This is a genomic window from Halopseudomonas aestusnigri (assembly GCF_002197985.1).
Lineage (GTDB): Bacteria > Pseudomonadota > Gammaproteobacteria > Pseudomonadales > Pseudomonadaceae > Halopseudomonas > Halopseudomonas aestusnigri.
In genome coordinates this window covers 193,023-250,693 of record NZ_NBYK01000001.1, presented here as the reverse complement: position 1 = coordinate 250,693, position 57,671 = coordinate 193,023, and the positions used below count along the sequence as shown (strand labels likewise).

Genomic DNA, 57,671 nt, shown 5'->3' with positions numbered 1-57,671 from the left:
TGATCACCAGTGACGAGGAAGGCCCCGCCACCGACGGCACAGTGAAGGTAGTCGAAACGCTGGTCGAGCGTGGCGAAAAGGTCGACTGGTGCATCGTTGGCGAGCCCTCCAGCACTGAGTTGGTCGGCGATATCGTCAAGAACGGCCGCCGCGGCTCGCTCAACGCCCGCCTGGTCATTCGCGGCAAGCAGGGCCATGTGGCCTATCCGCATCTGGCCCGCAACCCGATTCACCTGGCCGCGCCGGCACTGGCCGCGCTGGCCGCCGAGGTATGGGACGAAGGCAACGCGTTCTTCCCGCCGACCAGCTTCCAGATTTCCAACATCCACTCCGGTACCGGCGCGACCAACGTGGTGCCGGGCGAGCTGGAAGCGCTGATCAACTTCCGTTTCTCCACCGAATCGACCGTCGAGGGCCTGCAACAGCGCGTATGCGAGCTGCTGGACGCCCACGGCCTGGAATATGAGCTGCACTGGACCGTATCCGGTCTGCCGTTCCTGACCGAGCCCGGTGCCCTGCTCGACGGCGTCTCGGCAGCAATCAGGCAGGTCACCGGCCGCGAGACCCAGCCGTCGACCTCCGGCGGCACCTCCGATGGCCGCTTTATCGCGACCATGGGCACCCAGGTGGTTGAACTCGGCCCGGTAAACGCGACGATTCATCAGGTCAATGAGTGCATCAAGGCCGATGATCTCGACCTGCTGACCGACATCTATCAGGTCACCCTGGAACGGTTGCTGACCTGATGCTGCAACTGATCTGCCCACACTGCCGTGCCCCGCTGAGCAACGTTGAGCGCCAATGGCGCTGCCCGGCCGGCCATAGCTACGATCAGGCCCGCCAGGGTTACCTGAATCTGCTGCTGGTGCAATTCAAGAACAGCAAGCAGCCCGGCGACACGCCGCAAATGCTGGCCTGTCGTCAGGCGTTCCTCGACGCCCGGCACTACCAGCCGGTGAGCGATGCAATCAATCAGCTATTCGCCGAATTCAGCCCCCAGACCCTGCTCGATATGGGCTGCGGTGAGGGCTACTACACCGAGCGCCTCGCCCGCGCCCTGCCAGACACCGCCATCGGTGGCTTCGACATCAGCAAGGACGCCATCATCAAGGCCTGCCGGCGCAGCCGCAGCATCCGCTGGATGGTAGCCTCCAGTGCTCGCCTGCCAGTTGCCGACCAGAGTCTGGATGCAGCCTTGAGCGTGTTCAGTCCGTGGTCTGCAGACGAATGCCTGCGCACCGTCAAGCCAGGCGGACGCATCCTCATCGTCGGCCCGCACAGCGACCACCTGCTGGCCCTGCGCGAACATCTGTATGATCAGATCCACCCGACACCGGCGCTGATCAAGGCCCTGCCGGTCGGACTGCGCATCGCCTCGGAGCAGACCCTGCGCTATCCTCTTCAGCTGACAAGCGAAGATCTGGGCAATCTGATCGGCATGACGCCGCACGGCGTACGCAGCCGCCCCGAACGCCAGCAGGCCATCGCCGAGCAAGGTATTGAGGGCCTCGAAGTGGCCATGCAAATGATCATGCTGGAACGTTGCTGATACCAAGAACACGCCAAGGAGTAGCCGTGCGCCAACCCGATATCGAGATCTACCTGCGCGACGATCACGTCGCTGACCTGCTGGACTGGCTGCACAAGGTCATGGGACCGCTGACCCTGGATGAACCCAAGGGCCTCACCCAGCATGGTGCCCTGCACGCGGACCAGACCATTCCGCTGATGGTGGTACGCAAGGCTGCGGGAAAATGGGCGAGTATCTGGTTCGACAGCGACGTGACCCCGTGGGAAAGCGACCGCGACTGCGCACGGGCCGTTCACGCCGCACTTGGTCACGAAGTACGCTGTTCGGTGGGCGGCTGGGAGGAAGCGGACGGCGAAGCCGATGCCGACCGCTGGCTGAAGATCAACGCCGACGGCGAACACGAATTTCTCTGGGCGCAGTAAGTGAGCTATCTGCCGGAGATCGACCGCTTCCACATCATCATGGTGGCGTGCAGCTGCGTCATTGTGGCGCTGGCGGTCGTATTGCACTATGAGGTCCTGTCACGGCTGCACCGCTTTCTCGACGATACCACCATGGGTGAGCGGCCCCGTATCCTGACCCTGATTTTCGTATTGCTGTTCACCCATATCGCCGAAATCTGGCTATTCGGGCTGAGCGCCTTTTTCCTGCTGCAGATGCCGGAACAAGGCGGCATCAACGGTCTGGATACCATCACCCTGTTCGATACCATCTACCTCTCCGCTACCACTTACTCCACGCTTGGCTACGGTGACCTGACGCCGACCGGACACATCCGCTTTCTCTACGGAACCGAGTCGCTGACCGGGCTGGTGCTGATTACCTGGTCCGCCTCACTGACCTTTATCGAGCTGCAAAGACAATGGCAGGGGCGACGCCGGCATCCTTGAAACGGCACCATCGGCCCCCATCAATACGCTATTGTCGGAGGACTTCCCAATGCTGATCTGCTGCCCCCACTGCCACCGCAAGAACCGACTGGACGCCAGTCGCCTGTCCGCCGCACCCGTGTGCGGTGCCTGCAAGCAGCCGCTATTCAACGGCAAGCCCACAGAGGTGGACGCCGCCGGCTTTGCCCGTCATGCCGGCGCAGACCTGCCGCTGGTCATCGATTTCTGGGCCAGTTGGTGCGGGCCATGTCGTCAGTTCGCGCCGACCTTCAGCCAAAGCTGCAGCCAACACGAACCCCGTGCGCGCTTTCTCAAGGTTGACACCGAAGCGGCACCCGACCTGGCCGCCCGTTTCGGTATCCGCAGCATTCCGACACTGCTGATCGTGCATCAGGGTAAGGAAGTCGCGCGGATAAACGGCGCACTGCCGGCGGGCGAATTTGATCGCTGGCTGCGCAGCCAGCTGCCTGCGCCAGCCTGAAAAAAGACACAAAAACCCTTCTGCGCGGACAAACCCGCGCTGCAGGTGTTGTGCTGCGCAGCTGCCACCGCAGCCGCGCCATCAGGACAAAAACCGGCTACAGCTTGGTAACGTCGTCCGCCTGCAGGCCCTTCTGGCCCTGCGAAACGCTGAACTCGACCTTCTGCCCCTCTACCAACGTGCGGTGACCGTCACCGCGAATGGCGCGGAAGTGCACAAACACGTCCGGACCGGACTCACGCTGAATAAAACCAAACCCCTTGGCATCGTTGAACCACTTGACGGTCCCCTGCTCCCGCTCTGCCATTACCGCAATCCTCGTCATACCTGATCAATTCCGTTATCCGCCTGCGGACAACGCGTGCGCGCCCACCGTAGGCATTCACCCGGTGGTCGTTTTTCGAGTCTAGTTCAGAGATTGGGAGCCGCAAGTAGCGCGGCAAGGCAGCAGCCGCCCAATCAGGCGGCTGCAGGGGGGAGGTCAGTTCTGTTCCGGTTGCCCGGCGGCATCGTCAGCTGTTTTCAGGTCTGCATGGCGCAGCACCATGCGATCATGCTGAGCCACACCCAACTGAAACGCCCAGCGTGCATCCGCGTTGACCGTCAGCGGATTTTCCTCACTCTGGTCGAGCTGGTCGATAGTCAGCCAGTAGGCACCGCCGACCTCGTAGAGCGATGCATCCAGCGTGGCACCGGACCAGCTGCCGAGCTGCATGACCAGCACCGGCTCACCCAGCTCAAGGGCAGTGCGCAGGGACACGTTCTGCGCCCGCAGATCGGCCAGCGCCAGCACCATCGAGTTCAGCTTGCGCTCCTGACCGGCACCCTCGCCGTCCGCCAGCTTGAAGTTGTAATCACCCTCGCTGGCCTTGTCGAGCTGCAGCTCCTCGCCATCGGCATAACGCCAGTGCGCGGTGGCGACCTGCTCAAGTGGAATCTGGCTGACCTGCAGATCGAGCCAGTCCTGCGGGTTGGCCGACATGCTGAGCGCCCGATTAACCAGCCAGACCTGATCCTCATTGGCGAAACGCACCAGCTGATCACTGCCAACCTTGTTGCCGAAGAGCAGGCCAAACCCGCCTTCAGCGGCCTTGACGCTGACCCTCAGGGCGCTGTCGTTGCCCTCGCCCTCGGTCAGACCAAGGCGCGCGTGGTAATCGGCGTTGACCGTTTTGGCCTCGATCACCCGCGCCTCGCGCAGCGCCAGCAGCAGGGCTGCCAGACGCTCGCGCTGGAGCGGGAACTGGTCAAGATTGGCGACCGTCCAGGCCTCACCATCACGCTCCAGCACTACCTGCTGTCCGGCGCGTGCCAGCTCGATCTGTTCAACCGCCGCCAGCTGCGACAGTTTCGCCTCGTCCAGCAACGGCTGGCTCTGCAGATCGGTCACCCGATCACTGTTGCGTACCTGCAGGGCGACCGCTACAAGCGCCGCCGCGATCAGGGCCAATGCGATAAGAATGATCTTGCGCATGTCATCTCCTCAGCGTTTGCGGCGGGCGCGACCCAGCAGCCACCAGAACAGCACACCCAGGGTCAGCAGGGCTGGCACAGCTGCGGTATTGAGCCACTTCAGCCGGCTACCCAGCTCGTCAATATCGGCATTGAGCTGATAGCGCACATCACGCAGTTGCTTGCGAATGGCCAGCTTCTCGTCGAGGAAGGCCTGGATCGCATCGCGCTGCTCGGTGGTCAGCTCGGTCAACTGGCCGGGATCCTGGCTCTGCTGCAACTGCGCGAGCTTCTGGTCGGTCTCGGCCAGCCGTTGCTGCAAGCGCTCCTCGCTGGCACGGAAGCGGCTTTCGGCCTTGCGCTGCAGCTCTTCAACCACGGTGAACGGACGGCTGAAGTCGCCACGCGAACGCACACTGATCAGCGCTTCCGACCCGGACAGGTTATCCAGTGCGTTGACCAGCAGACCGGCGTTCTCCGCCCATGGCTGGGCAATACGCTGACCGAACAGATCACGTACCTGGGTCCACATGCGGTCGGTCAGCATATCGGTGTCGGCGATGACCACCACATTGATGTTATCTGCCTGCGTCAAGCCGGGTTCATACCCTTCAAGCCCCTGCGGGTAGGCCGATTTGGCCGGCCCGTGCAGACGTGCAGCCAGGGTGTAGACGCTGTCGTCCGGCGTGAACGCCTTGAGCAGGTCCTCGGGGTCCTGCAGGTTGGCGAAGGCATCGCTCGGTAGCAACGCACTGTCTTTAGTGCTCTGCAACAGCGGAGTAAAGCGGGTCTCACTGCCCTCGACCGGCACCAGCGCGCCACCGGTCGCGTAGGTCAACAACTGCAGCGGGGCGGTAATGGTATCGTCGGCATCGATTTGCGCGGTTTCCACCTCAAGCCAGCCGATGTGACGGGCCGGGCGCTGACCAGGGCCACGACCAACCGCCATGCCCTGCTGGGCGTCGACCACAACCCTGGTCGGATCATAGGCCACACCCCAGGCCTGCAGCAGCGGCCCAAGATCAGATGCCTTGCCGTCCGCCATGCCCTGAATCATCGCCTCCATGCCCTGATCGGCCTCGGCGAAGGGATCCACATAAGCCAGCAGCTTGCCGCCACGCAGCACAAACTGGTCAATGGCGTACAGCGCCGATTCGGTCAGTGCCTTGGGATGGATCAGCAACAGCACGCCGATATCCTCGGGAATACTGTCGATATCCTCGGCCAGCGGCTTGACCTCGAACACCTGCCGCACCTGCTCAATCGACATCCAGGGAGCAGCGGGCTGCTGGGTGTAGGGGTTCATGCCGCCATCCACCGGCAGGCCGGAGATAAGACCGATTGCCGGCTTGTCGGGCTTGGCCAGGGTGCTGACCAGACGGCTGAGCTCATACTCGAGCATGCCTTCCTGCTCGAGTGCGAAGAACGGAATCACCTCACGCTGGGCCAACTCGTTGGTACCGGCCAGACCGAAGTACAGCGATTCACCGCTGTCGCTCAGCGGAATCGCCTGAAGGCCGAACTCGGCAGCGCGATCCTCGGCCTCGGAGAACGGCTCGGGGTCGATAATGTGCAGACGAATCTGGCCATTGGCGCGGCGCTCATACTCCTTGAGCATTTCCTCAACCCGACGCTGGTAGTTGCGCAGCACGGTCAGGTCCTTGCTCGCCGAATCGGAGAAAAAGAAGTACAGATCAATCGGCGCATCCAGCTCGTCAAGAATCTGCTTGGTGCCATCGGACAGGGTGAACAGCTTCTGTTCGGTCAGATCCAGTCGCGCGCCGGGCAGCAGCACGTTGGTTGCCATATTGAATGCAAAGAAGGCCAGCAGCAGCACCAGCAGGCCGGCACCGGAATACATTAGACGTTTCATAGAGTCAGCTCCTCAGTCGGCCTTTTTCAGGTCGATGACAACCGCCGTCGCGAGCAACCAGGCGCCCATCAGCGAGAAGAAATACAGCAAATCGCGCAAATCCAGCACACCCTTGCTGATCGCTTCGAAGCGGGTCAGAAAGCTGAACGAGGCGAGCGTATCGAGCACCCACTGCGGTGCCCAGCCACTGAAGGCGTTCTGCACCATGGATACCCCGCTGACAACAAACAGGAAGCACACCACCACACTGAGAATAAAGGCGATGACCTGGTTCTTGGTCAGTGCCGACATGCAGGAGCCGATGGCCAGATAGCCGCCAGCCATCAGCCAGCTGCCGATATAGCCGGTCAGGATCGCGCCGTTATCCGGCGAGCCAAGGTAATTGACGGTCAACACCATCGGGAAGGTCAGCAACAGCGCGATACCGACGAACACCCAGGCGGCGAGAAACTTGCCCAGCACCATCGCGGCTCGGGACACCGGCAGGGTCATCAGCAATTCGATGGTCCCCGACTTGCGCTCCTCCGCCCACAGCCGCATGGCGACCGCCGGGATCAGGAACAGGTACAGGCCCGCATGGAAGTTGAAGAAGGCGATCAGATCAGCCTGACCCGCCTCATAGAAGCCACCGACGTCAAAGGTAAACAGCGACGCCATGACCAGAAAGATGACGATGAAGATATAGGCCAGCGGCGTGGCAAAGTAACTGCCCAGCTCGCGGCGGAAGATTACACCCAGATTGTTCATACCGACTCCCCCGAGGTCAGACTGCGGAACACGTCGTCCAGACGACCGCGCTCCACCGACAGCTCATTGACCTGCCACTGCTGCTCACGCGCCAGTTGACCGACCGCCGGGAAGATCACCTCACCCGGTTTGGCCAGTACGGTCAACGCAAGACCGTCTGCCGAGCGCTCAACCGCGACCACACCGGGCAGCGATTCGAGCGCTGCGCTGTCAGCGGGCGCAGCGAGCGACAGGGTCACCGCCTGGTGATAGCGCGAGCGCGCTTCCAGCTCGTCAGGCGTACCGTCAGCCAGCAGCCGGCCCTTGCCGATAATCACGGCGCGCGAGCAGACTGCACTGACTTCTTCGAGGATATGGGTGGAAATCACAACAATCTTGTTGCTGCCTTCGGCCAGTTGCTGAATCAGCCGGCGAACCTGATGCTTCTGGTTTGGGTCCAGACCATCGGTGGGCTCGTCCAGAATCAGCACCTGCGGGTCGTGCAGAATGGCCTGGGCCAGACCGACCCGGCGCTTGAACCCTTTGGACAGCGTCTCGATGCGCTGGCCGAGCACGTCCTGCAGTTCGACCTGCTCAACGGCGCGCTGCACCTGACGCTGGCGCTCGGCACCAGCCAAGCCACGAACACTGGCGATAAATTCAAGGAAGCCCTTGACGCGCATGTCGCCGTAACAGGGCGCACCTTCCGGCAGATAGCCCATCTTCTGCTGCGCCAGCAGCGTCTGGGTCTGAATATCGAAGCCGCAGACCGACGCCGAACCGCCATCAGGCGTCAGAAATCCGGTCAGCATCTTCATGGTGGTGGACTTGCCGGCCCCGTTGGGCCCGAGAAAACCGAGCACTTCACCCGGCTTGACGTCAAACGACAGATTGTCGACGGCGACGTGATCGCCGAAGCGTTTGGTCAGGCTGTTTATGCTTATCATGCCTTTTATTATTCCCCCAGAATGGTCTTTCGCGCGGTCTGCGGCTGGCTTCTGCGGCCAGCGATCGCCCCTGATACCCATGTCGGTTTACGACAATGCAACTGTGCAGTGGTTCACAATCGCGAGAGGCAAAATGCCCCGTCTCCGGCCGGATAAGGATGCGCACGAGGCAGTGACTATATGAATCCCCCCGGTGCATTTCAAGCAACCATTTGCCGGGCGGTGCCGCCACCGCCATGACAGGCTGCGAGCGGCCGCCAAACCCGCTAAAATTCACCTCAAACCGCCTTGCGAAATCCGGCTACCGCCCACGCTGCCACAGAGATGTCCATGTCCGCTTCCTATTCCTCATTGTTCGGTCGCCTGCGTTTCGGTATGGCTCGCCGCCTGCTGTATCTGTGGGCCCGCTCGCGCCGGATCGGCGAAGGCGATGACATCGGCATAGACCCGCAGCGACCGGTAATCTATGTTCTGCCCTACCGCTCGCTGAGTGACCTTATCGTCGCCGACCGCGAATGCGTGCGCGCCGGCCTGCCACGTCCGGTGCGTGCCCCGCTGCCACCGCTCGACGAGCGTGATTCCTATGTATTCTTAAGCCGTGAACGCTCCTGGGTCGGCCGCCCGGATCCGCGAGGTCAGTCACCACGCCTCGGCAAGGTGCTGGACTGCGCGCTACAGGGCGCTGCCGACGTGCAACTGGTACCCGTCACTGTCTTCTGGGGGCAGTCACCAGACAGTGAATCATCGCCGCTGAAGTTACTGTTCGCCTGGAACTGGGTGGGCGGCCGCCTGCGCAAGTTTCTCGCAATCCTGCTGCAGGGGCGCAAGGTGCGCGTGCACTTCGGCCCGCAGGTGCCATTGCACACCCTGCTTGAACCGGGAATGGACCGCCAGCGCGCGATACGCCGAGTCAACCGTGTGCTGCGCGTGCACTTCCGCCAGCAACGCGCCGCCGTGGTCGGTCCTGAGCTGGTTCACCGCCGCACTCTGCTCAAGGGGCTGCTGCATGCCCCGCTGGTGCGCGAGGCGATCACCCGCGAGGCCAGCGAAAAGGGGATTGACGAGAGCAAGGCGCAAGCCATGGCCTCCCACTATGCCAACGAGATCGCCTCGGACTTCACCTACACCATCATCCGCTTCCTTGAGGTAGTACTGAGCTGGTTCTGGAATAAACTGTACGACGGCATTCGGGTCAATAACATCAAGCCGATCCAGGACATCGCCCGCGGCAATGAAATCATCTATGTGCCCTGCCACCGCAGCCACATCGACTACCTGCTGCTGTCCTACCTGCTGTTCCGCAACAGCATGACGCCGCCGCACATCGCCGCAGGCATCAACCTCAATATGCCGGTCATCGGCGGCATCCTGCGCCGAGGTGGCGCCTTCTTCATGCGCCGCAGCTTCAAGGGCAATCAGCTCTACACCGCCGTATTCAACGAATATCTGCACGCGCTGTTCAGCCGCGGCTTCCCGGTGGAATACTTCATCGAAGGCGGTCGCTCGCGCACCGGGCGCATGCTCAGCCCCAAGACCGGCATGCTGGCGATCACCCTGCGCAGCTTCCTGCGTTCCTCGCGCCGCCCCATCGTCTTCGTACCGGTCTATATTGGCTACGAGCGGGTACTGGAGGGCCGCACCTACCTTGGCGAGCTGCGCGGCCAGGCAAAGAAGAAAGAATCGGTCTTCGATATCTTCCGCGTGCTGTCAGCCCTCAAGTTGCCGTTCGGCCAGGTGGCGGTGAACTTTGGTGAACCACTGGCGCTGGCCGACTTCCTCGACCGCGAGCAACCCGGCTGGCGCAACCAGTCGATGGGGCCGGACTACCGCCCGGCCTGGCTGAACGACACCACCAACACCCTGGCCCGTGAGCTGACCAGCGGCATCAGCGCGGCCGCCGACGTCAACCCGGTCAACATGGTCGCGCTGGTAATGCTGTCCACTGCGCGTCTGGCGCTGGACGAGACCTCGCTGGCCAGCTCGCTGGATCACTACAAGGCGCTGCTGCAGGCGGTGCCCTACAGTGGCGGCGTGACCCTGCCGAATATCTCGGGCCAGGAGATGATCGAGCACGTTGAGGCCATGCAGATGATTGATCGCCAGTCCGACGCCCTCGGCGAGATTATGCGGCTGGACGAACCACAGGCGGTACTGATGACCTACTACCGCAACAACGTGCTGCATCTGGTCGCGTTGCCGGCGCTGATTGCCTGCCTGTTCCAGAACAACCCGCGCATGACCCGCGAGCAGATTGAGCGCCTGGTTACGGGGATCTATCCCTACCTGCAGAACGAGCTGTTTCTGCGCTGGAAGGAGGAGCAACTACCCGAGGTAATTCAGCAATGGATCGACAGCCTGATCGCGCAGCAACTGCTGCGCGAGGCCGATGGCCAGATCCAGCGCCCGGACCTGAGCTCACCCGAGTTTGTCATGCTCAGCCTATTGTCACGCAGCATCATCCAGATTCTGGAGCGTTTCTACATGGTTTCGGCGCTGCTGCTGAACTTTCCCAATGGCAGTCAGACTGCAGAACAGCTGGAGGCCCGCTGTACGGTGATGGCGCAGCGGCTGTCGATCCTGCACGGATTGAACGCACCGGAATTCTTCGACAAGACCCTGTTCCGCCAATTCATCCAGCGCCTGACCGCTGAACAGGTACTCAGCGCCGACGCCGAGGGCCGACTGAGTTATGTAGCCGGACTCGAAGATATTGCCGAAAACACCGCCAAACGCGTCCTGAGCGCAGAGGTGCGACTGTCGATCCGACAGGTGGCACGCAGCGCCGAAGGCTCAGGCAAACCGGCAAGTGCGGCATGACGGTACGTTACTCGAGTTTTTTCTTGCCGTAGATATCGTAGCGACTGGACTGGCCGGCCATCTCGGCGCTGGGCCGCTGTCCGGCAATGGCTGGCGCCTTGCGCGGCCGCTTGACCACGACCCGGTGACTGGCCAGCTGCAGCGCCGCCGCCAGCAGCTCGGGCGCGTCATCGTCACCGCCGGCGAGCGGGCGGAACAAGCGCATTTCCTTTTTTACCAGCGCCGACTTGTCCCGGTGCGGGAACATCGGGTCCAGATGAATGACCTGAGGCAGCTCCAACTGCCAATCCCCCATCGCGGCAATCGCATCGCAGTGCACCAGGTGCATGCGCGTGGCAATTTCCGCAACCTCCCCCCCTGCCGCACGGGCCCGCTGCAAGCCGTCCTCAAGCAACGCAGCGATCACCGGCTGACGCTCAAGCAGCGTGACCTCGCAGCCCAGCGAGGCAATCACGAAGCCGTCGCGCCCCAAGCCTGCGGTGGCATCAAGCACGGTGGGCCGGATACTGCCGCGAATACCCACCGCACGCGCCACCATTTGCCCGGCCCCGCCGCCAAACTGACGGCGGTGCGCCATCGCCCCGTTGACAAAGTCGACCCGCACCGCACCCGGTGCGCCATCTTCCGTGCTGCGCAACGCCAGCCCGTCATCATCGAACTCCAACAGCAACCCCGCTCCGTCCGGCAGATCCGCCAGCACCGGCAACTGCAGCCGCGCCGCCAGCGCCTGGGCAGCGACCTGAAAGCGGCTATCCCGCCAGTTGACCGCCAGGGTTAGGGGCATGTCGTCAGTCATGAGGTTTCCTGTTGCTATCAGAACAAGCCGCCCTGCTGCGGCATATCGACGGCCTCCTGCTCACCGGGCCAGAGCGGCATCGGTGGGAGGGTCGGCAGCCGTTCGCAGAGCGCGGCGTGAAAGTCTCGGGCCAGTTGCGGTGCCAGCCGGTTGTCCGGGGTGTGCATAAACAGCATCGGCTGACGCCCTTCCTGCAGCCACTGCGCACACTTGTCGAGCCAGGGCGCCAGTGCCTGCCAGTTGGCAGCCTGCTCCATGCCACCGATAAAGCGCACGCTGGGGCGCTCACTCAGCGCAATGGCGTGCACCGGCAGACGCGGCTTGCGCTGCCTGGCTTCCAGCGTCGACGGATCGGTCGCAGCACTGGCAAACAGGGCGCGGCTGTCGAAGCTGATGCGCTCGATACTGCGCTGATGCAGCAAACGATTGAGCTGGCGCTCGGCGTCATCCTTGCGGAAAAAGCCCGGATTGCGCACTTCGACTGCATAGCGGTATTCGCTCGGCAAGCTATCGAGAAAATCCGCCAGCGTACCCATATCTTGTGGCGCAAAGCGCTCCGGCAACTGCAGCCAGATTGGCCCGAGCCGCTGCCCAAGTGGCGCCATGCGGCTGAGGAAGGCCACCAACGCAGGGTGCGCCGGGTCCAGTCGACCGCCGTGACTGACTTCCCGTGGCAGCTTGGCGCAGAACTGAAAGTCGTGCGCCAGCAGCTCTGCCCAGCGGGCAACACGCGCCTCGCTCGGCAAGGAATAAAACGTGGTATTGCCCTCGACCGCGCCAAACACCCGGCTGTACTGCGCCAAACGCTCATCGGCGTCGCTGCCGCAGGTATAGAGGCTGCCCGCCCAGGCAGGCTCGGCCCAAAGCGGGCAGCCAGTGATGAAACGCATGGGTAGTGCGGTCACGACATCAGGCGTAGGTGTCGATGCCGACGATGGTGTCAGCGCCGCTGTCGACCGGCATGTTGGCGGTGCTTTGGTAGCTGGCGAGTGCCTGATTGGCGCGACCGTAGATCGGCTCATAAGACTCGCGCCGGGCAGGGATATACTCGGCGGCCGGGCTGGAGGTACGGACCACCTGTGCCGGCGGAAGACGCGTCGCGGTTACCCCGGCCTGCTCATTGCCGGGCACGGACGCAGCAGGGCTGCTGCCAGTAGTATTGGCAACCGCGCGGCTGCTGCGGTCAGGCAGCGATGAGTAAGGGTTGAAACCGTCCAGGCGCACCAGATTAGCTCCAGAGATAATGCCGCCAGCTTACGCCTGGCCTTTTGGCGTGGCAACCTTGTCGCGCAGGTAGACCGGCTGGGCATCGGCCGCATCCAGCACCTCACCGGCCAGCCAGCGCGGCAGGGCCAGGGTAATCAGGTCGACGGCATCCGGCAGCATCTGCGACCAACTGCGCTCGGCCGAGACCGCCAGCCGGTCGGCGTACTGCCAGCCAGTCCCGGCGCCGGCCACACTGGCTACCCCGTCAGGCAGGCTGACGGCTTCCGGCGGGCAGACCCGCTCGTCGTCCAGTGACTGCATGACGCCGTCCTGCAGGACGTATAGCCCCCAGTAGACTTCGTCCATGCGCGCATCAATCGCCGCTGCAACGGTCTCGGCGCCATGTTCGCGCCACGCGCGCTGGGCCAGCGCAGCCAGGTTGGACACCGCAATCACCGGCTTGTCGGCGGCAAAGGCCAGACCCTGCACCATGCCAGTGGCGATACGCACACCGGTAAAGGCACCGGGTCCGCGGCCGAACACCAGCGCATCGACATCCTGCAAACGCAGCTCGCGCTCGCCGAGCAGCTCTTCAATCATCGGCAGCAGACGCTGGGCGTGCTGACGCGGAATCACTTCGCTGCGCGCAGTGACGCGGCCGTCATGCAGCAGCGCGGCGGAACAGCATTCGGTGGCGGTATCCAGAGCAAGCAGTGTAGTCATGGTCGGATTCTGAATTCAGGGCCGGGCATTGTACAAAAATGCAAAGACCCGTGCGACCGAAGTCAGCACGGGTCTTGTGGTCAAGCGAGCAGGACTCAGTCCAGCGCGGTGATGACCTTGGCAGTGATCTGCTCGACGCTGCCGATGCCTTCCACCTTGGCGCACTTGGGCGTGCCCTTGGCAGCAGACAGCTTCTGGTAGAAGTCGACCAGCGGCTTGGTCTGGGTGTGATACACCTCCAGACGCTTGCGCACGGTTTCTTCCTTGTCGTCGTCACGCTGGATCAGGTCTTCACCCGTCACATCATCCTTGCCGGCAACCTTCGGCGGGTTGTGGTCGACATGGTAAACCCGACCGGAACCCGGGTGCACGCGGCGGCCGGACAGGCGGGCAACGATTTCTTCGTCGGCTACGGCAATTTCCAGTACGCGATCGATATCGATGCCGGCTTCAACCAGCGCTTCAGCCTGCGGGATGGTGCGCGGGAAACCGTCAAACAGGAAGCCCTTGGCGCAATCGTCCTGGGTGATACGCTCCTTGATCAGGCCGATGATCAGGTCGTCGGAAACCAGGCCGCCATTGTCCATGACTTCTTTCACCTGCTTGCCAAGCTCGGTGCCGGCCTTGACCGCTGCGCGCAGCATGTCCCCGGTGGAGATCTGCGGAATGCCAAAACGCTCGCAGATGAACTGGGCCTGTGTGCCCTTGCCCGCCCCGGGGGCGCCCAACAGGATAACTCGCATGATGTACTCCTCGTCTAACTGAATCCGAGCTGTCAGCGGCCCTAAACCAGCGACCTGCCTGGCACCCGCGCGCGGCGCAGATGCGGAAAAATTCGCACTATCCAGGCGGTGCTGGATCGCAAAGGGGGATCAACATACACGCCCGCGCCGACATGCACAAGACGGACCATTGTCGCAGGCAAACAAGCCATTGAAATACTTGACGATCAGCGCAGCCCATCAAGGCTGCGCTTTCTGTCGTCAGCCGGTATTGCGCATCCCGGCGGCGATGCCGGCCATGGTCACCATCAGGGCACGCTCAAGATCCGCATCAATCTTGTCGCCCTGCGCGCGGGTACGCGCCATCAGTTCGGCCTGCAGCACATGCAGCGGATCGGTGTAGGGGTTGCGAATCGCAACTGACTCACCGAGCGCCGGGTTGTGGGCCAGCAGCACATCGCTGTCACGCAGTTGCAGCACTGCCGCAGTGGCCTGTTCCAGGGCGTCACGCAGACGCTTGCCCAGCGGCCAGAGGTCCTCGCTAGCCAGACGCCGCTCATAGAAGCGGGCAATATCGACATCGGCCTTGGACAGCACCATCTCCAGCATCTCGACCCGTGCCAGGAAGAACGGCCAGTGCGTCATCATCTCGCGCAACTGGTCCTGCCTGCCCGCATCCAGCATCTCACGCAGCGCCTGTCCTGCGCCCAGCCAGGCTGGCAGCATCAGCCGGGTCTGCGTCCAGGCGAAGATCCAGGGAATCGCCCGCAGGGTTTCAATACCGCCCTGACTGCGCCGCTTGGCCGGCCGGCTGCCCAGCGGCAGACGCCCAAGTTCCTGCTCCGGCGTGGCCTGACGGAAGTACTCGACGAATTGTGGCTCGCCGCGCACTACGCCGCGATAAACCTCGACCGAACGATCCGCCATCTGCTGCATCATCTCGCGCCAGGCCGGTTGCGGTGCTGGCGGCGGCAGCAGGCTGGCTTCTAGCACCGCACTGGCGTACAGCTGCATGCTTTGCACGGCAATGCCGGGCAGACCGAACTTGAAGCGGATCATCTCGCCCTGCTCGGTCACCCGGAACTGGCCCCATACCGAGCCCGGTGGCTGCGACAGAATCGCCATGTGCGCAGGCGCCCCGCCTCGGCCAACCGTGCCGCCACGACCGTGGAACAGACGCAGGTGTACGCCATGACGCTGACAAACCGCCACCAGTGCCTCCTGGGCGCGGTACTGCGCCCAGCCCGCCGCCAGAGTGCCGGCATCCTTGGCAGAGTCGGAGTAACCGATCATGACTTCCTGCTCGTCGCCAACCAGCGCGCGATACTGATCCAGCGCCAGCAGCCGGTCGATGGCGTCGGCGGCGTGATCCAGATCATCGAGGGTTTCAAACAGCGGAGCGACTCGCATCGGCCAGGTGACACCGGTTTCCTTGAGCAGCAGCTTGACCGCCAGCACGTCGGAGGGATGCGAAGCCATGGAGATGACATAGGACCCGAGCAGCTCGCGCGGCTGCTGGGCAACCACCCGACAGGTCGCCAGCACTTCAGCCACGTCCGCAGACGGCTGCCAGCTCGGCGGCAGCAGCGGACGGCGGTTGTGCAACTCGTCAAGCAGGAAGCGGCAGCGAGCCTCCTCGTCCCAGTCGGCGTAGTTGCCCAGCTGCAGGTATTGGGTCAGCTCGCTGAATACCTCGGCGTGCCGCGCTGCATCCTGACGAATATCCAGTCGCACCAGCCCAAGCCCAAAGGCGTTGACCCGACGCAGGGTATCGAGCAGCGGGCCATTGGCGATGCGCTTGAGACCAAACTGCATCAGCGACCGGTAGCACAGCTCCAGCGGGCCGCGCAGGTCATCCAGATCGTGCAATACCTCCTCAGGCATGGGCACATCGGCGCTCAGCGACTGCTCCGCCCAGCGCCGGCTCGCCTGCAGCCGGGTACGCAACTGCTTGAGCACCGCGCGATAAGGCTCGTCGACCGAGTTCGCCTGCGCCAGCAGCTCGTCACTGGCGGCGTGCATTGACAGCTGATTGGTCAGCTCTTCGATGTCGCGCAGGTACAGATCCGCCGCCATCCAGCGCCCCAGCAGCAGCACCTCGCGGGTTACCGGTGCGGTGACGTTGGGGTTGCCATCGCGGTCGCCGCCCATCCAGGAGGCAATGCGCACCGGTGCGGCGCGCAGATCAAGATGCTCGCCTGTCGCCTTATGCACATCGGCGTCAAACTGACGAAGAAACTGCGGCAGAGCCTGCCACAGCGAATGCTCGATGACAGCAAAGCCCCACTTGGCCTCATCAACCGGCGTCGGACGGGTACGGCGAATCTCATCGGTATGCCAGGCCTCGCTGATCAGGCGGGCCAGATCCTGACGCACCTCACCACGTTCGCTGGAAGTCAGATCGTCGTGATCACCGCGGGCAAGGGCGGCGGCGATGGCGTCGTATTTCTGAATCAGGGTGCGGCGGGTCACTTCGGTCGGATGCGCGGTCAGCACCAGCTCAATGTCCAGATCATTGACCTGCTGCACGATGGCTTCGGCACTGAAGTTTTCCTGCTTGAGTCGGGCCAGCAGATCACTCACGCAACGCGACTCGAAGCCGAGCGGCTCATCCGCCCGGCGGCGGCGAATGCGGTGATGCTGTTCGGCGATGTTGGCCAGGTTGAGGAACTGGTTGAAGGCACGACAGACCGGCAGCAGCTGGCTATCGGGCAAGTCCTGCAGGGCGCTGAGTAACGCTTCATTGGCGGCCTGATCCGCCTTGCGCCCCTGTTTGGCGCCCAGACGGATGCGCTCGATGCGCTGCAGAAAGTCCTCCCCCAGGTGAGCCTTAATGGTCTGCCCGAGCAGGGCTCCCAGATTGTGGACGTCTTCGCGCAAGCGGGCATCGATATCGGTCATGGACTTACCTCCGAACAGTATGAGCGAACAGCATGCGATGCCCGCCCGTCCCTGACAAGGGGCCAATGGCACTGAAAGCCTGCGCGAATGGTCTATGCTGAGGGTGTCGCCACAAGCGACGGTCAGTCATCAAGGGGGAAAACATGAAGATCCGTGAACTCACCCAGACTTGGGAAAAAACCGCCAAGGGCCGGGTTACCCGCAACAGCTACAGCGTACATCTGTCACTCGAGGACGCGGCCCGCCTGGAAGCCCTGCACGAGATGTATCCGAAACGCCAGATCGAGGACCTGATTACCGACCTGCTCGGCGCCGCACTGGAGGGACTCGAAGCCAGTCTGCCCTACCAGGCCGGCAAGGACGTCATCGCGGTCGACGAAATGGGCGACCCCCTGTACAAGGACGAGGGCCCGACACCGCGCTATCTGGAGCTGAGCCGCAAGCACCTGCAGGAGTTGCTCGAGCGCCAGCAGGAAACCCAGCATTAAGCGCGGCGACAAGCACGGTCACGGCATGCCGTGACCCTACAAGCCTTGCTGCTTGGCGGCATCCCACAGGGCGTCGAGTTCGTCCAGCGAGCGCTCGGCCACCGTAGTTCCCTGCGCACGCAGTTGATCTTCGATAAAGCGAAAGCGCCGCTCGAACTTGGCATTGCCCTGGCGCAGCGCGTTTTCCGCATCGACACCCAGGTGCCGGGCCAGATTGACCACGCAGAACAGCAGATCACCCATTTCTTCGGCAACGGCCTGCTGCTGGCCAGCCGCGAGCGCTTCACGCACTTCGTCGAGCTCTTCACTGATCTTGTCGATCACCGGGGCCGCCTCGGGCCAGTCGAAGCCGGCCGACGCCGCGCGTTTCTGCAGCTTCTGCGCGCGACTCAGGGCCGGCAGCGCCGCCGGTACATCATCCAGCAGTGACAGCTGCTCAGGCTGGCCTGCTTTCTCGGCCCGCTCCTCGGCCTTGATCTGCTCCCAACGCTGCTTGATCTGCTCGGGCGCCAGGGTCAGGGTGCCGGGCGGGGTACGCAGATTGCCGTCGGGGAACACATGCGGGTGACGCCGCACCAGCTTGCGGGTAATGCCATCGACCACCTCGTTCCAGCTGAAACGCTCTTCCTCGCTGGCCAGCTGGGCGTAATACACCACCTGAAACAGCAGATCACCCAGCTCGCCGCGCAGCTGATCGAAGTCGCCCTGCTCGATGGCATCGGCGACTTCGTAGGCCTCTTCCAGCGTATGCGGCACGATGGTCGCGTAGCTCTGCTCCAGATCCCATGGGCAACCGTGCTGCGGGTCACGCAGGCGCTGCATTAGGTACAGCAGATCGTCCAACTGGTAACTCATCCACGACCTTCCTGGCGGTTACGCCGCGCCTCAATCACGTTCGGCAGCTGGCTGATCCGCGTCAGCAGGCGACTGAGCAGACTCAGACTCGGGATCTCGATGGTCAGCAGCATGGCCGCGTAGTTATCGTCCTTGTTGGTCCGCGTATTGACCTCCAGCACGTTGATCTTCTCATTGGCCAGCAACAGCGACACGTCGCGCAGCAGGCCGGAGCGGTCGTAGGCCTTGATATAGATTTCCACCGGGTAAGTCTGCACCGGCGCGCCACCCCAGCTCACCTCGATCAGGCGCTCGGAGTCACGATCCTGCAGCTGCATCGCATTGGCACAGTCGGCGCGGTGAACAGTGACGCCACGACCGAGGGTGATATAGCCGATGATCGGGTCACCCGGCACAGGCTGGCAACAACCGGCCAATTGGGTCATCAGATTGCCGACGCCCTGAATGTAGACATCGCCGCGGCGGCCGACAGAAGAGCGGCTCGGCTTCTTCGGAATCAGCTCCAGCTGCTCGCTGTGACGATCCGGCTCGACCAATTGCTGGGCCACAGTCACCACATGGGCCAGGCGCATGTCGCCGGCTCCGACAGCGACGAACAAATCTTCCTGACTCTTCAGCCCGAGGCGGTCAATCAACTGCGCATAGTCTGCGCCGTTCAGGGCCATACGGGTCAGCTCGCGCTCGACCATCAGCTTGCCGGCCTGCACGTTCTGCTCGCGGGCCTGTTCCTTGAACCAGTGCTGAACCTTGGCCCGCGCGCGTGACGTGTTCAGGTAGCCGAGGTTGGGGTTCAGCCAGTCACGACTGGGCCCGCTCTGCTTGCCGGTAATGATCTCGACCTGCTCACCGGTCTGCAGCAGGTAGTTGAGCGGTACGATGCGGCCGTTGACCTTGGCGCCGCGACAGCTGTGACCGATCTCGGTGTGTACCCGATAGGCGAAATCCAGCGGGGTCGCGCCCTTGGGCATGTCCAGCACGTGGCCGTCGGGGGTGAACAGGTAGATACGATCCGGCTCGAAATCCACCCGCAGCTGTTCGGCCAACCCGCCGATATCGCCCATCTCCTCGTGCCATTCCAGCACCTGTCGCAACCAGGCGATCTTGTCCTCGTAGGCGTTGGAGCTGCTGTCCGGATCGGTCCCCTTGTAGCGCCAGTGGGCGCAAACACCGAGCTCGGCCTCTTCATGCATGGCCTGGGTACGGATCTGCACTTCCAGCACCTTGCCCTCGGGGCCGATCACCGCCGTATGCAGCGAGCGATAGCCGTTTTCCTTGGGGTTGGCAATGTAGTCGTCGAACTCGTTGGGAATGTGCCGCCAAAGGCTGTGAACTACCCCAAGAGCGGTGTAGCAATCACGCACCTGCGGCACCAGAATCCGCACTGCGCGCACGTCGTATACCTGACTGAAATCGATGCCCTTGCGCTGCATCTTCCGCCAGATCGAGTAAATATGCTTGGCCCGACCGGTAATGTCGGCATGAATGGACGCTTCTTCCAGTGCCTCGCGCAACTGCGCCATTACCGCATCAATATATTCCTGCCGGTCGAGCCGACGCTCGTCCAACAGCTTGGCAATCTGCTTGTACTGGGTCGGCTCCAGGTAGCGGAAGGACAGATCTTCCAGCTCCCACTTGATATGACCAATCCCGAGACGATGGGCCAGCGGTGCATAGATGTCGAACACCTCACGGGCAACCCGGTAGCGCTTCTCCTCCGGCGCGTCCTTGACCGCCCGGATGGCGCAGGTACGCTCGGCCAGCTTGATCAGGGCGACGCGCACGTCATCGACCATGGTCACCAGCATCTTGCGCAGATTCTCTACCTGGGACTGGGTATTGAACATGGCGTTGTTGCCGGGATTCTGCGACACACTGATGGCCGCCATGCGCTGCACGCCATCGACCAGATGGGTGACAGTCGGACCAAACCGGTGCTCGACCTCGGTGAGATCGGTCTTGCGCTCGCGCACAGCGCGATAGACGACTGCGGCGACCAGCGAATCCTGGTCGAGTTTGAGGTCAGCCAGGATTTCGGCCATTTCAAGACCGGTGCGATAACTGCTGGCGCCGTCAGCCCAGATGTTCTCCGCAGCGATCGCCTGTTGCTCAAGATCACATGCCCATTCGCATGCCTCATGAAGCACCTGGGGGTCGCTGAGCTGGGTGCGCTCCCCGATCCTGCTGATCCAGGCGTCGATATTGACGCTGCCGTCCTGATTGATCGGGTGTGCTGCTCTGACCTGTACCATTTTCTTATCCTCGCCCGGAGGCGATCTACTGTCTCCGGAACAATGCCATGGCTTCGACATGGGCGGTTTGGGGGAACATATCCATGATGCCCGCCCTGACCAGGGTATAGCCCTTGCCAGCCAGAATTCCCGCGTCCCGCGCCAGCGTGGCCGGGTTGCAGGAAATGTAAAGTATGCGCGCGACACCCATTGCTGCCAGATCGGCCACCAGCTGATCGGCGCCATCACGCGGGGGGTCCAGCAGCGCGGCCGTATATCTCTGGGGCGCAGCCGACATTTCAAGGGGCTTCGACAGGTCAGCCGAGAAAAAGTGCACCGCATCCAGGCGGTTTTTGCGCGCATTTTCCTGCGCGCGCGCCACCATCTCTTCACTGCCCTCGATACCCACCACCGAAGCGCCTGCCCGGGCCAGCGCCAGGGCGAAGTTACCGACGCCGCAGAACAGGTCCAGCACCGCTTCGCCCGGCTCAATCGCCAGCCAGTCCAGTGCCTGATTGACCATGGCCTGATTGATCTGCGGATTGACCTGGGTGAAGTCACCCGGCGCAAAACCCAGCGTCAACTGCTGATCAGCCAGCTTGTACGCCGGCTCGGCAGCCGAGCCCAGCGGCACCGCTGCAGCGTCATCGCCCTGCAGCCAGCAGCCCATGCCATGCTGCTCGGCAAAGGCCAGCAATTGTTGCTGATCTTCGGCCGGGAGCGGTTGCAGATGACGCAGCACCAGCGCCGGATGCTCAGCGCCGATCAGCTCGACATGCCCCAGCGTCTCGACAGAGCGCAGCCCGCGCAGCAGCGCTGGCAAGGCCTTGAGCGCCGCCTCCAGCTGCGGCACCAGAACGGGGCATTGCGTTACGTTGACCAGCTCATTGCTGGCGCGTTGACGAAAGCCCACATCCAGCTCGCGCCGCTGCCGATCCCAGCGCAGCGCGATACGGGTGCGCTGGCGATAGCCATAATCCGACCCGGACAATGCCGGCGCCCATTGCTGTGGCTCAACCTGGGCGAAATGCTGCAATTGCTGGGCCAGCGCCTGTTGCTTGATCTCCAGCTGCTGATAGTGCGGCATGTGCTGCAAGCTGCAGCCACCACACAGTTCGATGTGCGGACAGCGCGGCAGCTGTCGATCAGGGCTGGCCTGCTGCAGGCTTTCCAGGCGCGCCTCAATCAGCTTGCTGCGCGCACGAATCACCCGGGCAGTGACCTGCTCACCGGGCAATCCGCCCTCGACAAAGGTGGTCCGTCCACGCCAGCGACCGATACCGCGCCCGTCGTGGGTCAGACGCTCCAGGGTCAGCTCGATACGCTGCCCGACCGCAGCCGGTGCATCGGCTGCAGCAGTCGTGCGCGGCCGTCCGCGACCGCGTTTCACAGTGGACCGTCGTAGACGCCGGTGGACAGGTAGCGATCGCCGCGATCACAGATGATCGCCACGATGACGGCGTTCTCGACCTCGGCACTGATGCGCAGCGCTGCGGCCACCGACCCGCCGGATGACACACCACAGAAGATGCCCTCTTCACGCGCCAGACGACGCATGGTCACCTCGGCCTCCTGCTGGCCCATATCGATCACACGATCGACCCGGGTGTCGTCAAAAATGGTAGGCAGATACTCCTTCGGCCAGCGACGGATACCGGGAATCGCCGCTCCCTCGACAGGCTGCAGGCCAACAATCTGAATCGACGGATTCTGTTCCTTGAGGTAACGGGAAGTCCCCATGATGGTACCGGTGGTGCCCATCGAGCTGATGAAATGCGTAACGGTACCGTTTGTGTCGCGCCAGATCTCGGGGCCAGTGCCGCGGTAATGCGCCTCGGGGTTGTCCTGGTTGCCAAACTGGTCAAGTACCTTGCCCTGCCCCTCGGCCTGCATGCGCAACGCCAGATCGCGCGCGCCCTCCATGCCCTGAGCCTGGGTGACCTCAATCAGCTCGGCGCCGTAGGCCGTCATCGCTGCCTTGCGCTCGGCACTCATGTTATTCGGCATGATCAGCACCATGCGGTAGCCCTTGATCGCTGCTGCCATGGCCAGGGCGATGCCGGTATTGCCGGAGGTCGCCTCAATCAGGGTGTCGCCGGGCTGGATATCCCCGCGTGCCTCGGCCCGCTCGATCATCGACAGCGCCGGCCGATCCTTGACTGAACCGGCCGGGTTGTTACCTTCGAGTTTGACCAGGATGGTATTGCTGGTATTGCCGGGCAGGCGTTGCAGGCGAACCAGCGGGGTGTTGCCGATGCAGTCGGCAATGGTTGGGTAACTCATGACTCTACCTCGGGGGCCGGTTGACCCGGGTACCCGGGTCGTCGAAGCTGTGCTTTTTAACAAGTCGGCCTATGATACCGGCAACGGCGAAGTGGATATAGCAAATGAACGAGATCGGTATCAAGGCAAGGCTGCTGCTGATGACCCTGATCCCCGCGGGGATTCTGGCCACGGCTGTTGGCGCCTATTTCAGCTGGCAGCACCTTGGTGACCTGCAGCAGCAATTGCTCGAGCGCGGGCAGCTCACCGCCGAACACCTGCAAAGACCAGCCACCGAGGCCTTGCTGGCCGGGCAGCCCGAGCGGCTGCGCAGCGCTCTGGCAAGCACCCTGAATTATCAGGATGTGCGCGCGGTAACGCTGTATGACGCCGATCACCATCCACTCGAACACAGCGGCCCGCAGATGTTCATCGCCGATCAGCCCGTACCGGAAACCCCGCTGGCGGCGGGTACCGGCCTGCAGATCCGCAGCGGTGAGCGCAGTACCCGTTTCGTCCTGCCGCTGCAGGCCAGCCCCGAGCTGCTGTCAGACAGCACTCGCACCGATCTTGAGCCGGATGCGCTGATCGGCTGGCTGGAAGTCGAACTCAGCCACGGCAATACCCAGCTGCGTACCTACCAGACCCTGCTCAGCACCCTGGTACTGGTTCTGCTTGGCCTGCTGATCACCAGCCTGATGGTCAGCACCATGGGCCGTCGTATCCTCGAACCGATTGCCGACATCAACCAGGCCATCGCCCGAATCAGCAGGGGCCAGCTCGATGTGCGCCTGCCGAAGCAGGGTGCGCGCGAGCTGGACGATCTGGTCGAGGGCATCAATACCATGGCCCAGGCGCTGCAGAGTGCGCAGGGCGAGCTGCAACAGAACGTCGAGCAGGCCACCGAGGACCTGCGCCAGACGCTGGAAACCATCGAAGTTCAGAATATCGAGCTCGATATGGCGCGCAAGGCGGCGCAGGAAGCCAGCCGGATCAAGTCCGAATTTCTCGCCAACATGAGTCACGAGCTGCGCACACCGCTTAACGGGATTATCGGTTTCAGCAACCTGCTTCAGCGCACCGAGATGACAACGCGCCAGAGCGAATACCTGGACACCATCAGCAAGTCGGCCAGCAACCTGCTGGCGATCATCAACGAAATTCTGGACTTCTCCAAGATTGAAGCCGGCAAGCTGACCCTCGAGAGCATGCCATTCAACCTGCGTGATCAGATCGAAGAAGCGCTGACCATGCTCGCACCGGCCGCTCACCAGAAGCAGATCGAGCTGGTCAGCCTGATCTACAGTGACGTCCCGCTGGGCCTCAAAGGCGATGCACTGCGCCTGAAACAGATTCTGTCCAACCTGCTGAGTAACGCGATCAAGTTCACGCACGTGGGGTCGGTTTGCCTGCGGGTTATGCTGGAAGAGGAAAACGACAGCGAGGCGACCTTGCGCATCAGCGTCTCTGACACCGGCGTTGGCCTTTCCGAGGCACAACAGAAGTCGCTGTTCCGGGCCTTCAGTCAGGTCGATAACTCGCTGACCAGGCAGACCGGCGGCACCGGCCTGGGGCTGGTCATCACCAAGCGCCTGGTCGAAGAAATGCAGGGCGACATCGGCCTGAATAGCAGACCCGGGGAAGGCTCCGAGTTCTGGTTGACGATCACCCTGAATAAATCCAGCCAGGCCAGCGACGACCTTCCCGTGCGACCATTTTCCGGCATTGAGGTCGCTGTTTACGAGCCCTTCGACCTGACCCGGCAAGCTCTGCTCCACTCACTTGAGGGGCTTGGCCTGCAGGCACGCCTGTACGCCTCACTCAGCGAGCTTGATAGCGACCTCAACGCAGCGCGGGGCCAGACCATTGCGCTTGCCCTGATCAGCAGCGGCAACAATGACTCCGAGTGGACCGAAAGCGTTCAGGCAGCTCAGCGCTGGGCCGCCGCCGGGCAGTGCCAGAGTATTCTGCTGGTAGACACGGTCGCGCAACCGGACTTGCTGGATCAACTGCCGCCGGCACACTGCGCGGTGCTTTCCCGTCCACTGTGCCTGCGCAAGCTGTATCGCACCCTTACCCGTCTGCTGTCACCCCGCGCGGGCGTAGCGGCGGAGTCGTCGACCCCACTGCTGTCCGAGCGACGCAGCAATCCGGACAGCGTCAGCATTCTCTGCGTCGACGATAACCCGGCCAACCTCAAACTGGTCGAAACCTTTCTGCAGGAAATGGGCACCCGGGTGCGTACCGCCACCAGCGGAGAAAACGCCCTCGATATCCTTGATGAACAGCGCTTTGATCTGATTTTCATGGATGTTCAAATGCCCGGAATGGACGGACGCCAGACAACCGAGGAACTGCGTATTCGCGAAGAGATCAGTCAGCAGTCGGCCACGCCGGTCGTTGCACTGACCGCCCACGCGCTCGCAGATGAACGACGCAAACTGCTCAAATGCGGCATGAATGACTACCTGAGCAAACCGATCAGCCCCGAGCAATTGCGTGACAGTATCTTGAAATGGACCGGTCACGACCTGTCACCCGGCGCTGCACCGACGTTGGAGGAGCAGCCGGAGCAACCTGCAGACAGCGAACCGCGCATACTGGATCACGACGAAGGGTTGCGGCTGGCGGCTGGCAAGGCAGATCTGGCGCAGGAGATGCTGGATATGCTGATGCAGAGCCTGCCCGGCGACCGCGAGCAGATAGAGCAAAGCTACCGGGCCGGCAACACCGACGCGCTGCTGGAGACGGTGCACCGCCTGCACGGAGCAACCCGCTACTGCGGCGTACCCGAGCTGCGAAGACGCTGTCTGCAAGCCGAAACCAGACTGAAGGAAAAGGCGCCCTGCGGCGAAGAAATAGAACGGCTGCTGGAAGCTGTAGACCGCCTGCAGGGCAGCCTGTCAGTCCTGTGACCAGAGGGCAAACGCCAGCGCCTGCTCCCGCTCGTCACTGAGCGAGAGCAGCATGCGCCCGCCGCCGCCGTCCGCCACTCGCTGGGCCGCGGCCCCGCTCAGCACAACGACCGGGGCACCCAGCGGATCACGATCAATCTGCATGTGCTGCCAGGACAGCCCTCCGGCCAGCCCGGTACCGAGCGCTTTCATGATGGCTTCCTTGGCCGCAAAGCGTTTGGCCAGAAAGCGTGCCGGCTGACCGTGATCGGCAAAACGGGCAAACTCGTCCGGCGTCAGGATACGCCGGGCAAAACGCTCGCCCTGGCGCCCCAGCGCTGCCTCAATCCGCGACACCAGCACCAGGTCGGTGCCGATACCCCGGATCATCGGCCAGATGCTTCCATGATCAGTTGGCGCATGTCACGCACCGCACCGGCCAGACCGGAAAACAGGGCGCGGGCGATAATCGCGTGGCCGATGTTCAGCTCATTGATTCCGGGAATCGCAGCAATTGCCTGAACGTTATGATAATGCAGACCGTGCCCGGCGTTGACCACCAGACCAAGCTTGCGGGCGTAGGTGACGGACTCGCGGATACGCTCCAGCGCCTGCTGCTGCTCGGCCCCCTCGGTATCGGCATAGTGGCCCGTGTGCAGCTCAATCACCGGCGCGCCCAGCCGCTTGGCCGCCTCAATCTGGCGCCGGTCCGGGTCGATAAACAGCGACACTTCACTGCCGGCCGCGGCCAGCCGCTCGATGGCCGCCTGAACGCGCGCCTCGTTACCGCAGACGTCCAGCCCACCCTCGGTAGTGAGTTCTTCACGACGTTCCGGGACCAGACAGACATGTGCCGGACGAATCTGCTCGGCAAAGGCGACCATCTCATCGGTAACCGCCATCTCGAAATTCATTCGCGTCTGCAGCACCTGTGCCAGCAGGTGAATATCACGCTCCTGGATATGACGACGATCTTCACGCAGATGCACGGTAATACCATCTGCCCCGGCCTGCTCGGCTTCAATGGCCGCCTGGACCGGATCCGGGTAACGGGTACCACGGGCCTGACGCAGAGTAGCGACGTGGTCGATGTTGACGCCCAACAGCACGCGATCAGACTGGCTCATGCAAGATTCTCCGTTGACTATGCCGGGCGGCGATCCGCCCTTGACTCAGCGCGGTTCGCCCGTGCGACCCGCGGCAAATAATTGGCGACTGACCAGCGGACGATCGCCCAGGTGAACAGCCAGCACCTGGCGCATCAGCCCCTTGGCAACCGGCAGCGCGTCGACGCTGGCCCAGTCCAGCGCAGCCATCGCCAGCAACCCTCGCCCGGACAGACCACTTGAGGTGGTATCGACCACCGGATACAAACCCAGATCCGGACTCCAGCGGTACAGGGTATCAGCCAGCACCGGCTGCTGATCGGCGTCCTCGGTCAGACTGAAACCGTAACCCAGCAGTTCCAGCAGACGCCACTCGAATTCACGCAGAATCGGTTCAACCGAAGACGGCGACGACGCCAGCCGCTCCAGCGCCGACTGATAGCCGGCAAACAGCAGCGTCTGAGCGTCGCCCGGTGACAGCAGACGAACCAGCAATTCATTGAGGTACATACCGCTGAACAGCGCCTGCCCCTGCAGTCGTGCATGAGCACCGGCCACTTCAGCCTGCTGCAGGGTTTTCAGGTCACCGCGGCCGTGCCAGCTGACCAGCAGCGGCACGAAGGGTTGAGGGCGAACACCGCGACCGCTACCCCGCGCGCCGCGCCAGACAACCCGCTGCAGCCCGCCCTGCAGGCTGAGCAAGTCTACCAGTGCACTGGTGTCACGGTAGGGTCTGCTGTGCAGGACGTAGGCAGGCTGCAGGTGCTCGCGCATGCAGGTCAGTCGTCGAAGCGGTAACCCAGCGAACCGAGGGCGCGCTCATCATCAGACCAGCCGCGACGCACCTTGACCCAGAGGTTGAGCATGATCTTGCTGCCGAACAGCTTCTGCATGTCGAGGCGCGCTTCCTGACCGATCTTCTTCAACCGCTCACCGCCGTCACCAATGATGATTTTCTTCTGCCCTTCACGCTCGACCAGAATCAGCGCGTGAATATGCAGAATGCGCCCTTCCTGCTTGAACTGTTCGATTTCAACCGCGACCTGATAGGGAATCTCGGCGCCCAGTTGACGCATGACCTTTTCACGCACCAGCTCGGCAGCCAGAAAACGCGAGCTCTTGTCGGTCAGCTGATCTTCCGGGTAGAAGTGCTCACTCTCCGGCAGCCGTTCGGCAATCAGCGACTCCAGACGGTCGATATTGCGCCCCTGCAATGCAGACACTGGGACAACTTCGGCGTTGGGCAACTGCTTGGTCAACCATTCCAGATGCGGCAACAGCTCGTTCTTGTCGTCCATCCGATCGAGCTTGTTGACCACGATCAGCACCGGACAGGTCAGATACTGCACCCGCTCCAGCACCATCTGGTCTTCATCGGTCCAGCGCAGCCGGTCAACCACAAACAGGACAACGTCAACATCACGCAGGGCCTGACTGGCGCTCTTGTTCATAAAGCGGTTGAGGGCTTTCTCGTTTTCCTTGTGCAAGCCGGGGGTATCGACATAAATCGCCTGCACCGCTCCCTCGGTCTTGATACCGAGCAGCGTATGACGGGTTGTCTGCGGCTTGCGCGAGGTGATGGCCAGCTTCTGGCCGAGAATATGGTTCAGCAGGGTCGACTTGCCGACATTCGGCCGGCCGACAATGGCTACGTAACCGCAGCGGGAAACAGCATCAGTCATCGGCTCGCTCCACACCCAGGGCGATCAACGCCTGCTGGGCTGCCTGTTGTTCTGCAAGGCGGCGGCTACTGCCAACGCCGTACGTGCGTTCGGCCAGCAATGCGACCTGACAGTCCACCTTGAATGTTCTGCAGTGGGCTTCACCACTGCTCTCGATCACTTCGTAACGCGGCAGCTCGCTTTGACGCGATTGCAGGAACTCCTGCAGCCGTGTTTTCGGATCCTTGTTGTTGTCGACCAGCGTCAGGGTCGCAATATGCTCGCCCAGCCAGTGCAGAATCCGCTCGCGGACCGGTTCGAGCCCGGCATCCAGATAAATGGCACCGATAATCGCCTCGGTTGCATCCGCCAGGATCGATTCGCGGCGAAAGCCTCCGCTCTTCAGCTCGCCGGAACCCAGGCGCAGGTACTCGCCCAGCTCAAAGCCCTTGGCCAGCTCGGCCAGGGTTACACCCTTGACCAGGCGTGCACGCAGCCGCGAAAGCTGGCCTTCTCGGGCCTGGGGAAAATGTTGGAACAGCATCTCGGCGGCAACAAAATTGAGAATCGAATCACCCAGAAACTCCAGGCGTTCATTGTTGCGCCCACCGAGACTGCGGTGGGTCAAGGCCAGCACCAGCAGGTCCTGGTCCTTGAATTGGTAGCCTATCCTGCGCTCTAGTCGGTCTAGCTTGTTGCTCACTTTAGCGGTCTGATAATGAATGTTTCGTCGAAGTGGACCAGCAGGTCCACTGTATTCAGCAACGGCGCTCGCACTTCGTACTTGAGCACCAGGGTGTAGGCGTTCTGGCCGCTCTGCGTCACCTTGATGGCTTCCTTCGCGTCGATGTCGCGAATGCCGTTGAGCTGCATGCCCTTGTCAATGTAGCTGTTCAAGTCACGCAGCGAGTTGATCTTGATGGTCGGATCTTCATTGACCGTGGTAATGATATTGCGCAGCGAGTAATGATCCATGTAGATCGGGGTCAGCTTCATGGCAATGATCATGCCGAAGACAATCAGCGCAATAACGGCCAGCCAGCCGAAGAAGGATGCCCCTTGCTGTGAGTGGCGCATGAGAACCTCGTAATCCGTCGTTGATGTTATATCCTGTTCGGCGCACTCAATGGATCAGAGCGACGCTCGAAAAACTGGGCAGATTGCTCAGCTTCGGTTCCGGCCAATGCATCCAGACCGCGAAGGCCTTACCCACAATATAGTTGTCGGGAACCATTCCCCACAACTCCCTGGGCATATCCGCAGACTGCCAGTAACGGCTGTCGTTGGAGTTGTCGCGGTTATCGCCCATCATGAAATAGTGCCCTTCGGGCACCACCCACTCGTTCGGTCTGGGCGTCTGCGACAGCTGCTTCTGGCGGATCTGATGACTCACCTCACCGAGCTGCTCATTGAAGATAGCCGCCTTTGCCACTGCCTGCAGCGGATGACCGTCCGGCACTTCGTCATCCGGCACGATCTCAACCAGTTCGTGTTCAATCTTCTGACCGTTGATATACAGCTGCTTTCCAGCATAGCGGATATGATCGCCAGGCAAGCCGACAACACGCTTGATGTAGTTGATGGCAGGGTCGTTGGGGTAACGGAATACCATGACATCACCACGCTGCGGCTCGCCAATCGGGATGACCTTGGTGTCGATCACCGGCAGGCGAATGCCGTAGGCAAACTTGTTGACGAGGATAAAGTCGCCTACATCCAATGTCGGCTTCATTGAGCCGGAGGGAATCTGGAACGGCTCAACCAGGAAGGAACGCAGGATCAGCACTACCGCCAGCACAGGAAAGAACGACTTGCCGTATTCGACCAGCAGCGGCTCCTTGTCCAGCCGAGCGATGGTCTGAGGGTCGGCAACATCGACCTGGGCTTCATAGGTGGCAATCGCGCGACGACGACGTGGCGCGAGCACGATACGATCAAGCAGGGCCAGAAACCCACTGACGGCAACCGCAATCACCAGCACCAGTGGAAAGTTGATATGCATCATCGTTCGCGCTTACCGTCTCTAGTTGTCGACTTTGAGTACCGCCAGGAACGCATCCTGCGGAATCTCCACACTACCCACCTGCTTCATGCGCTTCTTGCCGGCCTTCTGCTTTTCAAGCAGTTTTTTCTTCCGGCTGGCATCACCACCATAGCACTTGGCAAGTACGTTCTTGCGTAACGCCTTGACGGTTGAGCGGGCGACGATCTGGCCACCAATGGCAGCCTGAATCGCCACATCGAACATTTGTCGCGGAATCAGGTCTTTCATCTTCTCGACCAACTGGCGTCCCTTGAAGGCCGCGTTGTCACGGTGCACGATCAACGCCAGCGCGTCGACCTTCTCACCATTGATCAGCACGTCAAGACGCACCAGCTTTGCCGGCTGGAAGCGGTCGAAGCTGTAGTCCAGCGAGGCATAGCCGCGGCTGACCGACTTCAGCCGGTCGAAGAAATCGAGTACCACCTCATTCATGGGCAGATCATAGACAACCTGAACCTGGGTGCCGAGAAAGACCATGTCGTGCTGCACGCCACGCTTGTCGATACAGAGCGTGATCACGCTGCCGAGGTGATCCTGTGGCACCAGAATGTTGGCACGCACGATCGGCTCGCGCATTTCCTCGATCATCGAGGGGTCGGGCAGCAGCGACGGGTTATCAACGTAGATAACCTCACCGCCCTTCTTCTCCACCTCGAACACTACGGTCGGGGCGGTGGTAATCAGATCCAGATCGTACTCGCGCTCCAGGCGCTCCTGGATGATCTCCATGTGCAGCATGCCGAGGAAGCCGATACGGAAGCCAAAGCCCAGTGCCTCGGAGCTTTCCGGCTCGAACTGCAGCGCAGCATCGTTCAGCGTCAGCTTCTGCAGCGCCTCGCGAAAATCCTCGAAATCATCGGAACTGACCGGAAACAGGCCGGCATAAACCTGCGGCTTGACCTTCTGGAAGCCCGGCAGCGGATCGACATCCGGGGTATTGGACAGGGTCAGGGTATCACCCACCGGCGCACCATGAATGTCCTTGATACCGGCGATAATAAAGCCCACTTCACCGGCCTTCAGGTCAACAGTTTCGGTATGCTTGGGGTTGAACACGCCGACGCTGTCGACCAGATGGGTCTTGCCGGTCGACTTGACCAGCACCTTGTCACCCTTCTTGATCCGGCCATGCTTGACGCGCACCAGCGACACCACGCCCAGGTAGTTGTCGAACCAGGAATCAATGATCAATGCCTGCAGCGGTGCTTCGATCTCGCCTTCAGGCGCAGGAATGGAGTGAATCAGCGCTTCGAGCACATCCTCGACCCCGATGCCGCTCTTGGCCGAGCAGGCAACCGCATCTGTCGCGTCAATGCCGATTACGCTTTCAATCTCGGCCTTGACCCGCTCCGGCTCGGCCTGGGGCAGGTCAATCTTGTTCAACACCGGCATGACCTCAAGGCCCTGCTCGATAGCGGTGTAGCAGTTGGCTACCGACTGCGCCTCCACACCCTGCGCAGCGTCCACCACCAACAGCGCGCCCTCGCAGGCAGCGAGCGAGCGGCTGACTTCGTAGTGAAAGTCGACGTGACCAGGGGTATCAATAAAGTTCAGCTGGTAGGTCTTGCCGTCTTTGGCGGTGTAATACAGCGTGACGCTGTGCGCCTTGATGGTGATACCACGCTCGCGCTCCAGATCCATGGAGTCGAGTACCTGCGCTTCCATTTCACGCTCGCTCAGACCACCGCAGATCTGGATAAAGCGGTCGGCCAGCGTCGACTTGCCGTGGTCGATGTGGGCAATGATGGAAAAATTACGAATCAGGCTAAGGTCACTCACAGCGCGGATCATCCAGACAGGGTTGCCAGACATGGCGAGACGGGGAGCCGACTCCCCAAAACAGCCCGCGAGTTTACCTGATTAGCAGCCATGTCGCCATCGCTGCAGCCCCCGGTCATCGCCATCTCAAGACCGCTGATGACCGGAAGCCTGTGGCGACGACTTACTCCGCCAGGCGGAAGGTGATGTAACTGGCGCGGCCCTGACGAATCACCCGCATGGAGATGGAGCGATTGTCCGGCAGATCACGGGCAATACGCGTGAAGGTTTCCACCGAATCCACCGAACGATTGTCCAGGTTGGTGATGATATCGCCGGGCCGCAGCCCGACCATCGCACCCGGCCCCCGGCTCACCTCACGGACCACAACACCGGAGTGAATATCCAGGTTCTTCTTCTGGTCATCAGTCAACTCGACGACCGTCACACCAAGACGGTTGGACGCTACGCTCGGCGCCTGTTCATTGGTGCCTGTTGCCGCAACCGCATCATCATCCGGCAGCGTGCCAATCTCCATGGTCAGCGTCTTGCGCTGCTTGTCACGCATCACCACCAGCGTTGCGTCGGTTCCGGGACGAACCCGGCCTACCGCATGGGGCAGGTCGGACGAGCGCACAACTTCGTGACCATTGAACTCAAGGATGACATCGCCGACTTTCAAACCGCCCTTGTCGGCAGGACCGCCCGGCATGATCTGGGCCACCAGGGCGCCGGCCGGCTTGGGCAGATCGAACGACTCGGCCAGATCCTTGTTGACCTCCTGAATGACGACACCCAGCCAGCCACGCTGGACGCTGCCGCTATCCTTGATCTGCTCGACCACGTCCATTGCCACGTCCATCGGGATGGCGAACGAAAGCCCCATGAAGCCACCGGAGCGAGTGAAGATCTGGGAGTTGATGCCCACCACTTCGCCGTCCAGGTTGAACAGCGGACCACCGGAGTTACCCGGATTGATCGCTACGTCAGTCTGGATAAAGGGAACATAGTTCTCGTTCGGCAGGCTGCGCCCCTTGGCACTGACAATACCGGCGGTTACCGAGTAGTCGAAGCCGAACGGCGAACCAATCGCCAATACCCACTCGCCCGGCTTGAGGTCCGCCGACTTGCCGATCTTGACTACCGGCAGGTCGTCACCGGCATCAATTTTCAGCAACGCGAGGTCAGAACGCGGATCAGCGCCGACCAGCTCCGCCTGCATTTCCCGACGATCAGACAGCCGGACGAAAATCTCGTCGGCGTCGGCCACCACATGGTTATTGGTCAGCACATAGCCATCACGGGAAATAATGAAGCCCGAGCCGAGCGACTGGGGAGCCTCTCGCTCGCGTGGCGCTGGGGCCTGCGGGAAGCTGCGCTCAAAGAATTCACGAAACATCGGCGGCATGCCCTCCAGATCAGGCATACCCTGCATGCCTGCAACCGGTTGGCTGGATACCTTCTGACGGGTACTGATATTGACGATAGCCGGGGAGGCTTCCTCCACCAGCTCGGTAAAGTCCGGCAAATCCGCGGCAACTGCCAGTGATTGCCACCCCAGGACCAGCACGCTCGCAGTTGCGAGGGCCCAACGTCGAACAGACAACATAAGCGTGAATTCTCCTCACCTGTACTCAAGGACCATCTTGCAAGACATCAGCCGTTCAGCCGTCCCTCCTGGACGAAGGGCATCATCTGCCCGGCAGAACGCAACACCTGCGGCATCAGCCGCGTGTCACGCTGCGCTTGCTGGCCGTGCCAACGAACCACTGCAAAACCGGCGATCAGACCGGATACCGCAGCCAAGATCACCATCGGCTCCGCCGCCTCCAGCGCCTGCGCCAGCAAAGCGGCCGCAAACAACCCGAGCAGTGGAGTCAGATAAACCCAGAGCGCGCCGCGCACGACGGCGTCCTCGGGAATACCGATAAAGACTTCATCACCTATTTGCCAACTGCGATCCGTCAGGGCACGGATAAATCCGCGCCTGGCACCGCTTCCAACCCGTGCGAGCAATGCCTGACCGCAACCGGCCTTGGCGGCGCAGTTGCCACAGGTGCTGCTGCGCACCGTTTCAACCCACACCGCCCCCTCTTCAACACTGAGGACACGCCCGCGCTCTTCAATCACTGGGCCATCTCCGCAGTCGCAAAGGGAAAGGACGCCGCGATACGCTCGGCGGTTGCCGGGGGAATTTCACCGACGATGGTTGCCAGATAACCCACACCCTCGACCTGCAATCGACGACTGACAGCCACGGTCGGCCCCAGCTGAGCAAGCAAATCTTCCGCCAGAGCCCCATCACCCAAAGGCTCGACAAACAGGGTAAATCGAGCCAGGCCATCGCTGAAGGCCTGGCTCATGACCTGCGGTTCATTGACCGCCAGTGTGCGAACTACCGGCTCGCCGGCAACAAAACCCGGCGGAATCCAGCCAGGCACCCAGCCGGAGGTATCCACGCGCTTTTCCAGCGGGTGCTCGGCCAGCGTCAGGCAACTCGCGCCCGGTTCGAGCTGCTCGTCCGTCAACTCGGCAAACTGCACATCAGTAAACTGAAAACGTTCGAGCAGCACATTGCGCTCGTTAATGAGCAGGGACTTGAGCAGCATGCCGGTCTGGTCATCCAGATACAGCTCATAGGCATAACGAAACGCGTCACGGGGCTTCATGGCGATCACCGTAACCGGGCGATCCGCAACCCGGGTGGTGCCCAGCACCTCCAGTGCATACCAGCGTTGCAGCTGAGCCGGATTCAGCGTCGCAGGAGCCTCACCGCGCCAGCCCGACACTGCGGCGAAGGAGCTGGCGCATTGAATCTGTCCGTCACGTCGCACCCATTCCTGCGGCTCGCCGTCGGCGCGCAACATGCGCTCGGTGACGCCATCACCATCGGCGCGATGCCAGATATGGTGGGTGCTGAAACTGCCGGAGCGCTCGTAGACAAACGACCCCGAATAACTTTGCTGCCCTGATGCATCGACCATTCCCTGCAGCCACTGGCCGGCATCGCGTGCCTGAACCAGCGGCGAGATCAGCAGAGCGGCCAGGGTCAGGCCGCTCAGCGAGCATCGACAACCGACCACTAGCGACCTTCCATGCTGGCTGCACGGGCATAAGGAATGAGCTGCGGACTCGCCATCTGCGCACTGGATTCGGCATGCTCACGCAGATAGCGACCGATGCGCTGTTCGTGCCACGCAGACGGCGCTTGAGCAGGCGCAAGAGGCTCTGCACCGGCGTTTCCGGCCTGCGAGTACCCTGCCAGCACCGCACCGGAGCGCGCTGCCGGGTTGGCCTGCAGCATCGACGGCGCGGTCATGGTGCCGGCCGTCATCTGGGCACCGCCGGGCGCATCGCCCTGGTTGACCATGCGCACACCGACCAGTACCGCCAGGGTCACCGAAGCGGCCACTGCAACACGGCCCAGGTTGCGCCAGATAGTGGAGACCGGTTTGACATCGGCTGGCGCCGGCGCCATCTGCAGCTCTGGCTCGTCGCGCAGCGCGGCAGCAATACCCGCAGACAGATCAACAGCCCCCTGCCAAGGCTCCTTGTGCATCACCGCACGTGCCACCTGATAGCGCGACCAGGTACTACGCAGTGCCGGGTCCTGCTCAGCGGCCTGGAGAACACGGCGCACTTCCAGCTCGTCAGCCTCGTTATCCATAAGCGCGGAAAGAGACTCCTGCAAGACTTCGCTTCTCATTGCTTTACCTCTGCTGTTGGCCCATCGGGCTCACTGCGTTGCACCCCACCCTGCTACCTAGGCTTCAAGCAGCGGTTTCAGGGCTTTGTCGATTGCCTCCCGCGCCCGGAAGATCCGGGATCGAACTGTGCCTACCGGACAGTCCATCACATTGGCAATGTCTTCATAGCTCAACCCTTCGAACTCACGCAGGGTCAAAGCCGTTCTTAAATCATCAGGCAACTGTTGCAGCGTTCGGTTCACTACTTGCTCGATTTCGTCACGCAACATGTCGCGCTCGGGCGAGTGAATATCCTTGAGAATGCTGTCGCCGTCGTAATACTCCGCCTCATCTGCGGCTATATCGCTGTCCGGCGGGCGGCGATTGCGTGCCACCAGATAATTCTTCGCCGTATTGATCGCGATGCGATACAGCCAGGTGTAGAAGGCACTGTCGCCGCGAAAATTCGGCAGCGCACGGTACGCCTTGATAAAGGCCTCCTGAGCCACATCCTGCGCTTCGTGACTGTCATGCACGAAACGGGTCACCAGCGCGAGAATCTTGTGCTGGTACTTGAGAACCAGCAGGTCAAAGGCACGCTTGTCGCCCTTCTGAACACGCTCAACCAGCTGTTGATCGCTCTGCCCCGTCATTGACTTGCCACTCTTCGGAGTCCGCGATCAGCGTTGTTATCGTAGACACAAGATGTAACCAAAAGTTCTCCCCTCACTCAGGTTCAGGACTAGGAGCACGGGCGATGTTAAAAAGTTCCCCCTTGAATGCAATAAGCCATCACTCATATCAACCGCAGTGATGTCCCAGGCACTCCCCCATGGGTGGCAGTATTGTGAGCGACTCGCCTTCTATATACTAGGCCACCTCGACGCAAGCATTGAGCGCAAAGAACGCAATGACTCAACAACGGCAATACGATGTACTGGTCATCGGCAGCGGCGCTGCCGGCCTGACTTTGGCACTGCACCTGGCAAGCGACCTGCGTGTCGCCGTGCTCAGCAAGGGGCAGCTGTCGGAAGGCTCCACGTTCTGGGCGCAAGGCGGCGTTGCTGCCGTGCTTGACGACACCGACACGGTCGATGCACATGTTCAGGATACGCTGATCGCCGGCGGCGGCTTGTGCCATGAGGATGCCGTGCGCCAGATCGTTGGCGACAGCCGCGATGCGATCGGCTGGCTGGTCGAACAGGGCGTCCCCTTCACCCGCGAACGACGCGAGGACGGCAGCGAAAGTGACGATTTTCACCTGACCCGCGAAGGCGGCCACAGCCACCGGCGCATCATCCATGCAGCCGACGCCACCGGCGCCGCGATTTTCAATACGCTGCTGCAGCGCGCCCAGCAGCACGACAACATCGAACTGCTCGACAACCGCGTTGCAGTTGACCTGATCACCACCCAGAAGCTCGGCCGCGACGGCAATCAATGCCTCGGCGCCTATATCCTGAACCGCTCGACGGGCCACGTCGAAACCGTTGCTGCGCGCTTCACCGTGCTGGCCACCGGCGGCGCCAGCAAGGTGTATCTGTACACCAGCAACCCCGACAGCGCCTCAGGCGACGGCATTGCCATGGCCTGGCGGGCCGGCTGCCGGGTAGCCAATATGGAATTCAATCAGTTCCACCCAACCTGCCTGTATCACCCCAAGGCCAAAAGCTTTCTGGTTACCGAAGCATTGCGAGGTGAAGGGGCGCTACTGCGTCTGCCCAACGGTGAGCGCTTCATGCCGCGCTTCGATGAGCGCGCCGAACTGGCACCGCGTGACATCGTGGCCCGGGCGATTGACCACGAGATGAAGCGTCTCGGGCTCGATTGCGTCTATCTGGATATCACCCACAAGCCGGCCGACTTCATCCGCAGCCACTTCCCGACCGTGCACGAACGCTGCCTGGCCTTCGGCATCAACATCACCAAGGAGCCGATTCCGGTGGTACCCGCAGCGCACTACACCTGCGGCGGCGTGATGGTCGACAGCAGCGGCAGAACCGACATCGATCAGCTTTACGCCATCGGTGAAACCAGCTTTACCGGCCTGCACGGCGCCAACCGCATGGCCAGCAACTCGCTGCTCGAGTGCATCGTCTACGGACGCGCCGCCAGTCGTGACATTCTGGAGCAGCTCGACAGCATCGCCATGCCTCAGAACCTGCCCAACTGGGACGAAAGCCAGGTAACCGACTCGGACGAGGACGTCATCATTTCGCACAACTGGGACGAGCTGCGGCGCTTTATGTGGGACTACGTGGGGATCGTAAGGACATCCAAGCGCCTGCAGCGTGCCAAACACCGGGTCGACATGCTGCGCGCCGAAATTCATGAGTTCTACAGCAACTACCGGGTCAGCCGCGACTTGCTCGAGCTGCGCAATCTGGCCCTGGTGGCCGACCTGATCATCCGTTCGGCCATGCTGCGCCGTGAAAGCCGCGGCTTGCATTACACCCTGGACTTCCCGGCGCAGCTGGACGAAGCGCAGGATACTATTCTGCAGCCGCCCAGCGCTGGCGACTGAAACGCAGCCGCAGACGCAACCGCCGCAGGCTTTCCTCGGAGGCTGCGTCGGCCGGCAACACGACCGATACCGGGCACCAGCGCCCCTGCTCACGCAACCGAACGACCGTCAGCATGGCACTGACGTAGGTGTCACCCAGCAGGCGGGCAGTCACCTCCGAGCCATCGCGCCGCAAGATATGCCAGCCATCGCTGTCAAAACGCAGGCCGGTCACCGAGTGCGGATGACTCAAACTGATCTGGCGCGGCCAGACCCAGCTGCAGTAACAGGCAACCAGCAATAGACAAAGCAGACTCGGCCAAAGGGGCAGCGCGCTTTGCAGCACACCGACACAGGCCAGCAAGCCCATCAACATCAGGGCCAGCGCCAGCCAGCGTGAAGGCTGGCGACGCAGCAAAAGGTATTCAGTCGGGCTGTACACGATCGAGAATCATCTCCACGATGCGCTGCAAATCCGGGTCCTCCGGCTTACTGCGCTGCATGAACCAGCCGAACATATCCTGATCCTCACATTCCAGCAGCTTCTGATAACGCTGCTTATCGGCTGCCTCCAGCGTCGGATACGCTTCCTGCAGGAAGGGCACCAGCAATACATCCAGCTCCAGCATGCCGCGACGGCTATGCCAGAACAAGCGCTTCATTTCTATATCGGCCGACATCGGCAACTCCACAGTGAGGATTGAACTGCTCGGTAAAAACCGCATTATAACGTCAGGCAACGCCTGACAAGCACCTGCCATGGCCCCTATGATGTACCACCTGAACCATTGGAACAACGACAGGCATGACTCAACTACCCGACCTCGCCGCTCGTTTTACTGACGACCGGGCAGACTGCGCCACCTGCATCAGCTTGCTGAGCCACGAAGGCATTATCGCCGTTGAAGGCGTCGATACCGACAAGTTTCTCCAGGGCCAGCTCACCTGCGACCTGAAATCCGTCACCGGCACCACTGCCACCCTGGGCGCTCGCTGCAACCCCAAGGGCAGAATGCAGTCGAGTTTTTACCTGTGGCGAACAAATCAGGGCGTCATGCTGGGGCTTGATCGCCAGCTGATCGCCGCACAGCTCGCCGATCTCGGCAAGTACGCCGTCTTCTACAAATGCGAACTGAGCGACCAGAGTGACAACCGGGTCGGCTTCGGTATCTGGGGCGAAGCCGCCGATGCCGCCCTGCAGAGTTGTGGCCTCGACATGCCAGCCAATGGCACGGTGGCGCACAAGGATGACCTGTTTGCCATCGGGCTGCCCGGCGGCGCCTGCGTCCTGTGGGTGCCGACCGAGCAAGCCGAGTACCTGCTGGACACCCTGTGCCAGCATGCCGATCCGGTCAGCCTGAACCAATGGCAGCTGCAGCGCATTCGCAGCGGGGTCGGCCAGGTCAGTGACGAAACCCGGGAGCACTTTATCCCGCAAATGCTCAACCTTCAGCAGCTCGGCGGTGTAAGTTTCCGCAAGGGCTGCTATACCGGTCAGGAAATCGTGGCGCGCATGCAGTACCTGGGCAAGCTGAAACGCCGGATGTACCGTCTGCTGATGGCCGGAGAAGCACCCCCCTCGCCCGGTACCGAGATCATCGACCGCGAGAGCGGCAAGGTGGTTGGAGAGGTCGTCATGGCCGCCCGCAGCCATAAGGCCATTGAAATGCTGGCTGTTGTTCAGAAAGATGCGGCACAATTGAGTACATTGAGTGCAGGCGATAGCGACGGACCACTGATCAGCCTTGCCGATCTGCCCTATGAACGCGAACTCACCAGCGCAGAAGCCGAATAACAGAGAAACAAGGGACACGAGATGACAGATCTTGCCCAGCGCGTCCAGGACGAGCTGATACAGGCCATCGAGAAAGACCAACTGGTGCTGCCCACACTGCCGGAAGTCGCCCTGCGAGTACGCGAGGCAGCTGAGGATCCGGATGTCAGCATTCCCCACCTGGTGAAGGAAATCAGCAACGACGCGGCCCTCAGCGCCCGACTCATCAAGGTCGTCAACAGCCCGCTGCTGCGCAGTCGTCAGGAAATCACCGATCTGGCCATGGCGGTCAACCGCATGGGCATTACCTACACCGCCAACCTGGCAACCGGTTTGGCGATGTCACAAATGTTCCAGGCGACCTCCGACGTCATTGATCGCAAGATGCGTGAGGTCTGGACCCGCAGTACCGAAGTAGCAGGCATCAGCCACGTGCTCTGCCGTCACTACACCAAACTCAAGCCCGACCAGGCCACGCTTGCCGGCCTGGTGCATCAGATTGGCGTGCTGCCGATTCTGTCGTATGCCGAGGAAAACTCGCAGTTGCTGCGCGACTCCATCAGCCTCAATCTGGTCATTGACCGCATCCATCCGGTTCTCGGGGATCGCATCCTGCAGGCTTGGGACTTTCCGGCACCGCTGCGTCACGTGCCCTCGGAGCACCTGGACTTTCAGCGCAACTCGTCCAGCGTCGATTACGCCGACATTGTTCAGGTCGCCATGCTGCAGTCACTGGCAGGCACCCAGCACCCCTACGCACTGATGGACTGGAGCACCATCCCCTCGTTCGCCAAGCTGGGGCTGGATCCTGCAGGCGAGCAGGAAGACGAAGACCTGTCAGCCGAAATGGAAGCCGCCATGCAGCTGCTGGGCTGAGCCAGCAGTGCGAGCCTCCGGTTACCGCCGCGTCCACTGCGGCGGTCGCTTCTCCAGAAAGGCATTTACGCCTTCTACCGTATCCTCCAGCTCGAACAGATCGACGAAGCGCTCGCGCTCACGCGCCAACAGGGTATTGATCGGCTGATCTCTGCCCCCTTGAATCAGCTCCTTGCAATAACGCACAGCCGCCGGACTCTGCCGTGCAACCTGCGCCGCCAGGCGCAACGCCACGCCCAGTGCCTGCCCCTGCTCAACACATTCCTCGACCAGACCAATGCGCTCGGCACGCACTCCATCGACCCGCTCGCCGCACAGGATCATGCGCTTGGCCCAGCCCTCTCCAACCAGCCAGGCGAGCGCCTGAGTGCCACCCGCGCAGGGCAGCAAGCCGACGCCCGCCTCCGGCAGCGCCATCTGCGCCTGCCGCTCGGCGATGCGAATATCGCAGGCCAGAGCGCACTCCAGTCCACCCCCCATCGCGTAACCGTTGATGGCGGCAATGGTGACCCCGGAAAAGTCGCGCAGCGCCTCAAATGCGAGCCCGAACAACCGCGCCATCTCCCGGGCGCGGGCCGGATTGCCATCGGCAAACATCTTCAGGTCGGCGCCCGCCGAAAAGAAACGCTCGCCGCGCCCGGTCAGCACCAGCGCATAGATATCCGGGTCATTGTTGAGATGCCTGAGCAGGTCCGGCAGCCCGTGCAGGGTATCGGAATCCCAGGTATTGGCCGGCGGGTTGTCGATGGTGACCAGCGCCGTATGGCCGGCCTTTTGTACCACCAGCTTGTCGGTGCGCGGCACCAGCGCGGTATAGGGTTGCAGAGCATGTTCCATGACAATCTCCAGCAGTCGTCAGGCAGTTACCGGGGAGGGTCTGGCAAGCTCCAGTCGATGGGTGCCAGTCCGTTACTGACAAGATAGTCGTTCGCTGCGGAAAAGTGGCCGTTGCCGATGAAGCCGCGATGGGCGGACAGCGGCGAGGGGTGCACCGAGGTCAGCACACAGTGCCGGGTTCGATCAATCTGCTCACCCTTGCGTTGGGCGTAGCTGCCCCACAGCAGAAAGACACAGTGTTCGCAGCGCTCATTGACGAGTTCGATCACCCTCGAGGTGAAACGTTCCCAGCCCCGCTTGGCGTGCGACCCGGCTTGGCCCAGCTCGACCGTCAGCACTGCGTTAAGCAGCAATACGCCCTGCTCTGCCCATGACTGCAGGCAGCCATGCTGCGGTATTGGCAGACCAAGATCGCGATTGATTTCCTTGAAGATATTGCGCAGCGACGGCGGCGTACGCACCCCCGGCGGCACCGAGAAGCTCAAGCCGTGCGCCTGCCCGGGGCCGTGATATGGGTCCTGCCCGATGATCACCACCCGCACCTTGTCCAGCGGCGTTGAATTGAGCGCATTGAAGATCAGCGCACCCGGCGGAAAGATCGCCTTGCCCGCCGCCTTTTCGGCCTGCAGAAAATCGCGCAGCTGCTGCATGTAGGGCTGCGCGAACTCGCCCTGAAGGGCATCAAGCCAGTCTGGCTTCAACTGCACTGCCCGTTCCGTCATGGGTTACTCCGCCAGCGGTACCGCCTGATTGACGCAGCGGACCACGCGATCACGGCTATCCCTGAGCACCCCGGAAAGGCCGTTCATATTGCTGGCGTGCAGCACCAGAATGCCGTCGACACATTCGGCCTCGTGCTTGGCCGGATTACGGCGCAGACTGCCCGCCTCCTCCGAACCGACCGTTACCACCCGATAGTCGGCAAGCTCCAGCCCTTCCTCCGGGTTGACGATCTTCAGATAGCCGTACAAATGCAGCACGGCGACCGTGGCAATCACGGTGATAATGGCCGTGAGAATGATCGGCAGCTTGTTGATTTCCTGCGCTTGCGACATCGGTTGCTCCAATTACAGAATGTTGGCGTAGTCGGCTTCGACTCGATCCAGACTGAGGTTGTTCAAAAACCCTGAAAAACACATCCAGGCACTCAGGGCGTTGAGATCGGCAAAGGGCGCCGGCAGGTAGCGCGGCGGAACCACCAGCCCCTCGTCCACCAACTGCCCCAGGGTACGCATATCCTCCAGCGTGGTCTTGCCACAGAACAACAACGGAATCTGCTGCAGCTTGCCCTTGCGCACCGCCAGCTGGATGTAGTTGTAAGTCAGGATAAAGCCCTTCAGATAAACCAGATCCTTGGTGAACGGCAGGCCGTCACTGGCCGAGCCCCGGAACACTCGGCTGGTGTTGTTGTAGCTGTCGTCACGGGAATAGCCTTCGTCCCGATAGAACTGAAAGACATCAAGAAAATCACCACCGGTCTCGGCAATCTGAATCGCCCGGGTACGGTCGGTCAGCTTGCGCAGGCGTGCCGGATAGGAGTTGAACGTCAGGACCTCCATCAGAATGGCCAGCCCTTCCTGGGTCACCGTGGACGACGGCGGCCCCTTGGCCAGGAAGGTGCAGATCGGCTGGTGCTGGCCGTTGAGACTGGTCGCCACATGCACCATCCCCTCGTGCACAGCCAGAATGTTCAGGTCACGCTGGTTGAACATTGCATCGCTGCGGATCTTGATGTAATCGGCACCCGCGGCGGCATCAGCGACGATACCGTCGGACTCGAACACGCGCACCGCCTGGTCGTCCGGAAACGCCTCGTTCATGCGTGCCTGGAGAATCTGCACCGCCTCCGGCGCCGCGATGGTTTTCGGGTCGCGCGCCAGTTCGGTACGGGCAATGTTCTTCAGCGATTCGCTGAGCATGATGCCCAGGTCGGTCAAGGTCGGATCGCCGGCGTGAAAAGCGTCCGATGCCGCGCCATAGAGCTCCTGCGAGATCAGCCCAAAATCCTGGGTACCGCGTGCCTCAAGCATGCGGATGACCATGCGGTATTCCCGGCACATGCGCCGCATGATCTGGCCAACCGGGTTGAAGCTGCCCAACTGACGAGTGATATCACGCTCGATATCCTGAAAAATCTGCCGCCGTTCAGCCGGATCAAAGCTCAGCGGACGCTGGGCGTAATAGTCCGCATTGACATCAGGAAGCGCCTTGCAGCGCTTCTTGAGGAAGGTGTCGCGGATACTGTCGTCCCACTTGATGGCATCCAGCACCCGAATCGGCGCCTGCGCCTCGACAATCCGATCAGACAGACTGCGGATGACCAGCTGATACTGCTCACTCTGTTTCACGGGGGGCTCCCTTTGGTCGCAGCTTCAAGCCTTAAGCCGCAAGCTACAAGCTGTCCGTGCATTCACGCAATCTCGCAGACCACACGGACAACCTGATGCTCATCATAGTCCTGGACAGCACGAACTACTTGCCGCTTGACGCTTGCAGCTGGCGGCGAAGCCGCCTATACCGTTTCTGGCCGCATGTGCGGGAACAGGATGACGTCGCGGATCGACGGCGAGTTGGTCAGCAGCATGACCAGGCGGTCGATACCGATCCCTTCACCGGCGGTCGGCGGCATGCCGTATTCCAGCGCGCGAACGAAGTCGGCGTCGTAGTGCATGGCCTCATCATCACCCGCGTCCTTCTCGGCCACCTGGGCGAGGAAGCGCTCGGCCTGGTCTTCGGCGTCGTTAAGCTCCGAGTAGGCGTTGGCGATCTCACGGCCACCGATAAACAGCTCGAAACGATCGGTGACGTTCGGGTTGTCGTCATTGCGGCGCGCCAGCGGCGAGACTTCGAACGGGTATTCGGTGATGAAGTGCGGCTGCTCCAGCTTGTGCTCGACCAGCTCCTCGAAAATCATTACCTGCAGCTTGCCCAGCCCCTCGTGACCAAGCACCTTGGCGCCGGCCTTCTTGGCGATGGCGCGGGCCTTTTCGACGTCATTGAGATCGTCGGCGGTTATCTCCGGGTTGTACTTGAGAATGGAGTCATACACCGACAGACGCACGAAGGGCTCGCCGAAGTGGAAGACCTTGTCGCCGTAGGGCACGTCGGTGGAGCCCAGCACCGCCTGCGCCAGCTCGCGGAACAGCTCCTCGGTCAGGTCCATGTTGTCGCGGTAGTCTGCGTAGGCCTGATAGAACTCAAGCATGGTGAACTCGGGGTTGTGACGGGTCGAGACACCTTCATTGCGGAAGTTGCGGTTGATCTCGAACACCTTCTCGAAGCCGCCAACTACCAGACGCTTGAGGTACAGCTCCGGCGCGATGCGCAGGAACATCGGCATATCCAGGGCGTTGTGATGGGTCTCAAATGGCTTGGCCGCCGCGCCACCCGGAATGGTCTGCAGCATCGGGGTTTCCACTTCCAGGAAGCCGCGGTCGTTGAGGAACCGACGGATATGCGCGATCACCTGTGAACGCACGCGGAAGGTATGACGCGCTTCCTCGTTGACGATCAGGTCAACGTAGCGCTGACGGTAGCGCTGCTCGGTATCGGTCAGGCCGTGATGCTTGTCCGGCAGCGGGCGCAGTGACTTGGTGAGCAGACGCACGTCCTTCATGTGTACATAGAGATCGCCCTTGCCGGAGCGCGCCAGAGTGCCTTCAGCGGCGATGATGTCACCCAGATCCCAGGTCTTGATCGCTTCCAGGGTCTCGGCCGGCAGCCCCTTGCGGTCAACATAGACCTGCAGACGGCCGGAACTGTCCTGCAGCACCATAAAGGCACCGCGGTTGAGCATGATACGTCCGGCGATCTTGACCGGGATTGCTGCTGCCTCCAGCTCTTCCTTGCTCTTGCCCTCATAGGCCTTCTGCAGGTCGGCGCACAGGCTGTCGCGGCGGAAGTCGTTGGGGAAGGCGATACCCTGTTCGCGAGCAGCGGCCAGTTTGGCCTTGCGCTGGGCGATCAGCTGATTCTCTTCCTCGTGATGGGCTTGCAGGTCTTGCGGCTGGTCGGTCATGTCAGTGAAATCCCGGAAAAAATCAATTCAGTTAGCGGCCCGCAGCGCGGGCCTCGGCGGATTGCCGTGCGGCGCTCGGCTTACAGGCCCTGTTTCAGGCTGGCCTCGATAAACTCGTCGAGATCGCCGTCAAGTACCGCGTTGCAGTTGCTGTTCTCGATACCGGTGCGCAAATCCTTGATGCGCGACTGGTCGAGCACATAGGAGCGAATCTGGTGGCCCCAGCCGATATCGGACTTGGTGTCTTCCAGCGCCTGCGCAGCCTCGGTACGTTTCATCATTTCCAGTTCGTACAACTTGGCCCGCAACATCTTCATTGCGTGGTCCTTGTTGGCGTGCTGCGAACGCTGGTTCTGGCAGCTGACCACGGTGTTGGTCGGAATATGGGTAATCCGCACCGCCGAGTCGGTGGTGTTAACGTGCTGACCACCCGCCCCGGACGAGCGATAGGTATCCACCCGCAGATCCGCCGGGTTGATGTCGATGTCGATATCGTCGTCGATCTCGGGTGCAGCAAAAACCGCAGAGAACGACGTGTGACGACGGTTGCCGGAGTCGAACGGGCTCTTGCGCACCAGTCGATGCACGCCAATCTCGGTCCGCAACCAGCCAAAGGCGTATTCACCGCGTACGTGAACGGTCGCACTCTTGATGCCGGCGACTTCGCCCTCGGACAGTTCAACGATTTCGGCATCAAAACCATGCTGATCGGCCCAGCGCAGGTACATGCGCAGCAGAATGTTGGCCCAGTCCTGCGCTTCGGTCCCACCGGAACCGGCCTGAATATCCAGGTAGCAGTTGTTGGCGTCCATCTCACCACTGAACATGCGGCGGAATTCGAGCTTCTCAAGCGACTCTTGCAGACGCTGCAACTCGCTTACCACATCATCCACCGCGCCCTGGTCGCCCTCTTCGGCGGCCATTTCCAGCAATTCGCCGGCATCCGCCAGGCCGCTGCTCATTTCATCCAGGGTTTCAACGATCTGCGCCAGTGCAGCGCGTTCACGCCCCAGGTTCTGGGCGCGCTCCGGGTCGTTCCAGACACCGGGATCTTCCAGCTCACGCTCTACTTCGGTCAGACGATCACGCTTGTGATCGTAGTCAAAGATACCCCCTGATGGTTTCAGAGCGGCTTCTCAGGTCTTTGATGGTGTTCAGAATCGGATTGATTTCCATGGTGACGAATCCCGGCAGGAAAAAGCCGCCATTGTAGCGGAATTCAGTCGCCGCGTGCAGCCGTCATGCCCGCTGAGCAAAGGCCCGCAGATAAACCAGCGTGCCCAGGCCCCAGAGCGCATTGAGGATGAATCCGATGGCAAAGCGCGGCGCAAACAGCTGCCAGTCCAGACCATAGCCCTTGAGTGGAAATACCAGCAACAGGGCAACCAGAGTCAGCACGATCCCGCCAAACAGGGCCGCCTTGAGCCAGACCAGCGGCTTGCCCATGCGCGCCAGCGCCAGCACCAGAACAATCCCCCAGATACCACCCCAGAATGCCGAGGACACCACAGAAGGCACTGCCAGTGGCGCAACCGGCTCGAGGGAAAACGCAGGGAAAGGCACCACCCCGGCGGCATGCAGCAGCGCCAGTGCAGGCTGATGAAAGCTGAATACCGCAAGAAATCCGGCAATGAACGCAAGCACCCCGTGACGCATGAGACCCCCACTCGATACGCTGAACGTTACTGCACTATAGCAGCCTGATGATCAGCCGCATTGACGACAGGCGGCTTGAGCGACAGCCGCTCCAGAACCGGATAGATATCCAGCGCCGACTGCGGCCGACTGAACCAGAAGCCCTGCACGAAGTTGCAGCCCTCGTTGTGCAGAAAATCCATCTGCTCCGGGGTCTCGATACCTTCGGCGATGACATCCATATCCAGCCCTCGCCCCAGGCCGATGATGGCGCGGCTGATCGCCTTGAGGCGCTCATCGTCAGGCGCCCGGGTAATAAAGCTCTTGTCGACCTTGATAATGTGCAACGGGTAGCGGTGCAGATACCCGAGCGAAGAGAAACCGGTACCAAAGTCATCCAGCGCAATGCGGATCCCCATACTCTCCAGCTCCCGCAGGGCGGCCAGGGTATCGGGGACGTCGCGCATCAGCAGGCTCTCGGTGATTTCCAGCACCAGGCTGGACGGCGGCAACCCGGTTTCCCGCAGGATTTGCGCCACCCGATTGGGGAAGCCCTGTTCCTGCAACTGCCGGCTGGACAGGTTGACCGAGCAGCGCAAGGTGCTGAGCCCTTGTTGCTGCCACTGACGCACCTGGGCACAAGCCTGTTGCAGGACCCATTCACCCACCTCGACAATCTCGCCCGACTCTTCCAGAACCGGAATAAATTCGTCCGGAGACACCAGCCGCGCGCCCTGCCGCCAGCGCAGCAATGCTTCAACACCGACAGCATGGGCACGTCCGGCGGAAACCTGCACGATGGGCTGATAGAACAGCTCGAACTGACGCTGCGCCAGTGCCTCGCTGAGTGCGTTTTCAAGATTCAGGCGCTGATTCACCTCTTCCTGCAGCGCCTCGCTGTAGAGCGCCAGCTGCGACTTGCCGAACGCCTTGGCCCGATACAGGGCAAGATCCGCCTCGCGAAGCACATCCTGCTGGCCACCATAGCCCTTGAGAGGAGCCACGCCGATACTGACGCTGACCGACAAGCGCCGAGAGGCCGCGATGATCGGGTACTGCAATGCGTGCATGATACGCTTTGCCACCACTTCCGCATCGCCGGCCACGGCCATGTCATCCAGCAACACCACAAATTCATCACCACCAAAGCGCGCCAGGTGATCGCCCGGGCGCAGGCAGCGCTCAATCCGCTTGGCGACCTGAATCAGCACCTGATCACCGACCTGGTGTCCAAGGCTGTCATTGATCAGCTTGAAGCGATCCAGGTCGATAAACAGCACCGCCGCATGACGTGCCCCCGGCTTGGCCTGACGCTGCAGCGCCTGGGTCAGCAGCTGGCTGACCTGCTGCCGGTTGGGTAACCCGGTCAGCTCGTCGTGCAAGACCATGTGCGCCAGCTCCTGCTCGGTCTGCTTGCGCTGGCTGATATCGGTCAGCGACCCGGCCAGCAGGTGCTCGCCGTGCAGATCGGTGGCCGCTACGCCACGGATCATTACCCAGAGCAGGCGCCCCCAGCTGTCACGCATTTCGCACTCGACATGCAGATACGGCTGACGACCATCAAGGTGCGCCTGTACCGCCGCAAGGAACCCGCCGCGCTGCAGCTCGGGAATCAACGCCGCCCAATCGACAAGGGTACGTGGAGCACGCCCCGCGTCCAGTCCGAGCATGGCCAGCCAGCGCTCCGATAGATGCAGCCGATCGTCCTCGACATGCCACTCCCAGAGCCCGTCACTGGCACCCTGAACAGCGCGGGCGTAGCGATCCTCACTCGCCTGCAGCGCCATCTTGCCGGCACTGGAGTAGGTATCGACGGTCAGACTGAGATCAAAGAAGGCAACCTTCAGCAGACTGCCATAGAGCTGTTCGGCCAGCTTCGGCTCATCACGCCACTGCCGGTTAATGGCCCGATGCATGAAATCAAGATAGAAGTGAAAGGCCGCCAGATACCACTTGAGGTCCACGCCCAGGCGCTCATGGGTCAGCCCCACCAGCAGGCGCAGACGCACGTACTGCAGGTCATACGGGCCGCGCAGCAGTTGCCGGAAGTAGGTTTGCTGCTGCCCCTTCAGAGCGGTCAGGCGGCCGGGATGGGAAAGCAACCTGGCCGGCTCGTCAAACTGTTCCAGATGCTGGAGCAGCGCCTCGATGCATTCCGCATGCAAGTGATCGAGCGTCGGCAGGTGGGCACCCAGGCAGTCGAACCCGGTGTCATTAATCAGCAGCAGGCGCAGCCGTTGCCTCACCTCATTGGGGTTCAGCCCAAGGTGACGCTGCATATTCAGCAATTGCTGCTTCAGGTCCGGCACGTCCTTGCCCCCAAGCGCGCCCGACTTATCCTCGGGCAAAAAGAATGGTGATGCATTTGTGATCTCTGTATCACTGCATGAAAACCAAAAGCGCCCGGCAGGTCAATCCCCTGAATACGTCAATCTAGACGTCGCTGACCGGTTCGAGATGACGAACCATCAGTTGCAGGCTCTGACGCCCGCGAAATTCATTGATATCCAGCGTGTAGGCCAGCAGCACCCGACTGACGGATGCATTGGGCCAGCACTGCGGGTCAATGTTGAAGGCAATCGCATCAAGAGGCTGCGCATCGCCCGGCACGCGCAATACCAGCTTGAGGTGCCGTTCGCCGACCAGCCGTTGCTGCAGCACCTGAAACTCGCCATGAAACAGCGGTTCGGGGAAATGCTGCCCCCAGGGTCCGGCTTCGCGCAGGGAGGCGGCGATATCCATCGACAGATCACTTGCCTGCAGCTCGCCATCGGAGAGCAGCCGCCCGGTCAGATCCTCAGCCTGCAGCTGACGTCGCACTTCAGCATCAAAGGCCGCGGCAAAGGCCGGAAAATCCACCTCACGCAGTGACAATCCGGCCGCCATGGCGTGGCCACCAAACTTGCTGATCAGCTCGGGGTGACGCGCCGCGACCGCGTCCAGTGCATCACGGATGTGCAGCCCGCTGACCGAACGTGCCGAGCCCTTGACCATGCCATCGCCGGCATCGGCAAAGGCGATCACCGGGCGATGAAAGCGGTCCTTCAGGCGCGAGGCCAGAATGCCGATCACCCCCTGATGCCATTCCGGATCGAACAGACACAGCCCGAACGGCAGCGCAGTTTCGTCCAGCTGCATGCTTTCCAGGGTCTTCAGCGCCTGCTGCTGCATGTCGCGCTCGATTGCCTTGCGGTCACGGTTGAGTGCGTCCAGTTCACGGGCCATATCCAGCGCCAGCGACTCGCTATCGGTCAGCAGGCATTCGATCCCCAGACTCATGTCGTCCAGGCGACCGGCCGCGTTCAGACGCGGGCCAACAATAAAGCCGAGATCGGTCGAAACCAGCCGCTCGCGCGGGCGCCCGGCCACCTCCAGCAGCGCGAGAATCCCCGGGCGGCAGCGCCCGGCACGAATGCGCGCCAGCCCCTGATGCACCAGAATGCGGTTATTGGCATCCAGCGGCACCACATCCGCCACCGTACCAAGCGCCACCAGATCCAGCAGTTCGGCCAGGTTCGGCTCCGCTCGCCCGGTTTCGGCAAACCAGCCACTGTCACGCAGCGCCGCCCGCAGCGCCAGCATGACGTAAAAAATCACCCCGACGCCGGCCATCGCCTTACTGGCAAAGCCACAGCCAGGCTGGCTCGGATTGACGATGGCGTCGGCTGCCGGCAGCTGTTCGCCGGGCAAGTGATGATCCGTCACCACCACCTGCAACCCGGCCGCCTTGGCGGCGGCAACGCCGTCGATGCTGGAGATGCCATTGTCGACCGTCACCAGTACGTCCGGCGAGCGGGTCAGCGCTACCTCAACAATTTCCGGCGTCAGACCATAGCCGTACTCGAAGCGGTTGGGCACCAGATAGTCGACCTGCGCCGCCCCCAGCATGCGCAGCGCCAGCACGGCAACGCTGCTGGCCGTGGCGCCGTCGGCGTCGAAGTCACCCACAATCAGGATCGACTGGCGCGAACGCAGCGCCTGCTCCAGCACCGCGACCGCCCGATCAATACCAAGCAGGCCATTAAACGGCAACAGAGCCTGCAACCTCCGGTCCAGCTCTGCCTCGTTCAGCACGCCGCGGGCGGCATACAGGCGTGTAAGCAACGGCGGCAGACTGCCCAGGGCGGGCAGCGCAGGCGGTAAGGGGCGGGTTTCTATCTGCATCGGCTCAACGCTCGCCCTGCAACCATTCGATCGGCAGCTCGTGCTGCAGATCGCCATCGCTGACGTAAAGTACGCCATCGCTGATCATCACACCCCAGTCGATGCTGCGCGGCAAATCGGTAGACAGCGCCTGCAGAGGCTCCTCGGGCAGGGCCGCCACATTCAGGTTGGCCAGCGAGGCGACTGCAGACAGCTGCTTGCTGATCCATACCCGAGTATTGCCATACACCAGCACCGACACCTTCTCGGCACGGCGCGAACACCAGGTCATGCGATCGGCATCGGGTTGACCAACCTCAATCCAGTGCTCGACCCGGTCATCCAGGGTTTTCAGCCACAGCGCCGGTTCATCAACATCAGACAGACCGCGACCGAACGTCAGACGCTCGTGGTACCAGAGGGCGTAGGCCAACAGGCGAACCGCCAGCCGCTCTTCGGTCTCCGACGGGTGACGGGCAACGGTCATGCGCACGCTCTCGTACACACCCAGGTCGGTGTCGGTGATATTCAGCTGAACCTTGTAAGGGGTTGCCTGCAGGGCCATCGCAAATGTGTCCATCAGAAAAACGGGCACGCAGTGTAGCGTATTCACCCCGCCAATGCCGTGCGCAGCGCAATATGGCAAAACGCCACAAAAACTGGCCAGCGATGCTGCCGAGGGTATACTTGATGCACCCCTAAGCCACGACAGCCAACGATGCTCCTACTCCTCGTCACGCTTGCGACCATTGTCCTGCTGACCGGTGCGGCGCTCTGGCAACAGCAACGGCGCGCAACGACCTTTCGCCGGTTGCTGGAACTGTCCCCCAACGGTCTGCTGATCCTGGACCGCCGTCAGCGTGTACGCTGGCACAATCCTGCCGCCGCACTCCTGCTCGACCCCGCTGAGCAAACCGACCCGACCGGCCAACCGATAACCCGCTGGCTACCGATGCTGGATACGCTGCCGGCGCCGATGCAGCGCATGGAAACACTGCTGCGCAGGGGCGACCAGCAAACTCAGCAGGACCTGACCCGGCTGCCCGATATCGGTCGCCAGCGGATACTGCTGCTGCACCCGACGGCAGAGCAGCAAGCCGGCAGCGAGGCCATGGAGCGCTTCAAGCGCAGCCAGTACTTCGCCCGAATCGGCACCTGGGATTGGGATATCGGTACCGACCGACTGTACTGGTCGGAAGCCATCTATGGCATGTTCGGTTATCAGCCGGGAGACGTGACGCCCTCCTACAGTCTGTTCTGCGACAGCGTGCATCCCGATGACCGGGAACTGGTCAAGATCGGCGAGCAGCGCTGTATCGACACCGGCGAAAACCACGACGAGGAGTACCGGGTCATCTGGCCGGATGGCAGCGTGCACTGGGTTCGGGAAACCGGCAACGTGGTCCAGAACGAACAGGGGCAGCCGGTCAAGATGATGGGTGTCGTACGCGACATTACCGAAGAAAAGCGCTCGGTTCGGGAGCTGGAACAGCGCGCCCACCAGGACCCGCTGACCGGTCTGCCCAACCGGTTGATGCTGGAGCAGCGACTGGTTGAAGCCCTGGCCAGGGCCAGAGCCCGGCAAACGCGTCTGGCTCTCGTGTTCATCGACCTGAACCAGTTCAAGGCAATCAATGATCAACTCGGCCACGCCAGTGGCGACGAGGTGTTACTGACGGTTGCCCAGCGTCTGCGCAGCGCGGTGCGCAGCTCTGATATGGTCGCCAGACTGGGCGGGGACGAGTTTGTCGTCCTGCTTGAGGAGTTATCTCGCAGCAGCCGGGTAACTGACGAGGCCCACCAGATCAGCGAGAAACTGTTTGCCAGTCTCGCGCCGGTGATCACCCTGCAAGGGCGCGACTACCGTATTGGTGCCAGTCTGGGCGTTGCCCTGTTCCCCGATCATGCCGCCACCATGGACAAGCTGATCCATGCCGCCCACCTAGCCATGTACAGCGCCAAACGCAGCGGCAACAACCAGTACCGGCTGGGCGAGGACCTCAATACCCACGCCCACACCCTAGCGCCCTGACATCAGGTTCAGCGCCGAAGACGGCCACCCAGCGTAATCACTCCCACCAGCAGGGCACCGGCGGCCACACCGAAACCGGCATTGAGCAGGGTTGGCAGCAGCCCATCCAGCACGGTGCCGATATAGGGCAGGTCCGCCGCCCGCTCGGCGCTGTCCTCGATCCAGTGATGCACTACCGACAGGCCGTGCGTCAGGATACCCCCGCCGACCATAAACATCGCAGCCGTCCCCACGACCGATAACGTTTTCATCAGCCAGGGTGCCATATCGAGGACGCCCTGCCCGAGTCGCTGCAGCAGCGGGCTGTCCTTGCGGGTCAGCGCCAGCCCGCCGTCATCCAGTTTGACAATACCGGCAACCAGCCCGTAGACACCGATGGTCATCACCACGGCAATCCCCGCCAGTACAACCAACTGTTTGACGAAATCAGCGTCAGCTACCGTACCCAACGTGATGGCGATAATCTCGGCGGAGAGGATAAAGTCGGTGCGCACCGCGCCAGCAATCTTGGCCTTTTCCCGTTCAACCAGATCCACCTGCTCGTCCTGCAGCGCCTGCAGCGTTTGCCGGTGCTCGGCCTCGGCGTCATGCAGAAAGCGGTGCGCCAGCTTTTCTGCGCCCTCGTAACAGAGAAATGCCCCGCCCAGCATCAATAGCGGCGTGATAGCCCAGGGGGCAATCGCGCTGATCAGCAGCGCCGCCGGCACCAGAATCAGCTTATTGCGAAACGAGCCCTTGGCTACGGCCCATACCACCGGCAGCTCCCGTTCGGCCCGCACACCGGCAACCTGCTGGGCGTTAAGCGCCAGATCGTCACCCAGCACGCCCGCGGTCTTCTTGGCGGCAACCTTGGTCATGACCGAGACGTCATCCAGCACTGTTGCAATATCATCCAGTAACACAAGCAGACTGCTAGCCAATTCATCCTCCTGATCAATTCGATGCACAGCCCCGAGCACAGGCCTGAGGCGCTAAAAAAAACGGCCAGACGCCGGAGTATTGGTTCAAGTCCAACGCATGTCGGCCGATTCAGTTATACCCTGCAAGCACGCTCATCTATCCGCGCCACCAAGAGGTTGTCATGTTCGGAGCACGTCTTAAAGCAGAGCTTCAACGAAGTCAGCAACTGCTCGCAACCCAGTCGCACATCTTCAATGCAATCCGCAAGAACATCGCCTGGATCGAATTCACGCCAGAGGGCGAGATTCTCGATGCCAATGCCGCGTTCCTGAACGTTGTCGGCTATCAGCTTGAGGAAGTCCGTGGCCGCAGGCACAGCCTGTTCTGCGCACCGGAACTGGTCAACAGTAGCGAATATCGCCGCTTCTGGCAGCGCCTGGCCAGCGGCGAGAGTTTCAGTGACCGTTTTGATCGCATAGCCAAAGACGGCAAACAGGTTTGGCTGGAGGCTAGCTACATCCCGGTCATTGGCGCTAACGGCCGGGTGTCGAAGGTAGTGAAACTGGCCTTTGACATCACCCGGGAAGTACAGGCCGAACAGCAACACCAGAGTCTGCTGAATGCCATCAATCGGTCAATGGCGGTGATTGAATTCACCCAAGACGGCGAGATCGTCACCGCCAATGACAACTTTCTGCGTACCATGGGGTACCGCCTGGACGAAATCAAAGGCAAGCACCACCGCATATTCTGCAGCCCCGAGGTCGCCGGCAGCAGACAGTACGAGCAGGCCTGGCAGCGCCTGAATCGGGGTGAATTCCTCTCGGATGTCTTCCAGCGCGTTACCCGCAGCGGCCAGGTCATCTGGTTACGCGCCACCTACAACCCCCTCTACGACGCCAACGGCAGGCTCTATGGCTTCGTCAAGTTCGCCAGTGACATCACCGCTCAGATCGAGCGGCGCAACGCTGAGTCCGCCGCTGCCCAACTCGCCTTCGGGATCGCTGCAGAAACGGATGAAAGCGCGCGCACCGGCGCGGCCACTGTGCAGGAAGCAATCGTGGTGGTGCGCTCAATCGCGGGTGATCTGGACAGTGTGTCCGACCACATCAATGCGCTGAACAAACAATCGGAGCAGATCAACAGCATCGTTCAGGTCATTCGCGGCATCGCTGACCAGACCAACCTGCTGGCCCTCAACGCCGCCATCGAGGCCGCCCGCGCCGGCGAGCAGGGGCGCGGTTTCGCCGTGGTCGCCGACGAAGTGCGCAACCTCGCCGCGCGCACCGCCCAGGCCACCCTGGAGATCAACGAGGTGGTGCAGCAGAACATGGAGCTGGCCCATCGCGCGGTCGACGGCATGGCCGGCAGCCGCAGCAAGTCGGAACAGGGCGTGGTGCTGGCCAACCGGGCCGGCGAGGTGATGCTGGAGATCCGCGACGAGGCGCAGCGGGTGGTCGATGCCATCGGCCAGTTTGCAGAGGCGATCAAGCACTGAGCAGCGTTCCGCGGCCGCCGCCTTTGCCCTACACTGGCGGCCCAGCCACCGCATCCGGAGCCCGCATGAACGCCGCCAAACCCCTCGCCGGCCTCAAGGTCATCGAACTCGGCACCCTGATCGCCGGCCCTTTCGCCGCTCGAATCTGCGCCGAGTTCGGCGCCGAGGTCATCAAGGTCGAGTCGCCAAATGGCGGCGATCCATTGCGCATGTGGCGCAAGCTCTACGAGGGCACCTCACTGTGGTGGTTTGTGCAGGCCCGCAACAAGCAGTCGCTGACCCTCAACCTGAAAGATCCCGACGCCATCGACGTGCTCAAGCAACTGCTCGGCGATGCCGACATCCTGATCGAGAACTTTCGCCCCGGCACACTGGAAAAACTCGGGCTGGACTGGGATACCCTGCACGCGCTCAACCCGGGGCTGGTCATGGTACGGCTGTCCGGCTTTGGTCAGACCGGCCCGCAAAAGGACCAGCCCGGATTTGGCGCCGTTGGCGAATCCATGGGCGGGCTGCGCTATATCACCGGTTTCGAGGACCGTCCGCCGGTGCGTACCGGCATTTCCATCGGTGACTCCATCGCCGCGCTCTGGGGCGTGATTGGCGCGCTGATGGCGTTGCGGCACCGGGAGGTCAATCAGGGCAAGGGCCAGATTGTCGACGTCGCGCTCTACGAAGCCGTCTTCGCGATGATGGAAAGCATGGTGCCCGAATTCGATGTAATGGGCTTCGTGCGCGAGCGCACCGGCAACATCATGCCCGGCATCACCCCCTCCTCCATCCACACCTGCAGCGACGGCAAGGCAGTACAGATCGGCGCCAACGGCGATGCCATCTTCCAGCGTTTCATGCGCGCCATTGGCCGTGATGATCTGGCCGCCGACCCGACCCTGGCCGACAATGCCGGCCGTGACGCCAGACGCGACGAGCTGTACACGCTGATTGACCGCTGGGCCGCCAGCCTGCCACAGGAGCAGGTATTGCAGGTGCTGGAACAGGCCGAAGTCCCCGCCAGCAAGATCTATTCAGCCGCCGACATGTTCACCGACCCGCAGTACCTGGCCCGCGAAATGTTCCTCAACGCCACCCTGCCCGACGGCAAACCGTTCAAGATGCCGGGCATCGTGCCTAAACTTTCCGACACCCCCGGCAGCGCCGAATGGACCGGGCCAGCCCTGGGTGAACACACTGACAGCATTCTGCGCGAGCTTGGCTACGACGAGGCACAGATTGCCGAGCTGCGTGGGCGCGGGGCGGTCTGATTGAAGGCTCTTCGCCGGATGTCCATAAGCGCCGTGCCGTAAACACGAGGACGCAGAGCGTCCGTACAAGCGCTCCCACGCAGAGCGTGGGAGCGATCAGCAACTTGCAACGTGCTCGAATGGTGGAGTGCGCACCCTGGTTTCGT

General features: G+C 61.9%; 55 protein-coding genes (1 of these 55 only partly in view). 14 read left to right on the top strand and 41 right to left on the bottom strand.

What is annotated here, in order from left to right:
• The 5 genes in view from dapE to trxC are tightly spaced (at most 49 nt apart) and all read left to right on the top strand, a layout consistent with a single transcriptional unit that may run on beyond the window.
• Positions 1–746: the 3' portion of a succinyl-diaminopimelate desuccinylase gene (gene dapE, locus B7O88_RS01245; RefSeq protein WP_412779055.1), read on the top strand. Its footprint begins 424 nt before the window's first position; the window shows 746 of its 1,170 coding nt (coding positions 425–1,170); its start codon lies beyond the left edge, outside the window; it ends in the stop codon at positions 744–746.
• Positions 746–1,549 (top strand): putative RNA methyltransferase, encoded by an 804-nt coding sequence (locus tag B7O88_RS01240; RefSeq protein WP_088273382.1) that lies wholly within the window; start codon positions 746–748, stop codon positions 1,547–1,549. Before dapE ends, B7O88_RS01240 begins: the two co-directional genes overlap by 1 nt.
• Positions 1,550–1,575: 26 nt before the next feature.
• On the top strand, positions 1,576–1,953 hold the full coding sequence (locus B7O88_RS01235) for a hypothetical protein (protein ID WP_088273381.1): 378 nt from the start codon (positions 1,576–1,578) through the stop codon (positions 1,951–1,953).
• Positions 1,954–2,421, top strand: a complete 468-nt coding sequence (locus B7O88_RS01230) for an ion channel (protein WP_088273380.1) — start codon at positions 1,954–1,956, stop codon at positions 2,419–2,421.
• A 49-nt stretch (positions 2,422–2,470) separates the two neighbouring features.
• Complete coding sequence (gene trxC, locus B7O88_RS01225; protein ID WP_088273379.1) at positions 2,471–2,902, top strand: thioredoxin TrxC; 432 nt, start codon at positions 2,471–2,473, stop codon at positions 2,900–2,902.
• Positions 2,903–2,999: 97 nt separating this feature from the next.
• Here the strand turns inward: trxC and B7O88_RS01220 are convergent, their stop codons facing one another.
• From B7O88_RS01220 to B7O88_RS01200, 5 genes are all read right to left on the bottom strand, one after another.
• The gene (locus B7O88_RS01220; protein WP_088273378.1) at positions 3,000–3,209 is read right to left on the bottom strand and encodes a cold-shock protein; all 210 of its coding nucleotides are present in this window, start codon (positions 3,207–3,209) and stop codon (positions 3,000–3,002) included.
• A 174-nt stretch (positions 3,210–3,383) separates the two neighbouring features.
• Positions 3,384–4,376, bottom strand: a complete 993-nt coding sequence (locus tag B7O88_RS01215) for a DUF4340 domain-containing protein (protein ID WP_088273377.1) — start codon at positions 4,374–4,376, stop codon at positions 3,384–3,386.
• Positions 4,377–4,385: 9 nt separating this feature from the next.
• Positions 4,386–6,227, bottom strand: a complete 1,842-nt coding sequence (locus B7O88_RS01210; RefSeq protein WP_088273376.1) for a GldG family protein — start codon at positions 6,225–6,227, stop codon at positions 4,386–4,388.
• A gap of 12 nt (positions 6,228–6,239) precedes the next feature.
• The gene (locus tag B7O88_RS01205) at positions 6,240–6,974 is read right to left on the bottom strand and encodes an ABC transporter permease (protein WP_088273375.1); all 735 of its coding nucleotides are present in this window, start codon (positions 6,972–6,974) and stop codon (positions 6,240–6,242) included.
• The gene (locus B7O88_RS01200; protein WP_088273374.1) at positions 6,971–7,900 is read right to left on the bottom strand and encodes an ABC transporter ATP-binding protein; all 930 of its coding nucleotides are present in this window, start codon (positions 7,898–7,900) and stop codon (positions 6,971–6,973) included. The genes B7O88_RS01205 and B7O88_RS01200 overlap by 4 nt, the downstream gene beginning before the upstream one ends.
• Positions 7,901–8,230: 330 nt before the next feature.
• On the opposite strand from B7O88_RS01200, the gene plsB reads away from it, so the two are divergent.
• Entirely contained in the window at positions 8,231–10,717 is a 2,487-nt protein-coding gene (gene plsB / locus B7O88_RS01195) for a glycerol-3-phosphate 1-O-acyltransferase PlsB (protein WP_088273373.1), read from the top strand.
• 7 nt (positions 10,718–10,724) lie between these two features.
• On the opposite strand, the gene B7O88_RS01190 is transcribed toward plsB, so the two are convergent.
• The 6 genes from B7O88_RS01190 to ppc all read right to left on the bottom strand — a co-directional run bounded on the left by B7O88_RS01190 (position 10,725) and on the right by ppc (position 17,065).
• Positions 10,725–11,513, bottom strand: a complete 789-nt coding sequence (locus B7O88_RS01190; RefSeq protein WP_088273372.1) for a class I SAM-dependent methyltransferase — start codon at positions 11,511–11,513, stop codon at positions 10,725–10,727.
• Between the two features lie 17 nt (positions 11,514–11,530).
• A complete protein-coding gene (locus B7O88_RS01185) occupies positions 11,531–12,403 on the bottom strand; it encodes a DUF72 domain-containing protein (RefSeq protein WP_088273371.1) in 873 nt (290 codons plus the stop codon).
• Between the two features lie 19 nt (positions 12,404–12,422).
• On the bottom strand, positions 12,423–12,737 hold the full coding sequence (locus B7O88_RS01180; RefSeq protein WP_088273370.1) for a hypothetical protein: 315 nt from the start codon (positions 12,735–12,737) through the stop codon (positions 12,423–12,425).
• Positions 12,738–12,767: 30 nt separating this feature from the next.
• Positions 12,768–13,442: a tRNA (adenosine(37)-N6)-threonylcarbamoyltransferase complex dimerization subunit type 1 TsaB gene (tsaB, locus tag B7O88_RS01175; RefSeq protein WP_088273369.1), complete on the bottom strand. Its 675-nt coding sequence runs from the start codon at positions 13,440–13,442 to the stop codon at positions 12,768–12,770.
• Between the two features lie 95 nt (positions 13,443–13,537).
• The gene (adk, locus tag B7O88_RS01170) at positions 13,538–14,185 is read right to left on the bottom strand and encodes an adenylate kinase (protein WP_088273368.1); all 648 of its coding nucleotides are present in this window, start codon (positions 14,183–14,185) and stop codon (positions 13,538–13,540) included.
• Between the two features lie 240 nt (positions 14,186–14,425).
• The gene (gene ppc, locus B7O88_RS01165; RefSeq protein WP_088273367.1) at positions 14,426–17,065 is read right to left on the bottom strand and encodes a phosphoenolpyruvate carboxylase; all 2,640 of its coding nucleotides are present in this window, start codon (positions 17,063–17,065) and stop codon (positions 14,426–14,428) included.
• Positions 17,066–17,208: 143 nt separating this feature from the next.
• On the opposite strand from ppc, the gene B7O88_RS01160 reads away from it, so the two are divergent.
• The gene (locus B7O88_RS01160; protein WP_088273366.1) at positions 17,209–17,553 is read left to right on the top strand and encodes a pilin assembly protein; all 345 of its coding nucleotides are present in this window, start codon (positions 17,209–17,211) and stop codon (positions 17,551–17,553) included.
• Positions 17,554–17,589: 36 nt separating this feature from the next.
• Here the strand turns inward: B7O88_RS01160 and mazG are convergent, their stop codons facing one another.
• Genes mazG through cysM form a run of 4 tightly spaced genes read right to left on the bottom strand, consistent with a single transcriptional unit; the run spans position 17,590 to position 22,919 of the window.
• Complete coding sequence (mazG, locus tag B7O88_RS01155) at positions 17,590–18,408, bottom strand: nucleoside triphosphate pyrophosphohydrolase (RefSeq protein WP_088273365.1); 819 nt, start codon at positions 18,406–18,408, stop codon at positions 17,590–17,592.
• Positions 18,405–20,657, bottom strand: coding sequence for a GTP diphosphokinase (relA, locus tag B7O88_RS01150; protein ID WP_088273363.1), 2,253 nt, complete (start codon positions 20,655–20,657; stop codon positions 18,405–18,407). The genes mazG and relA overlap by 4 nt, the downstream gene beginning before the upstream one ends.
• 25 nt (positions 20,658–20,682) lie before the next feature.
• Positions 20,683–22,026 carry a 23S rRNA (uracil(1939)-C(5))-methyltransferase RlmD gene (gene rlmD / locus B7O88_RS01145; protein ID WP_088273362.1) on the bottom strand — a complete coding sequence of 448 codons (1,344 nt, stop codon included), beginning with the start codon at positions 22,024–22,026 and terminating at the stop codon, positions 20,683–20,685.
• The gene (gene cysM / locus B7O88_RS01140; protein WP_088273360.1) at positions 22,023–22,919 is read right to left on the bottom strand and encodes a cysteine synthase CysM; all 897 of its coding nucleotides are present in this window, start codon (positions 22,917–22,919) and stop codon (positions 22,023–22,025) included. The genes rlmD and cysM overlap by 4 nt, the downstream gene beginning before the upstream one ends.
• A 104-nt stretch (positions 22,920–23,023) precedes the next feature.
• On the opposite strand from cysM, the gene B7O88_RS01135 reads away from it, so the two are divergent.
• Entirely contained in the window at positions 23,024–25,813 is a 2,790-nt protein-coding gene (locus B7O88_RS01135) for a response regulator (RefSeq protein WP_088273358.1), read from the top strand.
• Here B7O88_RS01135 and acpS read toward each other — a convergent pair.
• From acpS to rpoE, 13 genes are all read right to left on the bottom strand, one after another.
• The gene (gene acpS, locus B7O88_RS01130) at positions 25,802–26,182 is read right to left on the bottom strand and encodes a holo-ACP synthase (protein ID WP_088273357.1); all 381 of its coding nucleotides are present in this window, start codon (positions 26,180–26,182) and stop codon (positions 25,802–25,804) included. The genes B7O88_RS01135 and acpS overlap by 12 nt on opposite strands.
• On the bottom strand, positions 26,179–26,919 hold the full coding sequence (gene pdxJ, locus B7O88_RS01125) for a pyridoxine 5'-phosphate synthase (RefSeq protein WP_088273355.1): 741 nt from the start codon (positions 26,917–26,919) through the stop codon (positions 26,179–26,181). The genes acpS and pdxJ overlap by 4 nt, the downstream gene beginning before the upstream one ends.
• 45 nt (positions 26,920–26,964) lie before the next feature.
• Positions 26,965–27,672, bottom strand: a complete 708-nt coding sequence (recO, locus tag B7O88_RS01120; RefSeq protein ID WP_088273353.1) for a DNA repair protein RecO — start codon at positions 27,670–27,672, stop codon at positions 26,965–26,967.
• 5 nt (positions 27,673–27,677) lie between these two features.
• Positions 27,678–28,580, bottom strand: coding sequence for a GTPase Era (gene era / locus B7O88_RS01115; protein ID WP_088273352.1), 903 nt, complete (start codon positions 28,578–28,580; stop codon positions 27,678–27,680).
• Positions 28,573–29,262, bottom strand: a complete 690-nt coding sequence (rnc, locus tag B7O88_RS01110) for a ribonuclease III (RefSeq protein ID WP_088273350.1) — start codon at positions 29,260–29,262, stop codon at positions 28,573–28,575. Before rnc ends, era begins: the two co-directional genes overlap by 8 nt.
• Complete coding sequence (locus B7O88_RS01105; protein WP_088273348.1) at positions 29,259–29,636, bottom strand: DUF4845 domain-containing protein; 378 nt, start codon at positions 29,634–29,636, stop codon at positions 29,259–29,261. Before B7O88_RS01105 ends, rnc begins: the two co-directional genes overlap by 4 nt.
• A 46-nt stretch (positions 29,637–29,682) precedes the next feature.
• A complete protein-coding gene (gene lepB, locus B7O88_RS01100; protein WP_088273900.1) occupies positions 29,683–30,561 on the bottom strand; it encodes a signal peptidase I in 879 nt (292 codons plus the stop codon).
• Positions 30,562–30,582: 21 nt separating this feature from the next.
• Complete coding sequence (lepA, locus tag B7O88_RS01095; protein ID WP_088273899.1) at positions 30,583–32,382, bottom strand: translation elongation factor 4; 1,800 nt, start codon at positions 32,380–32,382, stop codon at positions 30,583–30,585.
• Positions 32,383–32,545: 163 nt separating this feature from the next.
• The gene (locus tag B7O88_RS01090) at positions 32,546–33,970 is read right to left on the bottom strand and encodes a DegQ family serine endoprotease (protein ID WP_088273347.1); all 1,425 of its coding nucleotides are present in this window, start codon (positions 33,968–33,970) and stop codon (positions 32,546–32,548) included.
• A gap of 47 nt (positions 33,971–34,017) precedes the next feature.
• Positions 34,018–34,491 (bottom strand): SoxR reducing system RseC family protein, encoded by a 474-nt coding sequence (locus tag B7O88_RS01085; RefSeq protein ID WP_088273345.1) that lies wholly within the window; start codon positions 34,489–34,491, stop codon positions 34,018–34,020.
• Complete coding sequence (locus tag B7O88_RS01080) at positions 34,488–35,444, bottom strand: MucB/RseB C-terminal domain-containing protein (RefSeq protein WP_088273344.1); 957 nt, start codon at positions 35,442–35,444, stop codon at positions 34,488–34,490. The genes B7O88_RS01085 and B7O88_RS01080 overlap by 4 nt, the downstream gene beginning before the upstream one ends.
• The gene (locus B7O88_RS01075) at positions 35,444–36,067 is read right to left on the bottom strand and encodes a sigma-E factor negative regulatory protein (RefSeq protein WP_088273343.1); all 624 of its coding nucleotides are present in this window, start codon (positions 36,065–36,067) and stop codon (positions 35,444–35,446) included. The genes B7O88_RS01080 and B7O88_RS01075 overlap by 1 nt, the downstream gene beginning before the upstream one ends.
• Before the next feature lie 57 nt (positions 36,068–36,124).
• A complete protein-coding gene (gene rpoE, locus B7O88_RS01070) occupies positions 36,125–36,700 on the bottom strand; it encodes an RNA polymerase sigma factor RpoE (protein WP_088273341.1) in 576 nt (191 codons plus the stop codon).
• 257 nt (positions 36,701–36,957) lie between these two features.
• On the opposite strand from rpoE, the gene nadB reads away from it, so the two are divergent.
• Complete coding sequence (nadB, locus tag B7O88_RS01065; protein WP_088273339.1) at positions 36,958–38,571, top strand: L-aspartate oxidase; 1,614 nt, start codon at positions 36,958–36,960, stop codon at positions 38,569–38,571.
• Here the strand turns inward: nadB and B7O88_RS01060 are convergent.
• On the bottom strand, positions 38,540–38,992 hold the full coding sequence (locus tag B7O88_RS01060) for a hypothetical protein (RefSeq protein WP_088273337.1): 453 nt from the start codon (positions 38,990–38,992) through the stop codon (positions 38,540–38,542). The two genes, nadB and B7O88_RS01060, sit on opposite strands and share 32 nt — an antisense overlap.
• A complete protein-coding gene (locus B7O88_RS01055; protein WP_088273335.1) occupies positions 38,976–39,230 on the bottom strand; it encodes an FAD assembly factor SdhE in 255 nt (84 codons plus the stop codon). The genes B7O88_RS01060 and B7O88_RS01055 overlap by 17 nt, the downstream gene beginning before the upstream one ends.
• 125 nt (positions 39,231–39,355) lie before the next feature.
• Between B7O88_RS01055 and ygfZ the strand changes: the two genes are divergently transcribed.
• Together ygfZ and B7O88_RS01045 are read left to right on the top strand one after the other, a co-directional pair.
• Positions 39,356–40,345 (top strand): CAF17-like 4Fe-4S cluster assembly/insertion protein YgfZ, encoded by a 990-nt coding sequence (gene ygfZ, locus B7O88_RS01050; protein ID WP_088273333.1) that lies wholly within the window; start codon positions 39,356–39,358, stop codon positions 40,343–40,345.
• Between the two features lie 21 nt (positions 40,346–40,366).
• The gene (locus tag B7O88_RS01045) at positions 40,367–41,200 is read left to right on the top strand and encodes an HDOD domain-containing protein (RefSeq protein ID WP_088273332.1); all 834 of its coding nucleotides are present in this window, start codon (positions 40,367–40,369) and stop codon (positions 41,198–41,200) included.
• 21 nt (positions 41,201–41,221) lie between these two features.
• On the opposite strand, the gene B7O88_RS01040 is transcribed toward B7O88_RS01045, so the two are convergent.
• The 10 genes from B7O88_RS01040 to B7O88_RS00995 all read right to left on the bottom strand — a co-directional run bounded on the left by B7O88_RS01040 (position 41,222) and on the right by B7O88_RS00995 (position 52,398).
• Entirely contained in the window at positions 41,222–42,037 is an 816-nt protein-coding gene (locus B7O88_RS01040) for an enoyl-CoA hydratase (protein ID WP_088273331.1), read from the bottom strand.
• A gap of 26 nt (positions 42,038–42,063) precedes the next feature.
• A complete protein-coding gene (ung, locus tag B7O88_RS01035; protein WP_088273330.1) occupies positions 42,064–42,759 on the bottom strand; it encodes a uracil-DNA glycosylase in 696 nt (231 codons plus the stop codon).
• Between the two features lie 3 nt (positions 42,760–42,762).
• Positions 42,763–43,092, bottom strand: a complete 330-nt coding sequence (locus B7O88_RS01030) for a hypothetical protein (protein ID WP_088273329.1) — start codon at positions 43,090–43,092, stop codon at positions 42,763–42,765.
• A 12-nt stretch (positions 43,093–43,104) separates the two neighbouring features.
• Entirely contained in the window at positions 43,105–44,385 is a 1,281-nt protein-coding gene (locus B7O88_RS01025) for a flavohemoglobin expression-modulating QEGLA motif protein (RefSeq protein ID WP_088273328.1), read from the bottom strand.
• A gap of 164 nt (positions 44,386–44,549) precedes the next feature.
• Positions 44,550–46,055: a lysine--tRNA ligase gene (gene lysS / locus B7O88_RS01020; RefSeq protein ID WP_088273326.1), complete on the bottom strand. Its 1,506-nt coding sequence runs from the start codon at positions 46,053–46,055 to the stop codon at positions 44,550–44,552.
• Positions 46,056–46,135: 80 nt separating this feature from the next.
• A protein-coding gene (gene prfB, locus B7O88_RS01015; protein WP_103904621.1) for a peptide chain release factor 2 occupies positions 46,136–47,231 on the bottom strand; the annotation gives its coding sequence in 2 pieces (ribosomal slippage) (positions 46,136–47,158 and positions 47,160–47,231; 1,095 coding nt in all).
• A gap of 63 nt (positions 47,232–47,294) precedes the next feature.
• On the bottom strand, positions 47,295–47,711 hold the full coding sequence (locus tag B7O88_RS01010; protein ID WP_088273324.1) for a hypothetical protein: 417 nt from the start codon (positions 47,709–47,711) through the stop codon (positions 47,295–47,297).
• A gap of 26 nt (positions 47,712–47,737) precedes the next feature.
• Positions 47,738–49,999, bottom strand: a complete 2,262-nt coding sequence (locus B7O88_RS01005; protein WP_235005698.1) for a putative bifunctional diguanylate cyclase/phosphodiesterase — start codon at positions 49,997–49,999, stop codon at positions 47,738–47,740.
• Positions 50,000–50,123: 124 nt separating this feature from the next.
• A complete protein-coding gene (recJ, locus tag B7O88_RS01000) occupies positions 50,124–51,854 on the bottom strand; it encodes a single-stranded-DNA-specific exonuclease RecJ (RefSeq protein WP_088273322.1) in 1,731 nt (576 codons plus the stop codon).
• 4 nt (positions 51,855–51,858) lie between these two features.
• A complete protein-coding gene (locus tag B7O88_RS00995; RefSeq protein ID WP_088273321.1) occupies positions 51,859–52,398 on the bottom strand; it encodes a YaeQ family protein in 540 nt (179 codons plus the stop codon).
• A gap of 153 nt (positions 52,399–52,551) precedes the next feature.
• On the opposite strand from B7O88_RS00995, the gene B7O88_RS00990 reads away from it, so the two are divergent.
• Entirely contained in the window at positions 52,552–53,865 is a 1,314-nt protein-coding gene (locus B7O88_RS00990) for a diguanylate cyclase domain-containing protein (protein ID WP_160003118.1), read from the top strand.
• Positions 53,866–53,873: 8 nt separating this feature from the next.
• Here B7O88_RS00990 and B7O88_RS00985 read toward each other — a convergent pair whose 3' ends face one another.
• On the bottom strand, positions 53,874–54,785 hold the full coding sequence (locus tag B7O88_RS00985; RefSeq protein ID WP_088273320.1) for a DUF808 domain-containing protein: 912 nt from the start codon (positions 54,783–54,785) through the stop codon (positions 53,874–53,876).
• A 161-nt stretch (positions 54,786–54,946) separates the two neighbouring features.
• Here B7O88_RS00985 and B7O88_RS18255 point away from each other — a divergent pair, with 161 nt between their 5' ends.
• Together B7O88_RS18255 and B7O88_RS00975 are read left to right on the top strand one after the other, a co-directional pair.
• Positions 54,947–56,263 (top strand): methyl-accepting chemotaxis protein, encoded by a 1,317-nt coding sequence (locus B7O88_RS18255; protein ID WP_088273319.1) that lies wholly within the window; start codon positions 54,947–54,949, stop codon positions 56,261–56,263.
• A gap of 65 nt (positions 56,264–56,328) precedes the next feature.
• Entirely contained in the window at positions 56,329–57,525 is a 1,197-nt protein-coding gene (locus B7O88_RS00975) for a CaiB/BaiF CoA transferase family protein (RefSeq protein ID WP_088273317.1), read from the top strand.
• Positions 57,526–57,671: the final 146 nt, after the last annotated feature.

What these genes read in the sequence shown, in the direction of transcription:
- B7O88_RS01240 (WP_088273382.1), top strand. Translation starts at nt 746, where the DNA reads ATGCTGCAACTGATCTGCCCACACTGCCGTGCCCCGCTGAGCAACGTT.
- trxC (WP_088273379.1), top strand. Translation starts at nt 2,471, where the DNA reads ATGCTGATCTGCTGCCCCCACTGCCACCGCAAGAACCGACTGGACGCC.
- B7O88_RS01220 (WP_088273378.1), bottom strand. Translation starts at nt 3,209, where the DNA reads ATGGCAGAGCGGGAGCAGGGGACCGTCAAGTGGTTCAACGATGCCAAG.
- B7O88_RS01215 (WP_088273377.1), bottom strand. Translation starts at nt 4,376, where the DNA reads ATGCGCAAGATCATTCTTATCGCATTGGCCCTGATCGCGGCGGCGCTT.
- B7O88_RS01210 (WP_088273376.1), bottom strand. Translation starts at nt 6,227, where the DNA reads ATGAAACGTCTAATGTATTCCGGTGCCGGCCTGCTGGTGCTGCTGCTG.
- B7O88_RS01205 (WP_088273375.1), bottom strand. Translation starts at nt 6,974, where the DNA reads ATGAACAATCTGGGTGTAATCTTCCGCCGCGAGCTGGGCAGTTACTTT.
- B7O88_RS01200 (WP_088273374.1), bottom strand. Translation starts at nt 7,900, where the DNA reads ATGATAAGCATAAACAGCCTGACCAAACGCTTCGGCGATCACGTCGCC.
- plsB (WP_088273373.1), top strand. Translation starts at nt 8,231, where the DNA reads ATGTCCGCTTCCTATTCCTCATTGTTCGGTCGCCTGCGTTTCGGTATG.
- B7O88_RS01190 (WP_088273372.1), bottom strand. Translation starts at nt 11,513, where the DNA reads ATGACTGACGACATGCCCCTAACCCTGGCGGTCAACTGGCGGGATAGC.
- B7O88_RS01185 (WP_088273371.1), bottom strand. Translation starts at nt 12,403, where the DNA reads ATGCGTTTCATCACTGGCTGCCCGCTTTGGGCCGAGCCTGCCTGGGCG.
- tsaB (WP_088273369.1), bottom strand. Translation starts at nt 13,442, where the DNA reads ATGACTACACTGCTTGCTCTGGATACCGCCACCGAATGCTGTTCCGCC.
- adk (WP_088273368.1), bottom strand. Translation starts at nt 14,185, where the DNA reads ATGCGAGTTATCCTGTTGGGCGCCCCCGGGGCGGGCAAGGGCACACAG.
- ppc (WP_088273367.1), bottom strand. Translation starts at nt 17,065, where the DNA reads ATGACCGATATCGATGCCCGCTTGCGCGAAGACGTCCACAATCTGGGA.
- B7O88_RS01160 (WP_088273366.1), top strand. Translation starts at nt 17,209, where the DNA reads ATGAAGATCCGTGAACTCACCCAGACTTGGGAAAAAACCGCCAAGGGC.
- mazG (WP_088273365.1), bottom strand. Translation starts at nt 18,408, where the DNA reads ATGAGTTACCAGTTGGACGATCTGCTGTACCTAATGCAGCGCCTGCGT.
- relA (WP_088273363.1), bottom strand. Translation starts at nt 20,657, where the DNA reads ATGGTACAGGTCAGAGCAGCACACCCGATCAATCAGGACGGCAGCGTC.
- cysM (WP_088273360.1), bottom strand. Translation starts at nt 22,919, where the DNA reads ATGAGTTACCCAACCATTGCCGACTGCATCGGCAACACCCCGCTGGTT.
- B7O88_RS01135 (WP_088273358.1), top strand. Translation starts at nt 23,024, where the DNA reads ATGAACGAGATCGGTATCAAGGCAAGGCTGCTGCTGATGACCCTGATC.
- acpS (WP_088273357.1), bottom strand. Translation starts at nt 26,182, where the DNA reads ATGATCCGGGGTATCGGCACCGACCTGGTGCTGGTGTCGCGGATTGAG.
- pdxJ (WP_088273355.1), bottom strand. Translation starts at nt 26,919, where the DNA reads ATGAGCCAGTCTGATCGCGTGCTGTTGGGCGTCAACATCGACCACGTC.
- recO (WP_088273353.1), bottom strand. Translation starts at nt 27,672, where the DNA reads ATGCGCGAGCACCTGCAGCCTGCCTACGTCCTGCACAGCAGACCCTAC.
- era (WP_088273352.1), bottom strand. Translation starts at nt 28,580, where the DNA reads ATGACTGATGCTGTTTCCCGCTGCGGTTACGTAGCCATTGTCGGCCGG.
- B7O88_RS01105 (WP_088273348.1), bottom strand. Translation starts at nt 29,636, where the DNA reads ATGCGCCACTCACAGCAAGGGGCATCCTTCTTCGGCTGGCTGGCCGTT.
- lepB (WP_088273900.1), bottom strand. Translation starts at nt 30,561, where the DNA reads ATGCATATCAACTTTCCACTGGTGCTGGTGATTGCGGTTGCCGTCAGT.
- B7O88_RS01090 (WP_088273347.1), bottom strand. Translation starts at nt 33,970, where the DNA reads ATGTTGTCTGTTCGACGTTGGGCCCTCGCAACTGCGAGCGTGCTGGTC.
- B7O88_RS01075 (WP_088273343.1), bottom strand. Translation starts at nt 36,067, where the DNA reads ATGAGAAGCGAAGTCTTGCAGGAGTCTCTTTCCGCGCTTATGGATAAC.
- rpoE (WP_088273341.1), bottom strand. Translation starts at nt 36,700, where the DNA reads ATGACGGGGCAGAGCGATCAACAGCTGGTTGAGCGTGTTCAGAAGGGC.
- nadB (WP_088273339.1), top strand. Translation starts at nt 36,958, where the DNA reads ATGACTCAACAACGGCAATACGATGTACTGGTCATCGGCAGCGGCGCT.
- B7O88_RS01055 (WP_088273335.1), bottom strand. Translation starts at nt 39,230, where the DNA reads ATGTCGGCCGATATAGAAATGAAGCGCTTGTTCTGGCATAGCCGTCGC.
- ygfZ (WP_088273333.1), top strand. Translation starts at nt 39,356, where the DNA reads ATGACTCAACTACCCGACCTCGCCGCTCGTTTTACTGACGACCGGGCA.
- B7O88_RS01045 (WP_088273332.1), top strand. Translation starts at nt 40,367, where the DNA reads ATGACAGATCTTGCCCAGCGCGTCCAGGACGAGCTGATACAGGCCATC.
- B7O88_RS01040 (WP_088273331.1), bottom strand. Translation starts at nt 42,037, where the DNA reads ATGGAACATGCTCTGCAACCCTATACCGCGCTGGTGCCGCGCACCGAC.
- ung (WP_088273330.1), bottom strand. Translation starts at nt 42,759, where the DNA reads ATGACGGAACGGGCAGTGCAGTTGAAGCCAGACTGGCTTGATGCCCTT.
- B7O88_RS01030 (WP_088273329.1), bottom strand. Translation starts at nt 43,092, where the DNA reads ATGTCGCAAGCGCAGGAAATCAACAAGCTGCCGATCATTCTCACGGCC.
- lysS (WP_088273326.1), bottom strand. Translation starts at nt 46,055, where the DNA reads ATGACCGACCAGCCGCAAGACCTGCAAGCCCATCACGAGGAAGAGAAT.
- B7O88_RS01010 (WP_088273324.1), bottom strand. Translation starts at nt 47,711, where the DNA reads ATGCGTCACGGGGTGCTTGCGTTCATTGCCGGATTTCTTGCGGTATTC.
- recJ (WP_088273322.1), bottom strand. Translation starts at nt 51,854, where the DNA reads ATGCAGATAGAAACCCGCCCCTTACCGCCTGCGCTGCCCGCCCTGGGC.
- B7O88_RS00995 (WP_088273321.1), bottom strand. Translation starts at nt 52,398, where the DNA reads ATGGCCCTGCAGGCAACCCCTTACAAGGTTCAGCTGAATATCACCGAC.
- B7O88_RS00990 (WP_160003118.1), top strand. Translation starts at nt 52,552, where the DNA reads ATGCTCCTACTCCTCGTCACGCTTGCGACCATTGTCCTGCTGACCGGT.
- B7O88_RS18255 (WP_088273319.1), top strand. Translation starts at nt 54,947, where the DNA reads ATGTTCGGAGCACGTCTTAAAGCAGAGCTTCAACGAAGTCAGCAACTG.
- B7O88_RS00975 (WP_088273317.1), top strand. Translation starts at nt 56,329, where the DNA reads ATGAACGCCGCCAAACCCCTCGCCGGCCTCAAGGTCATCGAACTCGGC.